The sequence below is a fragment of the Pseudarthrobacter polychromogenes genome (genome assembly GCF_014644495.1).
GTDB lineage: Bacteria > Actinomycetota > Actinomycetes > Actinomycetales > Micrococcaceae > Arthrobacter > Arthrobacter polychromogenes.
Genome location: NZ_BMKU01000005.1, coordinates 153,011 through 210,681 on the forward strand (window position 1 = coordinate 153,011; position 57,671 = coordinate 210,681).

The 57,671-nt window shown below is 63.4% G+C and carries 44 protein-coding genes (1 of these 44 cut by a window edge); 28 read left to right on the plus strand and 16 right to left on the minus strand.

Features of this window, described 5'->3' with window-relative positions; all coding sequences use genetic code 11:
• Positions 1–19: 19 nt before the first annotated feature.
• The gene (dnaN, locus tag IEX43_RS10030) at positions 20–1,144 is read right to left on the minus strand and encodes a DNA polymerase III subunit beta (RefSeq protein WP_174178547.1); all 1,125 of its coding nucleotides are present in this window, start codon (positions 1,142–1,144) and stop codon (positions 20–22) included.
• 524 nt (positions 1,145–1,668) lie between these two features.
• The gene (gene dnaA / locus IEX43_RS10035) at positions 1,669–3,093 is read right to left on the minus strand and encodes a chromosomal replication initiator protein DnaA (protein WP_104186677.1); all 1,425 of its coding nucleotides are present in this window, start codon (positions 3,091–3,093) and stop codon (positions 1,669–1,671) included.
• A 467-nt stretch (positions 3,094–3,560) separates the two neighbouring features.
• On the opposite strand from dnaA, the gene rpmH reads away from it, so the two are divergent.
• From rpmH to IEX43_RS10075, 8 genes are all read left to right on the plus strand, one after another.
• Positions 3,561–3,698 (plus strand): 50S ribosomal protein L34, encoded by a 138-nt coding sequence (rpmH, locus tag IEX43_RS10040; protein ID WP_003800212.1) that lies wholly within the window; start codon positions 3,561–3,563, stop codon positions 3,696–3,698.
• A 39-nt stretch (positions 3,699–3,737) separates the two neighbouring features.
• Positions 3,738–4,148 carry a ribonuclease P protein component gene (gene rnpA, locus IEX43_RS10045; RefSeq protein ID WP_174178543.1) on the plus strand — a complete coding sequence of 137 codons (411 nt, stop codon included), beginning with the start codon at positions 3,738–3,740 and terminating at the stop codon, positions 4,146–4,148.
• Positions 4,141–4,536 (plus strand): membrane protein insertion efficiency factor YidD, encoded by a 396-nt coding sequence (yidD, locus tag IEX43_RS10050; protein WP_188810648.1) that lies wholly within the window; start codon positions 4,141–4,143, stop codon positions 4,534–4,536. Before rnpA ends, yidD begins: the two co-directional genes overlap by 8 nt.
• A 15-nt stretch (positions 4,537–4,551) precedes the next feature.
• A complete protein-coding gene (gene yidC, locus IEX43_RS10055; protein ID WP_104186681.1) occupies positions 4,552–5,526 on the plus strand; it encodes a membrane protein insertase YidC in 975 nt (324 codons plus the stop codon).
• The gene (locus IEX43_RS10060) at positions 5,526–6,092 is read left to right on the plus strand and encodes a Jag family protein (protein ID WP_066272692.1); all 567 of its coding nucleotides are present in this window, start codon (positions 5,526–5,528) and stop codon (positions 6,090–6,092) included. The genes yidC and IEX43_RS10060 overlap by 1 nt, the downstream gene beginning before the upstream one ends.
• A gap of 21 nt (positions 6,093–6,113) precedes the next feature.
• On the plus strand, positions 6,114–6,764 hold the full coding sequence (gene rsmG, locus IEX43_RS10065; protein WP_174178524.1) for a 16S rRNA (guanine(527)-N(7))-methyltransferase RsmG: 651 nt from the start codon (positions 6,114–6,116) through the stop codon (positions 6,762–6,764).
• Between the two features lie 89 nt (positions 6,765–6,853).
• Positions 6,854–7,921, plus strand: coding sequence for a ParA family protein (locus IEX43_RS10070; RefSeq protein WP_308422227.1), 1,068 nt, complete (start codon positions 6,854–6,856; stop codon positions 7,919–7,921).
• Between the two features lie 63 nt (positions 7,922–7,984).
• Positions 7,985–9,265, plus strand: coding sequence for a ParB/RepB/Spo0J family partition protein (locus IEX43_RS10075; RefSeq protein WP_188810650.1), 1,281 nt, complete (start codon positions 7,985–7,987; stop codon positions 9,263–9,265).
• A 4,260-nt stretch (positions 9,266–13,525) separates the two neighbouring features.
• Here IEX43_RS10075 and trxA read toward each other — a convergent pair.
• The 5 genes from trxA to IEX43_RS10100 form a co-directional block, all read right to left on the minus strand.
• Complete coding sequence (trxA, locus tag IEX43_RS10080; protein WP_188810651.1) at positions 13,526–13,852, minus strand: thioredoxin; 327 nt, start codon at positions 13,850–13,852, stop codon at positions 13,526–13,528.
• A gap of 35 nt (positions 13,853–13,887) precedes the next feature.
• Positions 13,888–14,844: a thioredoxin-disulfide reductase gene (gene trxB, locus IEX43_RS10085; RefSeq protein ID WP_188810652.1), complete on the minus strand. Its 957-nt coding sequence runs from the start codon at positions 14,842–14,844 to the stop codon at positions 13,888–13,890.
• A gap of 259 nt (positions 14,845–15,103) precedes the next feature.
• On the minus strand, positions 15,104–16,678 hold the full coding sequence (locus IEX43_RS10090) for a protein kinase family protein (protein ID WP_188810653.1): 1,575 nt from the start codon (positions 16,676–16,678) through the stop codon (positions 15,104–15,106).
• A gap of 165 nt (positions 16,679–16,843) precedes the next feature.
• Positions 16,844–19,021, minus strand: a complete 2,178-nt coding sequence (gene murJ / locus IEX43_RS10095; protein ID WP_188810654.1) for a murein biosynthesis integral membrane protein MurJ — start codon at positions 19,019–19,021, stop codon at positions 16,844–16,846.
• 71 nt (positions 19,022–19,092) lie between these two features.
• Entirely contained in the window at positions 19,093–19,593 is a 501-nt protein-coding gene (locus IEX43_RS10100) for an NUDIX hydrolase (protein ID WP_104186702.1), read from the minus strand.
• Positions 19,594–19,800: 207 nt separating this feature from the next.
• Between IEX43_RS10100 and IEX43_RS10105 the strand changes: the two genes are divergently transcribed.
• The 15 genes from IEX43_RS10105 to IEX43_RS10175 all read left to right on the plus strand — a co-directional run bounded on the left by IEX43_RS10105 (position 19,801) and on the right by IEX43_RS10175 (position 38,571).
• Complete coding sequence (locus IEX43_RS10105; protein WP_188810655.1) at positions 19,801–21,324, plus strand: CCA tRNA nucleotidyltransferase; 1,524 nt, start codon at positions 19,801–19,803, stop codon at positions 21,322–21,324.
• Positions 21,321–21,905 (plus strand): histidine phosphatase family protein, encoded by a 585-nt coding sequence (locus tag IEX43_RS10110; RefSeq protein WP_102976429.1) that lies wholly within the window; start codon positions 21,321–21,323, stop codon positions 21,903–21,905. The genes IEX43_RS10105 and IEX43_RS10110 overlap by 4 nt, the downstream gene beginning before the upstream one ends.
• 571 nt (positions 21,906–22,476) lie before the next feature.
• Entirely contained in the window at positions 22,477–22,614 is a 138-nt protein-coding gene (locus IEX43_RS10115) for a hypothetical protein (RefSeq protein ID WP_188810656.1), read from the plus strand.
• Positions 22,615–22,777: 163 nt separating this feature from the next.
• On the plus strand, positions 22,778–24,244 hold the full coding sequence (locus IEX43_RS10120) for a glycosyltransferase family 87 protein (protein WP_188810990.1): 1,467 nt from the start codon (positions 22,778–22,780) through the stop codon (positions 24,242–24,244).
• Positions 24,237–25,685, plus strand: coding sequence for a phytoene desaturase family protein (locus IEX43_RS10125; protein ID WP_188810658.1), 1,449 nt, complete (start codon positions 24,237–24,239; stop codon positions 25,683–25,685). The genes IEX43_RS10120 and IEX43_RS10125 overlap by 8 nt, the downstream gene beginning before the upstream one ends.
• Positions 25,686–25,766: 81 nt before the next feature.
• Positions 25,767–27,755 (plus strand): penicillin-binding transpeptidase domain-containing protein, encoded by a 1,989-nt coding sequence (locus tag IEX43_RS10130; RefSeq protein WP_188810661.1) that lies wholly within the window; start codon positions 25,767–25,769, stop codon positions 27,753–27,755.
• An 89-nt stretch (positions 27,756–27,844) separates the two neighbouring features.
• Complete coding sequence (locus IEX43_RS10135; RefSeq protein WP_104187065.1) at positions 27,845–29,527, plus strand: ABC-F family ATP-binding cassette domain-containing protein; 1,683 nt, start codon at positions 27,845–27,847, stop codon at positions 29,525–29,527.
• 163 nt (positions 29,528–29,690) lie between these two features.
• Positions 29,691–30,464, plus strand: a complete 774-nt coding sequence (locus tag IEX43_RS10140) for a DeoR/GlpR family DNA-binding transcription regulator (protein ID WP_188810663.1) — start codon at positions 29,691–29,693, stop codon at positions 30,462–30,464.
• A complete protein-coding gene (locus IEX43_RS10145) occupies positions 30,461–31,654 on the plus strand; it encodes an MFS transporter (RefSeq protein ID WP_188810665.1) in 1,194 nt (397 codons plus the stop codon). The genes IEX43_RS10140 and IEX43_RS10145 overlap by 4 nt, the downstream gene beginning before the upstream one ends.
• A 63-nt stretch (positions 31,655–31,717) precedes the next feature.
• The gene (locus IEX43_RS10150) at positions 31,718–33,217 is read left to right on the plus strand and encodes a bifunctional phosphatase PAP2/diacylglycerol kinase family protein (RefSeq protein WP_188810667.1); all 1,500 of its coding nucleotides are present in this window, start codon (positions 31,718–31,720) and stop codon (positions 33,215–33,217) included.
• Between the two features lie 153 nt (positions 33,218–33,370).
• On the plus strand, positions 33,371–34,318 hold the full coding sequence (locus IEX43_RS10155) for an ABC transporter ATP-binding protein (RefSeq protein ID WP_188810669.1): 948 nt from the start codon (positions 33,371–33,373) through the stop codon (positions 34,316–34,318).
• Positions 34,315–35,166 (plus strand): ABC transporter permease, encoded by an 852-nt coding sequence (locus tag IEX43_RS10160; protein ID WP_188810671.1) that lies wholly within the window; start codon positions 34,315–34,317, stop codon positions 35,164–35,166. Before IEX43_RS10155 ends, IEX43_RS10160 begins: the two co-directional genes overlap by 4 nt.
• 27 nt (positions 35,167–35,193) lie before the next feature.
• Positions 35,194–36,546 carry a sensor histidine kinase gene (locus tag IEX43_RS10165; protein ID WP_188810673.1) on the plus strand — a complete coding sequence of 451 codons (1,353 nt, stop codon included), beginning with the start codon at positions 35,194–35,196 and terminating at the stop codon, positions 36,544–36,546.
• Positions 36,543–37,235, plus strand: coding sequence for a response regulator (locus tag IEX43_RS10170; RefSeq protein WP_188810675.1), 693 nt, complete (start codon positions 36,543–36,545; stop codon positions 37,233–37,235). The genes IEX43_RS10165 and IEX43_RS10170 overlap by 4 nt, the downstream gene beginning before the upstream one ends.
• 34 nt (positions 37,236–37,269) lie before the next feature.
• Entirely contained in the window at positions 37,270–38,571 is a 1,302-nt protein-coding gene (locus tag IEX43_RS10175; RefSeq protein ID WP_188810677.1) for a M18 family aminopeptidase, read from the plus strand.
• Here the strand turns inward: IEX43_RS10175 and IEX43_RS10180 are convergent.
• From IEX43_RS10180 to IEX43_RS10200, 5 genes are all read right to left on the minus strand, one after another.
• Entirely contained in the window at positions 38,568–39,233 is a 666-nt protein-coding gene (locus IEX43_RS10180) for a NeuD/PglB/VioB family sugar acetyltransferase (RefSeq protein ID WP_188810679.1), read from the minus strand. The genes IEX43_RS10175 and IEX43_RS10180 overlap by 4 nt on opposite strands.
• The gene (locus tag IEX43_RS10185) at positions 39,230–40,360 is read right to left on the minus strand and encodes a DegT/DnrJ/EryC1/StrS family aminotransferase (RefSeq protein WP_188810992.1); all 1,131 of its coding nucleotides are present in this window, start codon (positions 40,358–40,360) and stop codon (positions 39,230–39,232) included. Before IEX43_RS10185 ends, IEX43_RS10180 begins: the two co-directional genes overlap by 4 nt.
• 85 nt (positions 40,361–40,445) lie before the next feature.
• Complete coding sequence (locus tag IEX43_RS10190) at positions 40,446–41,591, minus strand: Gfo/Idh/MocA family protein (protein ID WP_188810681.1); 1,146 nt, start codon at positions 41,589–41,591, stop codon at positions 40,446–40,448.
• Between the two features lie 28 nt (positions 41,592–41,619).
• The gene (locus IEX43_RS10195) at positions 41,620–43,182 is read right to left on the minus strand and encodes a sugar transferase (protein WP_181038133.1); all 1,563 of its coding nucleotides are present in this window, start codon (positions 43,180–43,182) and stop codon (positions 41,620–41,622) included.
• Positions 43,183–43,370: 188 nt separating this feature from the next.
• The gene (locus IEX43_RS10200; RefSeq protein WP_188810683.1) at positions 43,371–46,061 is read right to left on the minus strand and encodes a LuxR family transcriptional regulator; all 2,691 of its coding nucleotides are present in this window, start codon (positions 46,059–46,061) and stop codon (positions 43,371–43,373) included.
• Positions 46,062–46,644: 583 nt separating this feature from the next.
• Between IEX43_RS10200 and IEX43_RS10205 the strand changes: the two genes are divergently transcribed.
• From IEX43_RS10205 to IEX43_RS10215, 3 genes are read left to right on the plus strand one after another with little or no spacing between them, the layout of a single operon-like run.
• Positions 46,645–48,501, plus strand: coding sequence for a nucleoside/nucleotide kinase family protein (locus IEX43_RS10205; RefSeq protein ID WP_188810685.1), 1,857 nt, complete (start codon positions 46,645–46,647; stop codon positions 48,499–48,501).
• Entirely contained in the window at positions 48,498–49,523 is a 1,026-nt protein-coding gene (locus tag IEX43_RS10210) for an aminoglycoside phosphotransferase family protein (RefSeq protein WP_188810687.1), read from the plus strand. Before IEX43_RS10205 ends, IEX43_RS10210 begins: the two co-directional genes overlap by 4 nt.
• Before the next feature lie 51 nt (positions 49,524–49,574).
• The gene (locus IEX43_RS10215) at positions 49,575–51,050 is read left to right on the plus strand and encodes an O-antigen ligase family protein (RefSeq protein WP_188810689.1); all 1,476 of its coding nucleotides are present in this window, start codon (positions 49,575–49,577) and stop codon (positions 51,048–51,050) included.
• A 309-nt stretch (positions 51,051–51,359) separates the two neighbouring features.
• Here the strand turns inward: IEX43_RS10215 and IEX43_RS10220 are convergent, their stop codons facing one another.
• Complete coding sequence (locus IEX43_RS10220) at positions 51,360–52,829, minus strand: lipopolysaccharide biosynthesis protein (RefSeq protein WP_188810691.1); 1,470 nt, start codon at positions 52,827–52,829, stop codon at positions 51,360–51,362.
• A 360-nt stretch (positions 52,830–53,189) separates the two neighbouring features.
• Here IEX43_RS10220 and IEX43_RS10225 point away from each other — a divergent pair, with 360 nt between their 5' ends.
• Together IEX43_RS10225 and IEX43_RS10230 are read left to right on the plus strand one after the other, a co-directional pair.
• Entirely contained in the window at positions 53,190–54,263 is a 1,074-nt protein-coding gene (locus IEX43_RS10225; RefSeq protein ID WP_188810693.1) for a glycosyltransferase family 4 protein, read from the plus strand.
• Between the two features lie 244 nt (positions 54,264–54,507).
• Positions 54,508–55,791 carry a hypothetical protein gene (locus tag IEX43_RS10230; RefSeq protein WP_188810695.1) on the plus strand — a complete coding sequence of 428 codons (1,284 nt, stop codon included), beginning with the start codon at positions 54,508–54,510 and terminating at the stop codon, positions 55,789–55,791.
• Positions 55,792–55,893: 102 nt separating this feature from the next.
• Here IEX43_RS10230 and IEX43_RS10235 read toward each other — a convergent pair whose 3' ends face one another.
• The 3 genes from IEX43_RS10235 to IEX43_RS10245 all read right to left on the minus strand — a co-directional run.
• On the minus strand, positions 55,894–56,235 hold the full coding sequence (locus IEX43_RS10235; RefSeq protein ID WP_188810697.1) for a YciI family protein: 342 nt from the start codon (positions 56,233–56,235) through the stop codon (positions 55,894–55,896).
• A 17-nt stretch (positions 56,236–56,252) separates the two neighbouring features.
• On the minus strand, positions 56,253–56,924 hold the full coding sequence (locus tag IEX43_RS10240) for a glycosyltransferase (RefSeq protein ID WP_188810699.1): 672 nt from the start codon (positions 56,922–56,924) through the stop codon (positions 56,253–56,255).
• Positions 56,925–57,346: 422 nt separating this feature from the next.
• Positions 57,347–57,671: the end of a glycosyltransferase gene (locus IEX43_RS10245; protein ID WP_188810702.1), read on the minus strand. It continues 809 nt past the right edge of the window; 325 of the gene's 1,134 nt are visible here — the last part of the coding sequence; the start codon falls outside the window, past its right edge; it ends in the stop codon at positions 57,347–57,349.

Consider the following 57,671-nt stretch of genomic DNA (forward strand, 5'->3'; position numbering starts at 1 on the left):
AAACGACACTTGGCGCTACTCAGTTGGGGAGGCGGACCGGCATCACCAGGTAGCGGTAGTCATCCTGGTCTTCGCCGTCGGCGTCTGCCTGGGCTGTGATCATGGCGGGCTTGGGTGCCGTGGTGAAGGAGAAACGGACAAATTTGGTTTCAATCACGCTCAGCCCCTCCACCAGGTAGTGGGGGTTGAAGGCCACGGTGATGTCCTCACCGGAAAGCTGCGCTTCCAGTTCCTCGGACGCCTGGGCGTCCTCTCCGGTGCCGGCGTCCAGGTTTAGCTGGCCCTGCGTGAAGGCCAGGCGCACCGGGGTGTTGCGTTCCGCCACGAGGGAGACGCGCCGCACTGCCTCTACGAGTTCCTGGGTCTGCACCGTGGCGTGGATGGGGGTGGAGTCCGGGAACAGCGAGCGGATCTTGGGGTAGTCGCCGTCAACCAGCAGCGAGGTGGTGGTGCGTCCGCCGCTTTCGAAGCCAATCAGCCGGCTCTCGTCATCGGCGAGGGCGAGGTGAATGTCGCCGCTGTTGCCAAGGGTCTTGGCCACTTCGTTCAGGGTCTTGGCCTTGACCAGCGCGCTGGTTGAAATGCCGGGCGTGACCGGCTTCCACGGCACCTCGCGCATGGCCAGCCGGTAGCGGTCGGTGGCGAGGAGCGTAATGAGGTCGTCCTCGATCTCCATCCGCACGCCGGTGAGGATGGGCAGGGTGTCATCCTTGCTGGCGGCGATGATCACCTGGGACACCGCCTGGGCAAAGGAGTCGCCGGGAACGGTACCGCTGATGGGCGGAAGCGCGGGAAGCGGCGGGTACTCGGCTTCCGGCATGGTGGCCAGGTGGAAGCTGCTGCGGCGGCAGGTCAGGGTGACTTTGTTGCCGTCTGTTTCGACGTCGACCGGAGCGGATGGCAGGCTGCGGCAGATGTCTGCCAGGAGCCGGCCGGAAACCAGGATGGTGCCCTCGTCCCTGATGTCCGCTGCTATTTCCAGGCGGGCAGAGGTCTCGTAGTCGAAGCTCGAGAGGCTGACGGTGCCGGCTTCGGCTTTCAACAGCAACCCGGACAGGACCGGTACGGGCGGCCGCGGAGACAACGAGCGGGCTGTCCAGGTGACGGCTTCTGCCAGGACGTCCCGATCGACTCTGAACTTCACGGAAGGGTGCCGCCTTTCATTGCTGCTGCGTTGATGTTCCTGAAACGTCCCGCCGGGAGTTCCGAAGAGTTGTTGCCCCGCTCGTGTTCCTGCATGGTCCGTGCTGCCGGAACCACACGAAAACCCGAGGATGGGAGCGCTGCTGACAGCTTAGCCGGAAGATCCGGGATTAACCCATCCCCCAAGCCAGCCATGCCCCTTCGGGCCTCTCGGCCTGGAGACGTTCGGGAGGGCGGACCGGTCTTGTTGTTTGAGGGATTTCAATTTCTTGGGATTAGTAGTGTTAATAACTGCTGTGGAAACTGTGGATAACTCCCCCTCGCCGCGAGATCCGGCGGTTAAGGCCTGTTCATGGACTGTGGGCGGCGGAGGTTTTAAACAGGGTGTGGATGGGGACAACATTTTTCGCGATTTTTCGAATCCACAGGCGCCTTAAGGGTTTTAAGCCCATTAACCGCGGTTGTCCCCTTAACTATCCACAGGCTTATCCACATGCACCTGTTAATAAGGTATAGAGACGGCGGCTACGAGTCGCGCTGCTGCTGCTTGATCCGGTTGGTCAGCTCCGTCACCTGGTTGTAGATCACACGGCGCTCGGCCATCAGCTCGCGGATCTTCCTGTCGGCGTGGATCACGGTGGTGTGGTCGCGGCCGCCAAGCTCCTGGCCAATCTTCGGCAGCGACATGTCCGTCAGTTCACGGCAGAGATACATGGCGATCTGGCGTGCAGTCACCAGGGTCCGGGTGCGCGACTTGCTGCACAGCTCTTCCATGCTCAGCTTGAAGTACTCGGCGGTCTGCTGGAGGATCTGGCTGGACGTGATCTCCTGGGCGCCGTCGTCGGTGATGAGGTCCTTGAGGACCATTTCGGCAAGGGCCACGTCAACGGGCTGGCGGTTAAGGCTGGCGAACGCGGTAACGCGGATCAGGGCGCCTTCAAGCTCACGGATATTGCTGGAGATTTTGGATGCGATGTACTCAAGTGCGTCATCCGGTGCGGACAGGCCTTCGCTGAGCGCCTTCTTGCGGAGGATCGCGATTCGGGTTTCAAGTTCCGGCGGCTGGATGTCGGTGAGGAGGCCCCATTCGAAGCGTGACTTCATGCGGTCCTCGAACCCTGCCAGCAGCTTGGGCGGCTGGTCCGAGGTGATCACTACCTGCTTGTTGTTGTTGTGCAGCGAGTTGAACGTGTGGAAGAACTCCTCGAGCGTCCGGTCCTTGCCTGCGAGGAACTGGATGTCGTCGATGAGCAGGACGTCGACGTTGCGGTAGGTGGTCTTGAAGCTTGCGCCTTCATCGTCGCGGATGGAGTTGATGAAGTCGTTGGTGAACTCTTCCGAATTCACGTAGCGGACGCGGATGCCGCTGTAGAGCCGGCGGGCGTAGTGGCCGATTGCGTGCAGGAGGTGCGTTTTTCCGAGTCCGGAGTCGCCGTAGATGAACAGCGGGTTGTAAGCCTTGGCGGGTGCTTCAGCCACTGCGACGGCGGCGGCGTGGGCAAAGCGGTTGGACGAACCGATGACGAAGGTATCGAAGACGTACTTCGGGTTCAGCCGGCCGAACTCGTGCGACGTGCTGGGAAGCATCGGCTGCGGCTTCTGCTCGATCAGCTGGTCCGCGGAGAAGGACGGCTCGACGACGACGGGTTCAGGTTCCGTGTGGATGGGCACCAAATCGGTATCGACGTCGATGGCGCAGCGGATGTCATCGGAGAAGACGTTGTGCAGCGCATCATCCAGTGCGTCCTTGACTTGGGTCTGGAGCACTTCACGGGTCAGCTCGTTGGGGACGGCCACCAGGAGGGTGGAACCGATCAGGCCCTGGGCCTGCGCGAGGATGACAAAGCCCCGCTGACGTGGTGAAACACGGTGGTCCTGTTCCAGCAGGCTGACAACACGCCGCCAGGAACTTCCGACAGTATTGGCGTGGTTGGCTTCGTCTACTGTCATCAATCGGTTCCCTCAAAACTTGCTTTGCCTGCATTGCCTGCAGCCGCAAGTCATGAACCAGGATGGATTCAGCTTCATCCACAGGGTTATGCACAGTCCGTGGATAATCGGCTACTGGGCCACTCTAGGGGATGAAAAGCCTAGAAGATAGCTGGCAAGTAGCTTGTGGATAATTACACCGGTGTGGTTCGGAAAAGGGGGCTGTGAGCCACTTCATCCACAGGCTCCGGGGGTAGGTTAGGCACAGCTGGGGATAGGGACCACAAGGGGTTCCGGTTTGACTCGGGGGCTTAAATTGCCCTAACGTTGTGAAGTCCTTTGTGTCCGCTTTTTGGCCCCATCTGAATCTCTCAGGCGCAGTGCGCTTGGGCAGCCGGGGGAAGCGTGCATATACAAAACTTAGCGTCGGCCAGTTCTTCCCCATACTGATCGGGTGGGCGCACCTTTGATCCACTGGAGTAACTAACGTGAGCAAGCGGACTTTTCAGCCGAATAACCGCCGTCGAGCCAAGAAGCACGGCTTCCGCCTTCGTATGCGTACCCGTGCCGGCCGTGCCATTCTGGCAGCCCGTCGTGGCAAGGGTCGCACCGAGCTGTCGGCCTAAATACTGACTCGTCGGTAGACATTTCTTTGCGAGTTTAAGGTGCTGGCCACCCGTAACCGTTTGAGGACTGCATCCGATTTTTCAACAACTGTACGTTCCGGTGTCCGCAATGGGCGCCGGAACGTAGTGTTATATACGGCAGCCATTGCTGCTGACGAACCCAGCCGGATCGGGTTCATCGTTTCCAAGAGTGTAGGGAACGCTGTGGTCAGGAACCTCGTTAAGAGGAGACTGAGAGAAGCAGGTGCTGCCTCGCTGCGCGAGCACGGTACCGGGTTTGCCATAGTGGTCCGGGCGCTTCCCGCGTCCGCAACTGCCAGCTGGGACCAGCTGCTGTCGGATTACAATGCCGCATTGGAATCGACGATGGTCCGGCTGGCCGGCCGCCCCGCAAGGGCTGCTGCCAAGGATTCGGCCGGTACAACACAGGAGGGGACACCGCGTGCGTAACGTCACCGCCGTCGTCGTTACTTCTCTCCAACGTGGTGCCGCATCCGTGGGGCTGTTCCTGTGGAACCTGCCCCGGAATATTCTCATTCTTCTTCTCAAGGCCTACCGCAAGGTGATTTCCCCCTTGTACGGCCAGGTGTGCCGGTTCTTCCCCTCCTGCTCGGCCTATGCGCTGGAAGCTGTCACTGTCCATGGCGCCGTCAAGGGAAGCTGGCTCGCTGTCCGGCGCCTTGGCCGCTGCCACCCATGGAACGCCGGCGGTGTGGACCACGTCCCCGCTGGCCACCGGGAATGGCCGGAACACCAGACCCCCACAATTGTTGTGCTGAACAACCCGGACAAGTACCTGGCTGCTCGGACTGATGGAGAAGGCCGCAGTGCGGCCTGACGAATAGGGATAAGTATGGACTTCTTTGAAACAATCATGTTTCCGTTCAAATGGCTTGTGTCCATCATCATGGTGGGATTCCATGAGGGGCTGACTGCCATTGGGCTGCCGGAAGCCTCCGGCTGGACGTGGACGCTGTCCATCATCGGCCTGGTGCTGGTGATCCGTGCCGCCCTGATCCCCGTGTTCGTCAAGCAGATCAAGGCCCAGCGCGGCATGCAGCTCCTGCAGCCCGACCTCAAGAAGCTCCAGGACAAGTACAAGGGCAAGACCGACCAGCTGTCCCGCCAGGCAATGGCGCAGGAACAGATGGCCATGTACAAGAAGCACGGGACCAACCCCTTCTCCGCCTGCCTTCCCATGCTGATCCAGATGCCGTTCTTCTTCGCACTGTTCACAGTGCTGTCCGGCATTTCGACGGCGAGGGACCGCGGCGAGGGCATTGGTGCGATGAGCCACGGCCAGGTGGAACAGTTTGATGACTCCACCATCTTCGGGGCCACGCTTTCCGCGTCCCTTCTGCACGGCGGTGAAGGCAACCTGACCGCCGTCTGGATCCTCTCCATCATCATGATCCTTGCCATGACTGCCTCGCAGTTCATTACGCAGAAGCAGATCATGGCCAAGAACATGTCCGAAGAAGCCATGGCCAGCCCGTTCATGCGCCAGCAGAAGATGATGCTCTACATCCTGCCGATTGTCTTCGGTGTTGGCGGCATCAACTTCCCGATCGGCGTCCTGATCTACTGGACCACCACCAACCTGTGGACCATGGGACAGCAGTTCTTTGTGATCCGCCGCATGCCGACGCCGGGATCCCCCGCCGCAAAGGCCCTCGCCGAGCGCCGGGCTGCCAAGGGCCTTCCGGCCCTCCCTATCCTGGGCGGCAAGAAGGATGAGGCAGCCGACGCCGCTGCTGCCGCCGCGGCCGTGGCCCAGGCCAAGGGCCAGCGTATCCAGCCACAACGCAAGAACAGGAAGAAGAAGTAATGTCTGCCGAAAGCACCGAACACGCCCTGTCCGAGGAGATCATTGACGATCAGGACGCGTCCGAGAACGGGGAGGCTTCCCTGCCCAAGGCCTCCTCAGCCAGCCGCCTGGAGGAAGAGGGAGACGTAGCAGCGGACTACCTCGAGGAGTTGCTGGACATCGCCGACATCGATGGAGACATCGACATTGAGGTCCGCAACGGACGCACCTACATCTCCATCGTGACCGAGGAAGAATCAGACGCCCTGGACAGCCTGGTGGGTGAGGACGGCGAAGTCCTTGAGGCACTCCAGGAACTGACCCGGCTTTCGGTTTTGTCCGCAACCGAGAACCGCTCGCGGCTGGTGCTGGACATCAACGGTTACCGGCAGGAGCGTACCGGCCACCTGCAGAAGGTTGCCGAGGACGCCGCCGCTTCAGTCAAGGAAAGCGGCCAGCCGGTGGCACTGGAGCCGATGAGCGCCTACGAGCGGAAAATCGTCCATGATGCCGTTGCTGACCTGGGACTGGTCAGCGAGTCCGAGGGCGAAGGCGCCGGACGCCACATCGTTGTATCCGCTGAGTAGAGAATGGCTGATCCGCTAACCATGGTTGACATTACGCCAGCTGAGCTTTCGGCCGCGGAGAAGATCTTCGGCGACCGGTTGGACCTGGCTAAACGCTATGTTGAACACCTGGCGACCTCGGGCACGGAGCGCGGCCTCATTGGACCGCGGGAGATCCCCCGCCTGTGGAGCCGGCACGTCCTTAACTGCGCCGTCATTGAGAGTGAGATCCCCGAGGGGAGCCACGTCGCCGATGTCGGCAGCGGTGCAGGCCTGCCCGGGCTGTGCCTGGCGATTGCCCGGCCGGACCTGGAGCTGACCCTCATCGAACCGCTGGAACGCAGGGTGATTTGGCTCCAGGAAGTTGTTGACGACCTGGGCCTGGACAACGTCACAGTCATGCGGACCCGGGCTGAACTGGCCGTGGGCCACGTTGAGGCGGATGTGGTGACGGCCAGGGCCGTTTCGGCCCTCAGTAACCTCGCAGGCCTGACCATTCCGCTTCTTGCCGGCAAGGGCGAAGTAGTGGCCATCAAGGGCCGCAGCGCCGCCGAGGAGATCGAAAAAGCCGCCAAGACCATCCGTAAGCTTGGGGGCGTGGAGACGTCTGTTCTCACCGTTGGTGAGAACCTCCTGGAGGAACCCACCACCGTGGTTCGCATCGTTGTAAACAAGTCCCAAAAGAAGGCCTAGTTCGGGCCCGGTGGCCTAACTCTGGCGGGTCCAGCAGTTAGGCTAGACAACGGCAGCAAATTTGGCTGAACGAGAGTGAGTGTGCCCCAGTGACCAGTAGTGAAGCCTCCACACAACGGATACCCCCGTTTGTGTCTTTGGGGTCAGCACGTTCTGTCGCTGGTCCTATCGCGACCCCCGCCAGAGGCGGGATTCACCCGGAACGGGTTTCGAAGGCCGCCAAGTCAGCAGCCGTTTCACGTGAAACAACTGCTGGCGGTAGATCCAACGTTATTGATGCGATCGACGATTCCAGCCCCATTGCCCGCGAGCTGGCGCATGAAACCAAACGCCGTGAACGCCTGATAGGTCGCCAACTGCCGCGTCCTGAGAACACCCGGATCTTCACGGTCTCCAACCAGAAGGGTGGGGTGGGGAAGACCACCACCACCGTGAACATTGCGGCGGCCCTGGCGGCGGCCGGCCTCAATGTCCTGGTGATCGACATTGACCCGCAGGGCAACGCTTCGACCGCCTTGGGGATCGAACATCACGCGGACGTGGACAGCATCTACGATGTCCTGATCAACGACGTGCCCCTCGCCGATGTGGTGGCACCGTGCCCGGACATCGGAAACCTGATCTGCGCACCCGCAACCATTCACCTGGCAGGCGCGGAAATTGAGCTGGTTTCCCTCGTGGCCCGTGAACAGCGGCTCAGGCGAGCCATCGACGTTTATGCCAAAACCCGAGAGAAGAACGGCGAGCAGCGGCTCGACTACATCTTCATCGATTGCCCGCCAAGCCTTGGACTGCTGACCGTCAATGCTTTCTGCGCAGCCAACGAGGTACTCATCCCCATCCAGTGCGAGTACTACGCACTTGAAGGCCTGAGCCAGCTGCTGAAGAACATCGAGATGATCCAGAAGCACCTGAATGCCGACCTGGTGGTGTCGACGATCCTGTTGACCATGTACGACGGCCGTACCAACCTCGCAGCCCAGGTTGCGGCCGAGGTCCGCCAGCACTTCCCGGATCAGGTCCTCTCTGCTGTGGTTCCGCGCTCTGTGCGTATCTCGGAAGCACCGAGCTACCAGCAGACGGTCATGACGTACGACCCTTCCTCCAGTGGAGCCCTGTCTTATCTGGAAGCCGCTGCTGAAATAGCAGAGCGCTAAAATCTTCAAACTGCAACGACTGGAGCCTGGCAACGCCTGGCTCTACCACTGGAGGGATTACCAATGAGCGAGAAACGACGCGGCCTGGGCCGCGGTCTGGGTGCGCTGATTCCAAGTTCCGCCGCCGCCAACGGGTCGGGTAACGCGACAACCGTCTCGCGTCCGGTAGATCTCTTCTTCCCTGAGGGACGCAAGAAGACGGAGCCTTCAGAGGAGGCCGTCGAGACCCAGTCGTCGAAGCCCGTAGAAGAAAAGACTACGGCGGCTGCGTCCCCCAAATCCTCCCCAGTCAAACCTTCTTCAGCCAAGTCTGCTGCAACCAAGGGGCCGCAAGCTGGTACGACGGCACCGAAGGCGAATGCTGCCGCTAAGGCCAAGAAGGAAGTGCCGGCAGTCAGCGTCGACGACGCTGATGAAGCTGGGCAGAAGCAGCAGGGCATGCCGGAGGAGGTTGCCTCGGCAGGCACCACCGGTACGCGCAATGAAACTCCTGCATGGAACGACAACGGCGTTGATCTGGTGGAGGTGCCGGGTGTCCGCTTTGCGGAAATTCCGGTCTCTGACATCCACCCCAACCGCAAACAGCCGCGGTCTGTCTTTGATGAAGACGACATGGCTGAGCTTGTACACTCGGTACGCGAAATCGGTGTCCTCCAGCCAATTGTTGTGCGGAAGTCAACCGAAGAAGGTGGCGAGCCCTTTGAGCTCGTCATGGGTGAGCGCAGATGGAGGGCAGTTCAGGCCGCTGGCCTCGAAACCATCCCTGCAATCGTCCGGGACACCACCGACGACGACCTGCTTCGGGATGCGCTGCTGGAAAACCTGCACCGCAGTCAGCTCAACCCCCTGGAAGAAGCTGCGGCCTACCAGCAGCTCTTGGAAGACTTTGGGACGACGCACGAACAGCTGGCGGACCGCATCGGCCGTTCGCGTCCGCAGGTCTCGAATACCCTGCGGCTCCTTAAGCTGCCTCCGCTGGTGCAGCGCCGTGTAGCGGCCGGCGTTCTGTCCGCGGGCCACGCTCGCGCCCTCCTGGCCCTTCCTGACGCTGCCGCGATGGAGCGCCTGGCTCAGAAGATCGTTGCGGAGGGCATGTCGGTCCGAGCAACGGAAGAGGCTGTGACGCTGTATCAGGATCCGGCGAAGCCGACAAAGAACAACATCCCCCGTCCTGGTGCCCGCCATGAGCGGCTCGACTATTTGGCTTCCTCGCTTTCCGACCGGCTTGATACCAACGTCAAGATCTCCCTTGGTGTCCGTAAGGGAAAAGTGAGCATTGAATTCGCGAGCGTCGAAGACCTCAACCGCATTATGGAGGTCCTGGCTCCCGGCCAGAGCGGCTAACCATCTTTCTGCGAGTAGGGCCCGGTTCACATCGAATCGGGCCCTACTCGTCTCTAGGGCCTTCCTGCTATGACCGAGCACAGCATATACCGGGCTTCATTTAGGGAGTACACGCTATAACGGCACCTTTAGGGCTGATAGAGTTGGCGGCCCACGGAGTTGTCACGAGCGGAACTGAGTGAGGCATGGGCCGTTTGCGAAGCCCGTCACCTTCGTTGACTGCACATCTTGCGCATTACTTAGTCGGAAGCGCGTAGGCCCGAGCAAATGCCAGTCAACCTCAGGCCCGAAACTGAAACCCCACCGTAGAAGCTGTAAGGCTTTCCGCAGGCTTTAGACGGTTACCGGTGGACCCAGACCCGATTGAGCGTGTTCCGCCAGGTGTAGCAATGTTTCACGTGAAACTCGTCGCTGGCCGCCGCAATCGGAGCTTCGCAGTACTGTGCCTATGGCCAACTGGCGCCCAAAGCGGCCAGCGTGGGGGCGAGGAGCCAGGGAGGCAGCTCTGGGCTGGCAGATAAGGTGCTTGTCTATGCCGGATGCTGGCCATTTGAGTAACCCCTATACCGGCGGAGTTGGTCTCTCCTGCAGCACGCATCGTCGTCTCACAGGGGGCGGAGCCACGCCGTTAGCAAGCGAAGATGCGGTAAATCAATGGAGTTGTCGAAAGGCAGGCCTGTGTGTGGCTTCCTGGATCGTTCAATTGGGCGCTTCGCAGGTATCCAAAACGGCAGGGCGGTGCCCCTAATGTTTCACGTGGAACATGTGGCGGTATGTAGTGGCCGCGACGCCGCCTTCGTGTCGTAGTCCTGTGGGCTCTTCTTGCGTAGAACGGCATTCTTCTTAGGAACTATTAGCCCTAGTCGTCGCTAGGGAAGGTATTTAGGCTAGAGAGCTGGAGTCCCCCACTGCGTAGGCGGCCTGGGCAAACTTGTCCGGCTTCAGGTTGATGCGATTCTCGACCGTTGTCTTGTGCAGTATTGACGCCGATGATGTCTTGTGGCCCAGCGTTGCGTTGGCGCATGTGTTCCAACGGCATTTCGGGCCTCGGTCTCAAAAGGCTGTCCAACACGTATTCAAATCCAAGACGACAACCGCTGCCCGGACTCGCTCATCTACAGTTATGGGCACTGTGACCGGACAGTTTGGTCGTGGCGGAGGACTCCATCACATTGGTCGACAAGTGCAAACGTTCCACGTATGGCCGAATTGCGCAAACGTTCCGGTTTGACCAGGTCGTGCATAGGCCCGTTTCACGTGAAACAGGGACCGATCGGTAGGGACGAGCAAAACACTGTTTTGGTCGGCTCGAAAGTTCAGGCTGTTGCCCACGCCGTAGTTTGCGTTGAAGCCGTTCTCAAGGTTCGAGTCAGCGGATCTCACGACCTCGACGAGCGGTGGGCGAGGACGCATTCCGAGCGGGAGGAGGGCACGCAGGGTAATCGCTTCAGCGTGGGGCGCACTGTTGTCGAATAGCTGCGCTGGCCCGCTGGCGGCCGACATTTACTCCCAGCTTCGACCCTACGAATCTGAGCCATTTCCCTGGACCTCGCGTATTGGTGGGCCATCGGGCGCCAATTGCTGGACATGTAGCGCCGCCCAGTGCCAGGAACTGTCGGGCGTCCCATGTGCGTGGCCATGGGACGCCCGCGGCATATCATTGACGCGCCCCCACAAGCCCGGTTCCGTGCGACAGTGGATCCAGTCCTTGCTGCTCTCCCCTGGCCGATGCCACTCTAGTCCTCGTTGAATCCTGCGCGACCGTGGTCCTTTAGCCACTGACTGTATCCCGGATTATGGTGCTTGTGCGTATCTAGAACTGCGGAGGTGCCACAAGGTTTCACTATCGCGTGCCATCCTGGCAGAGCACGAATTCGGACTATGTCGCAGGAGGTTAACGGCTTTTACGCCTCTGATCCAGGGGTGGACAACTGCATCTCCACCTGCACCTTTCGGCCCAGGATCATTTCTTGCTGGTAGCGCAGACCGTGGAAAACGCTGTGGATAACCATGTGGATAGGAGGCTGTCGGTTGGGAGAGTTTTAGGGCCGTCTTGCTTTACGGGTTTGCCAGACTGGCGCGAAATTTTTGGCTTCGCAGGTGACCGACAATGGGGCCCCTCGTGTTTCACGTGAAACACTCGGCGGTTTGCTGTACGCGGCGCGCACAAGACGAGATAAACAGCCTGGATGCAGCTATTTCAAGCAACTTTCCTGCATTAGGAGAACCGCGCACTCTGGGGCCCAGAGCCGTGAGATGCAACACTACTTGTAGTCACCGACTGGCGGCCGTATATCTGTCGATCCCCGTCAAATAGATGGCAGGGCCAAGGGCCTCGCGCCCTGCTGATATTGCTGTGAATACCCGTTGGTAGCTCTGTGGAAAAAGGTGTGGATATCTATCATGGTCTATAACCCCTGGTAGCGCGCTGGCGATGCATAGAGGTCAACGTCGATCAACACCGGTCTAGGAGTCCAAGGCTCTTCGCTTCTTTTTGACGCGCCCGGATTTCAAGTCGACGCCAATCCCAACTCAGCGCTCATCAGCTAAGTCGGTGAACCAAGGCCGTCATTCCCCTGGAGATGTCCAGTTTCTCCCTTGCGCAGTCCCCCTGATGCCCTGCACATGGATGGGCCGGCACTCTGCGGCTTCCTTTCCTGTGCTCGGCCAGTCAAAGAGCCATCCCTTTTAGCAGCGTGCCAAGTCGTCCGCGCTGAGTAGGAGAACAAATTGCGCACAAACCCCGCCTACCCATCCTCCATTGCAGGCGATAGGACCACGCACCGCAGAACTGAGCCCCGTCCTCGCTAGCCCCAAGGGGATGACATCGGCGCGTCTGCAGCTCAAGTCAGATCGTTGGCGTGCTACTGCCGAGGTGCTGCACCCTGGTGAAGGGCTGCATCGCGGTTCGAGGAGGACGGACCGCCGGCCGCGCATTCCGTTTCACGTGAAACAGTACGTCGCATCAAGGGGCTTCTGCTCTTCGCCTACGTCAAGACTGCGGCTTGAACGCAAAGCCCTACTCGGAGGGGATCGGAAAGCGCGCTTCGATACTGGCGTTCCAATTTAGGCGGGTCTGCATCAACGAGCGGCTGTTACCGCGACGCACAATTCATTCGTCCTACTGCAGGTCCGCTGCCGTACGCCCCCGTGTCTGAACATGCTTGAACTCCATGACCCCTCTGGTGCCCGCACGCTGAGTTCCACGTGGGACGGAAGGATAGAAGATCGGCTGGTGATCGTCAGCATGCACATGCGGCTCATTTGCAGCCTAAGGCAGATCGACTGCGGAGTGGACCATCATGTCTGTCGGTGACATGGCTAGCTGAAACCGCGGCACGCTGGGGCCTTGGTCGTTCTTCCACATCGGGAGGGAACGGTTTACTGTGCTTCTAAATGATGCGGAAGGGTGCAGTGCGCAGGTCGACTGAGCCAAAAGGCGTGCCGCGCGCCACCCCTGCCAGTGACTCATGGGCATTAGGCGATCGCCATCCACTTTCCTGGAGCAGGGAATGGCTGGGCGGTCGCTTGATTTCTATGTCAACCAGTGCCTGATTTCGATAATCGCACCATGCACTTGTGTTTGTTTGTTCGTGTGTCCTTATGAGGAAAGGGCTATGCGTGTTGTGGCTCGGCAGCACTGCGTGGCAATGGTCTCAACCCACTTGATGTTTCACGTGAAACCGCAGCTGACGCCTAGCCAACGGCTACGGAGGCCGTGCAGCCAGCTCAGGAGTTATCTGGTGATATCTTGTGCCTTTTCCGACCAAGCACCTCCGGAGAACAGCGGCCTGGCCTTTCCTGCTGCCGTGTCTTCTTCCGGCCTTGGTGGAGCTTTCGCCTGCTGACGCGGTCTAGGAAAAGTTCCAATGTAGCCCTTCTCCTAAGAGTTCGACGTAGCGGTTCATTTGCCAGCCCACGGAGCAGATTGCTACCCAGATGCCTTTTGGTCGTCAGGAGGCACACCGAAAGCCTGAAAGTGTTCCGCGAGTTAAGAGGGCATACCGCTCCTGGGCATCAGATGTGGACCGAAACCGCGCCACATTGGTGCTTCAGCTTGGAGCACACTAGTCCAGAGTCATGTTTCACGTGAAACACGTAGACCGCCGCGTTGGTGAACACGGACACAGCGCCTTGTCGTCGGTTTAGGCACTACGGTTGTAGGCATGTGGCAACGTTGCTGGCAACTGGCAACAAAAAAGTGGCCACCGTCAGGCAGTGGCCACTCTTCTGTTCAATTCAGCTGAGGTAGAAAAACCCCTAGGACAGAACGTCCGCAAATTCCTTTTCGAAGAACTGCTTCGGCTTGGCGCCGATGACTGTGCTCTTCACTTCCCCACCCTGGAAGAGATAAACGGCGGGGATTGAGGTGATGCCGTATTCGGCAGCGATAGCCGGGTTGTCGTCGACGTTTACCTTGACCACGTCGACCTTCTCGCTGTATTCCACGGAGATCTCATCCAGGATCGGGCCCAGCTTGCGGCAGGGGCCGCACCATTCAGCCCAGAAATCAACGATTACCGGCTTTTCGGAGGACAATACGTCCGTGCTGAAGCTTGCGTCCGTTACGTCTTTTGCGTTGCTCATAACCTGATCTCTCTCTTCGGGTATCGTGGCGGTACTTACGCGGGCAAGTCTGCGAGGTAGTGCTCAACATCGATCGCCGCGACACAGCCGGAGCCTGAAGCGGTGATCGCCTGGCGATAGGTGGGGTCCACCACATCACCGGCCGCAAACACGCCGGGAATGCTGGTCCTGGAGCTCCGGCCTTCGACGGCGATGGTTCCCTCAGAGGTGAGGTCCAGGATGTGTTTGACCAACTCGGTTCGGGGGTCGTTGCCGATCGCTACGAACACGCCTGTGACTGCGAGATCGGAAACACTTCCGTCAAGAAGATTCTTGACCTTCAGCCCGGTGACCTTTTCCTCGCCGATGACGTCATCCACAGTGCTGTTCCAGACGAAGCTGATTTTCTCATGGGCCAGGGCACGGTCGGCCATGATTTTGGAAGCCTTCAGGGAGTCCCGGCGGTGTACAACCGTGACTGACCTGGCGAACTTGGTGAGGAACAGGGCCTCCTCCATGGCGGAGTCACCGCCACCAATCACAGCGATGTCCTGATCCTTGAAAAAGAAACCGTCGCAGGTTGCACACCAGCTAACGCCGTGTCCGGAGAGGCGCTTTTCGTTCGGCAGGCCCAATTCGCGGTAGGCCGATCCTGTGGAGAGAATGACGGCTTTTGCCTTGAAGCTCTCACCGGTGGCGATGGTGACCGTCTTGACCGGTCCTTCAAGTTCAAGACTGGTGACGTCCTCGAACTGGATCTCCGTGCCAAAGCGGACAGCCTGCTTTTCGAAGTTCTCCATCAGGTCCGGACCCATGATCCCCTCCGGAAAGCCCGGATAGTTCTCAACGTCTGTTGTGTTCATGAGTTCGCCGCCGGCAGTGACGGAGCCGGCCAGCATCAGCGGCTTCAGGTTGGCACGTGCTGTGTAGACAGCTGCCGTGTAACCGGCCGGGCCTGAGCCGACAATGATGACATCACGTACATCGGACGCGGTTTTTTCTGCGATGGTCACTGAACGGTGAACCTCTTCCTTGTTTGACGCGCCCCTCGTGGAGGCCGGCCACATGGCACAACTGCTGCGTGTTGCTGATTATTCCGGCGCCAGGACATGGTTGACCACCGGTGCACAGCAGGCCGCCGTCACCGTAGGCGCTCTTTCAAGGTTACCGCCCAGGCGGCAGGAGTCCGCGTGCTCCTGGATGTGTCCAAGATTCCACACTAATGACTGCCAAGGCCCTCACGAACGCCACCCACAGTCAGGAGGAACCTGGTTACTGGACCTTGATCTCCGCGAGCCGGATGCCGAATCCGTAACGGGTCTTCGGAGCAGCCAGCCGCGGCAGGGAGTTGATGGAGACGATCACATACTCGGCCTCCACCGGCTCCGCCAAAGGCATGGTCAGGTCAGTGGACGTGAAGCTGTTGGTTCCTACTGCTTTAGCCCCATCCAGTGCAGGACGGTCGTTGGTGTAGACAGTGATGTTGCCACCCGAGCCGCCAAGCTGCGAAAGCGTAATGGAGGACACCTGGGTGGGCTCCTCGAGTTTCACCACCAGGGGGACGCCCTGGGGTGCCAATCCGCCCCAGTTCTCGGTGGCGAACTCCATGTCGGACCAGAAGCTCGCTGCGTTACCGTCGTACGCCCTGACGAGGTCGCCATCAAAGGTGGCCGCAAAGTCGAAGTTGCCCTGCCTGGTGATGCTCTCGATGGCCGGGGGTGCAGCCGGCGGGGCCGTTGTGGGTGCCTGCGTCGGAGCCGAAGTGTCTTCAGGAGCGCTGTTGTTGGTGCCCGGTGCCGTGGGCACTGCCTGCGGCGGCGAGGAGAACAGGCTGCCCAGGTTGGTGACGGCAAATACCAGTCCGGCAATGAGCACCACGGCCAGCAGTCCACCAACCAACCAGCGCATGGACCGTGGCTCGCGGGCGGGTTCGTCACGGTCGTCGTCGTCATAAGGGCCCTGATCGGGAATGGACGCGCCGCCACCAGCTGCCGGTGCAGCCGACCGTGCAAAAACGGAAGATTTCTTCTTCTTGGCCTCTGGTTCGTCGTCGACCGAGGAATCCACCGCGGCATGCTCTTCAGCGTGCGCGTAATCGTCATCGGACCACAGCGACACCTTGGGCTTACCGGCAGGTGAGCCGGGGGATCCTTGCGTGTGGCCTACAGCCGGCGTGTGGGCGGCCTGGTGATCCTCGGCGCGTGCCGAACGATCGGTTCCGGAGCCGGCGGCAGCGGACGCACCTGCGGCTCCTCCCGCAGCAAGAGCTCCACCGGCTGCCGCTGCCTGGCCTCCAGCGGAGGCCCCGTTGGACGAGCGTCCAGAGGAAGGCGCGGCAGCAGGACGAACTGGTGGTTTCGGCGGAACAGCCGGCGCTGCACGGTAAGGATCCACCTGGCTGGCGTGGTTGTCCGAGTAGTTGATGTAGCCGGCTTCTACATGGTCTTCATCGTCGTAGGGTTCCGGCTCGTTCGACCGTGGCTGGCCAAAGATTTCGCTTCCCAGGGTGTCCGTGAAAAAAGGTTCCACGTAGGGAGGATTGGAGGCCACCACCAGGTCCAGCAGATCCGCTGCGGAAGTGTGGTTGGTGATGAGGTAGGTGGCTGCCTCGCTCATGCCGAGGTCCAGGACCTGGACGGTTCCGGGACGTTCGCCGGTGGCTACTTCCCGGGCGCTCTGGGCAACCTGTTCGGTGTTGCCGGGTCCGGCCACCAGTATGCTGACGGGACGGTTCAGGACCTGATCCACACCGTCCAGCACCAGATCGTGGTCGTGCGACGCCAATACCGTGGCAGTGACCTTGTAGCGGCCGCCCAGTACTGATCCGACATCGATCGGGTTGGACACGTGTTCCTCCTAGACTGTCCGGGATTGCCGGCTTGAATGATGCAACCACCGTCCAGGAGCCGGCGGGCGCCTGACCCCTGGATGCAACTACCCCTGTACCTTTTCGATCCTAGCCGATTGCGTCCCTTCCACCTTGGACGAAGGCGGCCGGAAACCGCGGGAACGTCACTTTTTCCGGGGTTTCCTCGGCTTGAAATGGGGGTTCTCTCCGGGCTTCCCCTGGAAGGTGCGGCGCCCTGGAAGGGGGATCTGCTCCCGCAGGAAACCTCCCCGTGCCGTGCTGGACTGGTCCTCTCCCGGGAGGTAGTCGCCGTCGGACGTTGGCGGGCCATCGCCGTCGAGCGGTTCCTTTTCCCGCGCCCCGCGCCCGGGCGCCGCCTGCTCCGGGGCCGGCCCGGCCCTGAAGGATACGGCGTCGAACTCACCTGAAATCCTTGGGATGAGGCCTGTGTCAACGGACGTGGTGGCACGTTCCGGCTGCTGGCGCCCACCGGATGGAGAATCATGCGGTGAGTCAGACGGCGCACCGGAGGGCGCGTCCGACGGCGGGGTCCCGCCTCCAGCGGGAGGTGCGGCCGGTCCGCCGCGCCCCAGCCGGCCGAGGAGGGGCCGGAGAAGGTCGCGCAGTTCGGAAACCCGGAACAGCTTAAGGAGGAAGAAGTAGGCCACCAGCATGATTGGGCCCACCACAACGACGGTGATGAGGGCTGCCAGCCTGTCGCGCCAGGCAAACCCGTCCGGACTGTAGCTCCCCAGGAGCCACAGGGCACCCGCGCCGGCGATGGCGGAGCCCAGCGCTGCATACCCCATGCGGATGTAGGAGTTGGCGATCCGCGGCCCGTCCAGGTGCCCCAGGAGGCGCCGCAGGAACCAGGCGCTGATGACCACCGAGAGGATGTTGCCCACCATGTAGAGGACTGCGATGGCGTAGATGATCTGGGTGACAGGAAGGAACTGGATGGCGAACGCACCGGCCACGTACACAACAGCCAGGAGCAGCTGGACGTAGAAGGGCGTCCGGGCGTCCTCGTTCGCGTAGAACACCCGGGACATCATGAAGTTGGCGCTCATGAACGGCGTGCTGAGCGCCAGGATGGTGAGCGTCTGGGCCAGCATCACTCCGTCCTGGCGGAGCCCGCCCGAGAAGAACATGCCGAGGGGACCTGCCAGGGCAAACAGCGCCAGTGCACCGAACACGGTTGCCACCGCCATGGTCCGCAGTCCGTGCGAGAGGGCTTCACGCAACGCGTCACGGTTGCCGTCCTGGGAGGCCCGGGTCATCCGGTTGAACAGCACCGTTGCCAGGGATAGGGCAATGATGGAGTGCGGCAGCAGGTAGAGCTGGCTGGCCACCTCCAGCACGGCGTTTCCTGGCAGCATGTAGGCCGAGGGGTCCCCTGCCTGCTGGAGCCTGATGCGTTCCGCGCCGGGGATGGTGGCGATACGCATGACATAGAGGAACGCGAGCTGCCCGACGGCGGCGGTCAGCAGGGTCCAAACGCTCAGCTTGGCTGCCTGGCCCAGTCCCACTCCCCGCCAGCCGAAGCGGGGCCGGATTCCAAGCTTCAGCCTCATCACGGGGATCATCAGGATGGCTGTTTGTGAAATGACGCCGATGGTTGAGAACCCGGCTACCAGCAGGGTCTGGGTGGCGCCCCAGTTGTCCAGGGTGTGCGGGTTCACCTTGTTCTCGCCGAAAATCCAGATGAACATCCCCAGGCCGGCTATCGCCACCAGGTTGTTCAGGATGGGCGCCCACATGGCGGGTCCAAAAGCCCCATTGGCGTTGAGGACCTGCGTCAGGAGGGCATACAGGCCATAGAAGAAGATCTGCGGCAGGCACCAGAAAGCGAATGCCACGGCCAGCGCTTTCTGCTGCGGAGTGTATCCCTGCGTTGTGAGTTCAATGACCCAGGGTGCCGCCAGCGTCACCAGCGCCGTCAGTCCCAGCAGGAGCAGCACAGCCAGCGTGAGCAGCCGGCTGATGTAGTCCGCTCCCCTGTCCGGGGCCTTGCTTGCCTTGATGATCTGCGGAACAAGGACAGCATTGAACACCCCGCCCGCCACGAGCAGGAAGATCAGGTTGGGCAGGTTGTTCGCATTGATGAAGGTGTCATTGACAGTGGAGCCCAGGCCGAGCGCCGTGCCCAGCATCCAGGTCTTGCCAAAGCCCAGGAACCGGGACACGAGCGTCCCGGCGGCCATGATGGCACTTGACCGGGTTTCACTGGCAGCCACGGCGCCAGGGGTGCTGTCCGGGCCCGCCGGCTCGGGGGGAACGCCGTCCGGGACGGCATCGCCGGGCCGGCCGGCTTTATCGGAAGGAAAGTTGGTAGCTGACATCGACTTCATCGTCTCACCCGAAGGCAGTTAAAGCCGCAACGCAGGCGCCCTGCGCCCGGGAACCTGCAGTCCTAGAGGTGCTCCGGGAGGACCTCGCGGGCGAGGTCGGCAATCCGGCGTTCGTTGGGGAAGGACAGCTTCCGGGCCAGCTCCTGGATGGGAACCCAGGCCACGTCCACGGCTTCCTGGTCCGGATCGTTCTCGATGGTCAGTTCGCCGCCCGTTGCCCGCAGGAGGTAATGGTGGACCGTCTTGTGGACCCGGTGGCCGCTGACTGTAAACCAGTAGTCAATGCTTCCGAGCGGCGCGAGGATGTCCCCCTCGATGCCGGTTTCTTCGGCAATTTCCCGGACCGCTGCCTGCTCGTTGTTTTCCTTGCCCTCCGGATGGCCCTTCGGCAGGCACCATTCCAAACGTCCGCCGCGGTTAAGGCGGGCGATGATCGCAACCCTCAACTCGGCGTCGGACGTGTCCACTACAACGCCGCCGGCCGAGACTTCCTCAACCGTGGGCAGCGATGCCGGTGCCGCATGCTGGGCAGGGGCAACGTGCGCACCGATTGCCGACGGCAATGGTGCGTTTGTCCTCCTGCCGGGAGCGCTCGGTACTGGATGGGCCATGGAGTCCACTCTAACGACTGTTGCCCGTTCGTGATGACCGGAACATGACACCAACATGGACTGCATATGACGCACTTTGCCGGCGGTGGAGTGATTCCGCACGATCTTGACCGTATTTTGGCCTGCCGATGCGCTGGTTTCTGACAAGCTTAAGTAACTATGGCTCACGCACATCACAAGACAGATTCCCAGACCGTCGATTTCCAGGTGGACCCGGTGGTCCTGGAGCTCGGCCGGCGCTTTGTGGACGCCGGCCACGAGCTGTCACTGGTGGGCGGCCCGGTGCGTGACCTTTTCCTGGGCCGGACCTCCCCGGACCTGGACTTCACCACCGATGCCACCCCGGACCAGACGATTGCCCTCATCAAGAAGTGGGCGGACAACTACTGGGAGATCGGCCGCGCCTTCGGAACCATCGGCATGCGCAAGGCAGGATTCCAGATCGAAATCACCACCTACCGGGCGGAGGCGTACGATCCCGATTCCCGCAAGCCCGTGGTGGCCTTCGGTTCGTCCCTGACAGATGACCTGCTCCGGCGGGACTTCACCATTAACGCCATGGCCCTGAAGCTGCCCTCCCTGGAACTGGTGGATCCTTTCGGCGGCGTACGCGACCTCCATGCCTCCGTGCTGGCCACTCCCGGGGCGCCGGAAGCGTCCTTCTCGGATGATCCGCTGAGGATGATGCGCGCGGCACGCTTCGCCGCCCAGCTTGGGGTCTCCGTCCACGAGGACGTCCGGCAGGCCATGACGCAGATGGCCGAACGGATCACCATCATTTCCGCCGAACGGGTGCGGGACGAACTGGTCAAGCTCATCTGCGGCGCCCGCCCGCGCGTCGGCGTGGACCTGCTGGTGGACACAGGACTCGCCGAGTTCATGCTGCCCGAGGTTTCGGCGCTGCGGCTGGAATCGGACGAGCACCACCGGCACAAGGACGTCTACCAGCACTCCCTGCAGGTCCTGGAACAGGCAGCGGAGCTGGAGACGGACAGTGAGGGTCCGGTGCCAGGGCCGGACTTTGTGCTGCGCTTCGCAGCATTAATGCACGACGTCGGGAAGCCGGCGACGCGCCGCTTCGAACCGGGCGGCGCGGTGAGCTTCCGGCACCACGACATGGTGGGAGCGAAGCTCACCTCCAAACGGATGAAGGCGCTGCGTTTCGATAACGACACCACCAAAGCCGTGGCCCGCCTCGTAGAGCTCCATATGCGCTTCTACGGATACGGGGACGCCGGCTGGAGCGACTCCGCAGTCCGCCGCTACGTGACCGATGCCGGGCCGCTGCTGGAACGGCTGCACCGGCTCACCCGCTCGGACGTCACCACCCGTAACCAGCGGAAAGCCGAACGCCTGGCCTTCGCCTACGACGACCTCGAGGCCCGCATCGCCGCGCTCCGTGAGCAGGAATCGCTGGATGCCGTGCGGCCCGACCTTGACGGTGCCCGGATCATGGCCCTGCTGGGCATCAAACCCGGTCCGGTGGTGGGGCGCGCCTACAAGTTCCTGCTTAACGAGCGGATGGAGAACGGTCCCCTGCCCGCGGAGGATGCGGAAGCACGGCTGCTCCGCTGGTGGGCAGGCCAGCCTGAATCAGCACCTGCCGTCCCCGAATCCCCGACGCCTGGCGCTGGAACGTCGCCCGCCGTCGTCGAGCCGTCCCCTTCTGAGGAGTCCAAGTGACCATTCCTGCCCTTGCCCCCAGGCCCCAGCTTTGGATCCTCCGCCACGGCGAGACGGAATGGTCCAAGAGCGGCCAATACACCGGGCTTACGGATCTTCCACTGACCGTCGAGGGCGAACAGCAGGCCGTGGAGGCCCGGAAGGTGCTGGATCCCGTGGACTTCGACCTGGTGCTCACCTCGCCGTTGAGGCGCGCGCGGCGTACGGCCGAGCTTGCCGGCTTCCCCGATGCCCAGCACGAACCTTTGGCTGTTGAGTGGAACTACGGCGACTACGAAGGGATCAGCTCGGACCTGATCCGCAAGGACAATCCGGACTACCTCATCTGGACCCACGGCGTTCCCAACGGCGAAACGCTGGACGAGGTGGCGGCCAGGGCAGACAAGATTATCGGGCGCGTGCTTGAGTCCGGCATGGACAATGTACTGATTGTGGCCCACGGCCATTTCTCAAGGATCCTTACCGCACGCTGGCTGGAATTGCCGCCTACGGAAGGCCGCCATTTCATTCTGGGTACCGCAAAGGTCTGCACTCTCGGGTGGGACAAAAAGACGCCTGCGATCGTCCGATGGGGTCTCTAAGAGAGACCACCAAAATAAGGTTGGACAATTTTTGGATATTAAGTAGCCAATAGTCCAACCGGTGGTGTAATTTTATTCCTGATCCCAGAGCGTCCTGCCGGGATCGCGGCGCACGCTGCCGGGTCCTTGGCCCGCGCGGCGGCAGAGCAGAAAAGGAGGTTGGGAAAATGATTACTTTGACTAGCGGATGGAAGACGACCATCACCGCTGCCCCGGCCCCTGATGCTTTTGCGCGCCCCTTTAGGGATTACGCCGGCTCCTAGCCGCTACTCCCGCCTGGAGTCCAGGCAGCAGCGGGCATCGGTCCGGCTGGACACCGGCCTGGTGCAGGTGCAGCATTGCCAAACCGTTCCTGCGGGAGCACGGACTTTCCCCATAGCACTCTTCCGCTTTTCTCCCCTGCACAATGCTGCTTTAGTGCCGATGTGCAGGGAATTGGCGCCAGTTTCTGCGTAATTCTATTCGTGCTGCCCATAGTGCCCTGCTGCATTCCCTGATATCCACCATAAAAGGGCTTAATTGCCGTGCCCCTTTATGCATGCCTACCCCATAGAGAAAGGAGGTGATGACCATGAAAAAATTCCGAAAACTCCTATTGCCGGCCCAAGGACGGCGCAGCAGCCGGAGGAAGTTCAACGAGACCCTGCTGGAAAAGCAGCGCGAGGATGTATTCGTCCTGATGCACCAGCAGATCGGCGGTACCCGCTAGGGAGGGCACCGCCCGGGTGACCCGGGCAGCCACGAAAGAAGTACCTCAGCCAGGAGGCATCGTGAACACCAGCGAACCTGTGGCCGGAGCCCACGCCGTGACGCGTGGGCTCCGCGGCCCGTGGCGCCAACCAGGTGCCGGACACGGCGGTAAGCTCGAAGCCATGGAGGACACCCAGCCGCCCGAGCATCGAGGAAGGCTGCGCCTCGTTGTTCCAAGCCGCAGCGATGTCCTGCTGAGGAACTTCACGGAATTGGTGGGCGGCCCCCTTGGAGCCCGGTCCGCTCCGGGCATAGTTTCCCCCGGTGTCTTCACCGTGGAGCGGGTACTGATCCTGCTGACCGTCCTGGCGGCACTGGCAGGCATCCTGCTGAAGGGATACTGCCGCGCCAACGGATGGGAATCCCCCACCCAGTTCTACGCCACCTGCTATTCCGACTTCCCCGAACTGTTCCGGAACCGCGGACTGGCAGACGGGAACTTTCCCATCCTGGGCACCGGGAGCCAGTTTGAATACCCTGTCCTGACTGGCCTTATTGCCGGGATAACGGCCTGGTTGGTCCCCGGCGCAGGAGCCTCGGATGCCCGGATCCTGGCCTACTTCGACATCAATGCCGTGCTTCTGGCCGCGGCCGCGGTGGTCACGGTCCTTGCCACCGCGCGGATGAGCGCCCGCCGGCCCTGGGACGCAGCCATGGTGGCTTTAGCGCCGGGCATCATCCTGGCCGGCACTATCAACTGGGATCTCTGGGCGGTGGCCCTGCTTGCCGTGGGTATGTACTTCTTCTCCCGGGAGAGGCTGGTGCTGGCGGGGGTCTTCATCGGGCTTGCCACGGCCGCAAAGCTGTATCCGCTGCTCATTCTGGGCGCCATCCTCCTGCTTGCCCTCCGGACCGGACGGTTCCAGCCGTTCCTCAAGACGGCGGGGGCCGCGGCCGTCTCGTGGAGCGTTGTCAATCTCCCCTTCGCCGTCGCTAATTTCCCGGGCTGGGCCTACTTCTTCCAGTTCTCGGCCGACCGCGGCGCCGGATACAGCTCACCCTGGTTCGCCTACAACCTGGTGCTTGGCCGGTTAAGGGGGCAGGAACTGAGCGGTGCAGCCGTAGACCTGCTGTCCCTCGGCTTGTTTGCGATTGGCTGCGGCCTCATTGCCGTTGTTGCCCTGACCGCACCGCGCCGCCCGCGCCTGGCCCAGCTTGCCTTCCTGATTGTGGCGGCCTTCATCCTGACCAACAAGGTGTATTCACCGCAATTTGTTGTATGGCTGATCCCGCTCCTCGCGCTTGCCAGGCCGCGGTGGCGCGACTTCCTGGTCTGGCAGGGCATCGAGGGCCTCCACTGGGCTGCGGTGTGGATGTACCTTGGACAGGTGACCAGCGCAGGCTCCTCCCAGCACAACCTGGATATGCCCTACTACGTCCTGGCCGTGGCCGCGCACATGCTGGCCCTCGCCTACCTGATGGCGCGGGTGACCTGGGATATCTACGACCCCTCGTACGATCCCATCCGCCGGCACCACCTGGACGATCCGCATGGCGGTCCGTTCACCGGAGCGCCGGACCGGTTCCGGCTGAACCTCCGCCGCCGGGCCGGCTCCACGCTCCCGCAAAAAGCAGCATCCGATGCCTGACGTTACGGTGGTGGGCGCAGGACCCAACGGGCTGGCCGCCGCGGCCGTCATGGCGCGGGCAGGGCTTGCCGTGGAGGTCTTCGAAGCCGCGCCCGTGGTCGGCGGCGGGACCCGTACGGCAGAACTCATGCAGCCGGGCCACTTCCATGACGTCTGCTCGGCGGTTCATCCAATGGCCCTGGCCTCCCCCTTTTTCCGGGCCTTCGAGCTTTCCGGGCGGATGGAGCTTGTCACTCCTGAGCTCTCCTTCGGATCACCGCTGGACGGCGGACGGTCCGCCCTCGCCTACCGGTCGCTTGACCGGACCGCAGCGGGACTCGGCCGGGATGGAGCTTCGTACCGGCGGCTCATGGGCCCCATCGTGCGGAACATCGACGACGTTATGGACTTCACCCAGAACCAGCTCTTCCGTCTTCCCCGCAACCCTGTGGCCGCGGGCATTTTCGGCCTGCGGACCTTGGAACAAGGTTCGGGCCTCTGGAATGCCAGGTTCCGCGAGGAGTCAGCGCCTGCGCTCCTCAGCGGTGTTGCGGCCCATGCCGTGTCCCACCTTCCGTCCCTGGCCGCTTCCGGAGCAGGGCTGATGCTCGGGGCGCTGGGCCACGCTGAAGGATGGCCCATTCCCCTGGGCGGTTCTGCTGCCATCGCCGCCGCCCTGGCAACGGACATTGAGGCGCATGGCGGCGTCCTCCACACAAACACCCCCATCAACCGGTTGACGGACCTTCCACCCGCGCGGGCCACGCTCCTTGATGTTGCGCCGCGCGGACTGGTGGACATGGCCGGTGACTCCCTTCCCGCCCGCTACCGCAAAGCCTTGGAGTCCTTCCGCTACGGGAACGGCTCGTGCAAGGTGGACTTCATACTGTCCGGTCCCGTGCCGTGGGAGGCTGCGGAACTGGCTGACGCCGGAACGGTCCACGTGGGCGGAACCAGGGCGGAACTGGCACACGCGGAAAACGAGGTCAGTGCCGGCCGGCACCCCGAACGCCCCTACGTGCTGGTGGCCCAGCCTTCCCGGTTCGACCCACGGCGTGCTCCCGCCGGCCGCCACACCCTGTGGACCTACTGCCACGTACCGGCTGGATCAACCAAGGACATGGCAGAAGCCATCACCGCACAGCTGGAGAGGTTTGCCCCCGGTTTCAGGGACCTCGTGGTGGACACCAACGTGGTGACGGCGGCGCAGCTGGCAGAGTACAACCGGAACTACATCGGCGGCGACTTCAGCGCCGGCACCATGGACCTTCGCGGCCTGGTCCAGCGGCCCGTAGTGTCCCGGCATCCATGGCGCACTCCCCTGCGCGGCGTCTATCTTTGTTCCTCCTCCACGCCGCCCGGCCCAGGGGTCACCGGTATGCCCGGCCTGCACGCGGCAATCCATGCGCTGAAGGACATATTCCACCTGCCCGTTCCGTCGTTGGGCCTGAGTGGCGCATAGCAGCCGGCAGCGCCCGTAGAACCGCCTGTAATACCGCCAGTATGGCCAGGCGCACTGCATGTCCCGGGGCATAATGGCCGAATGGGGAAATCAACAAAACTTTCTGTTGCCGTAGCTGCGCTCATTCTGGGAACCTCTTTGGTGGCCTGCGACGACGGCAGGAGCGGGGCAGAAACCGCAGCACAGCAATTTGCCACAGCCGTTTCGGGACTGGATGTTGCGGGGGTGGCCTTCGACGGCAAGGACGCCGCTGCCGCCAATGACCAGCTGCGCGGCGTGTTCAAGGCACTGGATCCACAGAAGCCCGCAGTTGAAGCAGGCAGCATCACCCTGGACGGCGACAACGCCTCGGCGCCCTTGAACTACACCTGGAAATTCGGTGAAGCAGAGTGGAAATACACCGTACCGGCGAACTTTAGGAAGTCCGGGGACAAATGGCTTACGGTCTGGGACCCGGCAACCCTGGCACCCGGGCTCGCTGACAGCGAGATCCTCACCAAGGGGGCCCAGTCCCCACAGCGCGCGGATATCCTCGGGGCGGGGGACGTCCCCCTGGTCACCTACCGGCCGGTGGTGAACGTCGGCATTGACAAGCCCCAGCTGGGCGCTGTCGATCCCACCGACTCTGCCACCAGGCTCGCTGCACTCGTTGGGGTTGACCCGGCCGGCTACGTCCAGCAGGTGAAGGCCTCCGGGGCGGAAGCCTTTGTTTCCGCGATTACCCTGCGGGATGAGGGCCGCACCATCACCAACGAGCAGATTGCAGCCATCCCCGGCGCCCGTGCCATTGCCGCCTCGGTGCCGCTGGCACCCAGCCGGACCTTCGCCCGCGCCGTGCTCGGCACTGTCGGGGAAGCCACTGCTGAGCAGATCGAAGCCTTGGAAGGTGCCCTGACGGCGGGTGATGTGACCGGCATCGGCGGGTTGCAGCAGCAGTATGACGAACAGCTCAGGGGGACGGACGCCGTCGTAATCCGCGCGCAGCGCGCCGACCTGACCCGCGAACAGATCCAGTCCGCAGCAACTGACCCCCGGCGTGTGCTCTTTGAAGTGGCGCCTGAGCCCGGTACACCGCTGAAGACCACCATCGACCCGACGCTGCAGGCACTGGCGGAGACCACCCTGGAGGAGGTAGGCCCGGCGTCGGCGATCGTGGCGCTGCGCCCTTCCAGCGGTGCCGTCCTGGCCGTGGCCTCGGGTCCCGGCAGTAACGGCTACAACACGGCCATGCTGGGCCAGTACGCGCCCGGGTCAATCTTCAAGATGGTGGACTCGCTCGCCATGTTCCGCAACGGGCTGACCCCTGATTCCAAGGTGGAGTGCACGCCGACGCTGACGGTGGACGGGCGCACCTTCAAGAACGCCGATGGTTATCCCGAAAGCTCCCTGGGCTCCGTCACCCTGCGCGACGCCTTTGCGCATTCCTGTAACACGGCGTTCATCGCCGCCCGGGACACCGTGTCACAAGGACAGCTCGAGGCTGCCGCCCTGGCCATGGGGATCGCCGTCGAAGCACCGTCCCTGGGCGCGGACGCGTTCCTCGGATCCGTCCCCGGCGAGGCGGCAGGGACGGAGCACGCCGCGTCCATGATCGGGCAGGGCAAGGTGCTGCTTTCTCCCCTGGCGGCGGCCATGATGGCAGGCTCCGTAGCCAAGGGCGCGCCGGTGTCACCGCAGCTGGTCCTCAATCCCGACGGCGGTGCTGCCGCTGCCGGCACGACCAGCGGTTCCACGGCACCGGCGGCGCAGCCCTCCGCCACCGCCACGGCGGAAGCGCCGTCGACGGCCTCGGGCGAGCCGATCACCGCCGCCGAGGCCGCTTCCCTGGGTGACATGATGCGCGCCGTGGTCACCTCCGGGCACGCAGGCTTCCTGGCGAGCGTTCCCGGAGCACCTGTGGGGGCAAAGACCGGGACCGCTGAATACGGCAAAGAGACTCCCCCGAAGACCCATGCCTGGATCGTGGCTGTCCACGGCGACCTGGCAGTGGCCGTGTTCGTGGAGGACGGCGGACTGGGAGCGACGACGTCCGGGCCGCTGCTGAAGGAGTTCCTCACCGCAGCTGGGTAGTTTTTGTCCACATATGCAGACTTCCAGGCCGTCAAAGCCTGCATACCTGGACAAAAATTCCGTGCCGTGGCCGTGGGAAGATGGACTCCGTGGCCCATATTGACGTTTCCGGCATTGACTACTTCCTCTCCGACGGCACCCAGCTGCTTAACGGAGTGACCTTCAAGGTCCCGGACGGCACCAAGACCGCATTGATCGGCCCCAACGGCACCGGGAAGACCACGCTGTTCCGCATCATCGCCGGGGACCTGGTGCCGGATGAAGGCGTGATCGGGCGGTCCGGGAACATGGGCATCATGCGCCAGTTCGTAGGCCAGGTCCGGGACGGCTCCACCGTGCGTGACCTCCTGGTGTCCGCCGCCCCGCCTGCCCTGGCGGCAGCGGCGCGCGAGGTGGACGACGCCGAGCTGGCCATGGTGGAGCACGACGACGAGCCAAGCCAGATGCGGTACGCCCAGGCGATCGTGGATTGGGGAGATGCGGGCGGCTACGACGTTGAAACCGTTTGGGACGAGGTATGCATGGCCGCGCTGGGACTTCCCTTTGACCGCGCGCAGCACCGCCCGGCGTCGAGCCTTTCCGGAGGTGAGCAGAAGCGGCTGGTGCTCGAAGCGCTTTTTGCCGGGCCGGACGACCTCCTGCTGCTCGACGAACCGGACAACTACCTTGACGTCCCGGGCAAGCGGTGGCTTGAGGACAAGCTGAACGAGTCCAGGAAAACTGTTTTCTTCATCAGCCACGACCGCGAGCTGCTGAACAACGCCGCGGGGCGCATCGTGACGCTGGAACCCGGCATCAACGGTGCCGGCGCCTGGATCCACGGCGGCGGATTTGGCTCCTATGTGGAGGCCCGGGCAGACCGGAACGCCCGTTTCGAGGAACTGCGGAAGCGCTGGGACGAGGAGCACGTCAAGCTCAAGGAACTCGTCAACATGTACAAGAACAAGGCCGCGTTCCGCTCCGACATGGCCAACAGGTACCACGCAGCCCAGACCCGCCTGGCCAAGTTCCTGGAGATCGGGCCGCCGGAGGCGCTGCCTATCGAGCAGAACGTGCAAATGCGGCTCAAGGGCGGGCGGACCGCCAAGCGGGCCATCGTGGCGGAGAAGCTGGAACTTACCGGACTCATGAAGCCCTTCTCCACGGAAGTGTGGTTCGGGGACCGCGTTGGCGTCCTGGGCTCCAACGGCTCGGGCAAGTCGCACTTCCTCCGGCTCCTGGCCACGGGCGGAACCGATCCGGAGCGGGAACACCTGCCCGTTTCCGACGTCGAAATCGCCGAAGTGCCGCACGAGGGCACCGTGAAACTTGGCGCCAGGATCCGCCCCGGGTTCTTTGCCCAGACCCACGTCCGGCCCGACCTCCTGGGCAAGACGCTGCTGGAAATCCTGCACCGCGGCGATGAACACCGGTCCGGCCTGGGCCGGGAGGCCGCGGCCGGAGCACTGGACGGCTACGGACTGGCCGGGCAGTCGGAACAGAAGTACGAGTCCCTCTCGGGCGGGCAACAGGCACGGTTCCAGATCCTGCTGCTGCAGCTCAGCGGCGCCACCCTGCTGCTCCTCGACGAGCCCACGGACAACCTGGACCTGCACTCAGCCGAGGCACTTGAGAAGGCCATCGACCATTTCGAGGGAACCGTCCTCGCCGTGACCCACGACCGTTGGTTCGCGCGCACCTTCGACCGCTTCCTGGTGTTCGGGTCCGACGGCAAGGTGTACGAATCCGCAGAGCCGGTATGGGATGAAAAGCGGGTGGAGCGCGTCCGCTGACCCCGACGCTCTCTCACTCCCTGCAACCTTTTGGCCATCGCTCTCTCACCGGTGAGAGAGGATGAGTAATTTCCGGCATCAAGGGAGAGAGCGTTGCGGTATTTCCGGCATCAAGTGATAGAGCGTTCATGATCAAATGATCAGAGTTTGCTAGCATTTGATCATGAAGACTGACGAGCGGCACCGCACCATTGCCGGGCTGCTCCGCCAGCGCCATGAGGTAACCGTGGACGAGCTGACGGTCGCCTGCGACGCGTCGGGGGCAACCATCCGGCGGGACCTCGAGATCCTGGCAGCGAACGGCGTCCTCCGCCGTGTTCACGGCGGTGCGCGGAGCCTCATCGGGCGCGGCGAAAATCCAGGCTATGGCCAGCGCGAACTGGAGGACCAAGACGCCAAGAAGCGCATTGCGGCCGCAGTAGCAGGGCTGTTGGGGGACCGCGAGCATGTGTGGCTGGACAGCGGCAGCACCGCTACGGAGGTGGCCCGCGCTGTGGAAGCGAGGGAACTGACGGTCATGCCCATGTCGCTCAGGTCGCTGAACGTCCTTGCGGGCGGCGAACCAATTGCAGGTACCCGCCCGGCCCTGCTGTTGCCCGGCGGCAGCCTTGTTCCCGGAGAGCTGAGCTTCCGTGGCCCGCTCGCCGAATCCAACATCCGCTCCCTGCGTTTCGACACCGCTGTTGTGACACCCTGCGCCGTGGACCTCAAGGCAGGCCTCCTGGCCCACGACATCGACGACGCGGCAGTAAAGCGCGCCGGCCTGGAATCGGCCGCACGGGTGATGGTGGCTGCCTCCGCCGCCAAATGGGACGCTCAAGCCCGGGCGCTGGTTGCCGGCCTGGAACGGGTGGACGTCCTGGTGACGGACAAAAATTTCAACGCCGAAGAACGCGCGCAACTCGACGAATACTCCCTGGAAGTAGTGACTGTATGAGCATCAACACCGGTACCGGGCAGCAGGCAGGACTGAACGCTGCCGCCGCAGCCACTTTTGTGGTTTTTGGCATCAACGGCCTGGTCTTTGCCAGCTGGGCCGCGAGGATCCCCGCCGTCACGGAGACCCTGCAGATCACCTCCGGGCAGATGGGCACCCTCCTGCTGTGCACCGCCGTGGGTTCGCTCCTGGCGCTCCCTACCGCCGGGCTGGTGGTGGGCAGGATCGGGACCGCAAACACCGCACGTTTTGGCGGCATCCTGGCGGCCCTCGCGGGTGCCGGAATCGCCGCTTCGCTCTCGGTTGCGTCGATTCCCGGAACGGCCGTTGCCCTGTTCTTCTTCGGGATTGCAATCGGACTCTGGGATGTAGCCCAGAACATTGAGGGTGCCGACGTGGAGCATAAGCTGCGGCGCACCATCATGCCGCAGTTCCATGCAGCGTTCAGCGGCGGTGCCTTCGTCGGTGCACTGATCGGTGCCGGACTTTCCACCGTGGGCGTCGGCCTGCCCCTGCACCTGCTGGTCATCGCCGGTGTGGTTGTTGTGGTGATGCTGACTGCCCCGCGCTACTTCCTCCCGCATATCTCCACCGCCACACCGGACGGAGAACCAAAGGCAGCCAAGGGACCGTCAGCCTGGCGTGACAGCCGCACCCTGCTCATAGGGGTTGTGGTCCTGGGTGCCACCCTGACGGAGGGTGCAGGTAATGACTGGATCGCGAAAGCGTCCGTAGACGGCCTGGGCACCTCTGAATCCACCGGCGCGCTGATGTTCGCCCTCTTCGTGCTGGCCATGACGGCAATGCGGTTCCTTGGCGGCCGCGTCATCGACAAGTACGGCCGTGTTGCCGTCCTTAGGGCGAGCATGGCTGCCGCAGCGGCCGGGCTGTGCCTCTTTGTGCTAGCCGGAAACGTGTGGCTGGCCGCTGTGGGGGCCGCCTTGTGGGGGGTCGGAGCAGCGCTGGCCTTCCCCATGGGCATGTCTGCCGCTGCGGACAACCCGAAGCATGCTGCGACCCGGGTGTCCGTAGTATCCACACTGGGGTATATTTCGTTCCTCGCCGGTCCTCCCCTTCTGGGATACCTCGGCGACCTGACCGGCATACACTTGGCGCTCCTGGCCATCCTCGCGCCGATCCTCCTGGCACTCGTGCTGGCAGGAGCGGCAAAGCCCCTGAGGGCAGGGTAATACGGCGAACGGGCTTTCCGCGAGGCTGGAGAACCTCCATTCACCGGACGGTAGGGTGATGGAATGCAGAACACCTGGCGACGAAGCCATCGTTGGATCAGCCGCCTGGACAGATACCTGGTGCGGCATGTCTCGGATCTTCCGGGAGGCAACCATGATGCCTTCTTCCGCCGCCTCTCCGCCTCCGCAAACCACGGAAAACTCTGGATTGCGGCTGCCGCAGCGATGGCCGCCTTTCCGGGACGGCCGCGCCGTGCGGCACTGCACGGCCTCATCGCCCAGGCAGTGGCTTCCGCCGTCACAAACGGTGTTTTCAAAACCCTGCTCCCCCGGGCGCGGCCGCTGCCGGAACATCTTCCGGTGTTCCGGTTCGTCCACCCCCAGCCGACAAGTTCCTCCATGCCATCCGGGCACTCTGCGTCGGCCGTCGCTTTCGCCGTGGGTACAGGACTCGTCCAGCCCGTCATAGGGGCCGTGCTGGCTCCGGTGGCGGCAGGCGTCGCCTATTCGCGCGTCCACACCGGAGCCCACTGGCCTTCGGATGTCTTTTTCGGTTCTGCCCTGGGTGCCGGCGCTGCACTCATGACGCGCGCGTGGTGGCCGGTGCGCCCCCCTTTCCCGGACGTGGCGCGAACGTGGACCACAGCAGCGGAACTACCCGGCGGCATGGGGCTCAGCATCGTGGTCAACACCCTCGGCGGGTCCTTCACGGAGGAGACGGCTGCCGCCCTGCAAGAGGTATTCCCCAAGGCGCATATTACATCTGTCCATCCTGACCAGGATCTCCTCCGCGAGATCCGGCTGGCAGCGGAGCATCCCGGCACGCGTGCCCTCGGGGTCTGGGGCGGCGACGGAACCGTCGGAGCCGCGGCAGCTGCCGCCGTCGAGCGTTCCCTGCCCCTGCTGGTCCTCCCCGGCGGTACCCTGAACCACTTTGCCCGGGACGCCGGCACCGGGAGCCTGAAGGAGGCCGTCGCCGCCGCTGCCAGGGGAGAGGCGGCGCTGGCAGACATAGGGATCGTCACGGTGGAGCGCGGGTTGGCCGGCAGCCCGGAAAGGGCACAGCTGACCATGCTGAACACCTCAAGTATTGGCCTGTACCCGAACTTCGTGCGCCGCCGGGAACAGCTGCAGCCTGCGCTGGGAAAACCCCTGGCCGGGGTGGTGGCGATGTTCCGTACCTTCGCGGCCGGAACCCCCACCACCCTCACTGTCGACGGCAGGCGGCACAAGGTGTGGATCGCCTATGTGGGGCGGGGCCGGTACTACCCGCGTGACCACGCCCCCTTGTTCCGGCCCGTGATGGACGACGGCGTGCTCGACGTCCGCATGATTACAGCAGACGAGTCATTCGCCCGGCTGCGGCTGCTGTGGTCGGTGCTGACGGGTACCGTGGCAACCTCGCGCATCACCCACCTCTCAGAGGCAACCCGGGTGCGCATCGATGCCGGCGGGTCGCCGATGGCTTTGGCGGTGGACGGTGAGGCGCTGGCCGGTGTGCGCAGCGTCGAATATACGGTGCGCCGCAGGACCCTTGCCTACTACTCGCCACAGCCCCGGTGACCACCGGTCATCCAAGGGGACTACCCTGACCCGCCCCTGAATCATCCCTGAGACCGGCGTAATCCGCCCCCGGCGTGGGTAGCGTGGTGCGTACGTACCAGTCTTCTGCAATGCATCCCGCAGTCCACAAGCTGCCGTTCGAAGGAACACTCCATGATTGAGGCAACAGGGCTGACCAAGGTCTACGGCGACAAAACCGCCGTGGACGGGGTCAGCTTCACCGTCCAGGCAGGCCGCGTTACCGGTTTCCTGGGACCCAACGGCGCCGGAAAGTCCACCACCATGAGGATGATCATGGGACTGGACCGGCCGACGTCGGGTTCCGTCACCGTGAACGGGGTGCCGTTCGCGCAGCATGCCGCACCCCTGCGCGAAGTGGGCTCACTCCTTGACGCCAAGGCCGTCCACACCGGCCGCACCGCGTACAACCATCTCCTGGCCATGGCCGCGACCCACAGTATTCCAAGGAAGCGGGTCCAGGAGGTCATCGAGATGACAGGCCTGGGGGAGGTGGCCAAAAAGAAAGTGAAGGGGTTCTCCCTTGGAATGGGGCAACGCCTGGGCATTGCCGCCGCATTGCTGGGAGACCCCCAGACCATCATCCTCGACGAGCCAGTCAACGGCCTGGACCCGGAGGGTGTGGTCTGGGTTCGGAACCTGGTGAAGTACCTGGCATCGGAAGGGCGGACAGTGTTTCTGTCCAGCCACCTGATGAGCGAGATGGCCATGACCGCCGACCACCTGATTGTCATTGGCCGCGGCAGGATCATTGCTGATGCCCCCATCGGCGAAATTATCACGGGCAAGGGCCAGTCCCGTGCCCGCGTCCGGACGGACCAGCCGGAGCAGCTCATGCGCCTGCTCGCGGACGACGGCGTCTCCGTGGAGGTCCAGGACCACGAACTCCTTGAGGTCACGGGCCTGCCCGCCAGGGACATCGCCCGGACAGCCCTGGACAACAGGATCATGGTCTACGAGCTCACTCCCCTCCAGGCGAGCCTTGAGGAGGCGTACATGGAACTGACCAAGGACGAGGTGGAGTACCACTCCCTCATCACCACGGGAGCTGCGGCGCCCACCCAGACCGGAGGACAGCAATGAGCACAGCAGCACTTCAATCCAGCCGGCCGCAGGGCACGGCTGGTCCCGGTCCCAGCTTCCTGCGCGTCCTCAACTCGGAGTTCATCAAGTTCCGGACCCTCCTCTCCACCCTGATCCTGGTCGGATCCACCGTGCTGGTGATGGTGGGCTTTGCCGCCCTGAATGCCTGGGGCATCGGACAGTTTTCCGAGGCATCCCAGAACGATCCCCAGGCAGCTGCGGCCTTCGCCGCCCAGGGCGCTGACCTTACGGCGGGAATCCCGACATCCGGCATCGCCTTCGCGCAGCTCATTATCGGATCCCTGGCGGTTCTGCTCATGAGCTCGGAATTCACCACCGGCATGGCAAGATCCACCTTCTCGGCGGTCCCCAAACGTACCCCGGCCTTCATTGCGAAGCTGCTGGTGGTGACGGCATGTGCCTTCGTGGTGACCGTGGCATCGTCCCTGCTCGCTTACGTGGCGGCCACCCCCATCCTGGACAACTACGGTTTTGATATCGACCTCGGTTCCGACCATTCCCGGCGCCTCCTGCTGGTCAGCGGCGTGTACGTGGCAGCAGTCGCGGCAATCGGCATGTCCCTGGGGACTCTCCTGCGCAATTCAGCAGGGGGCATCATGTCACTGGTGGGGCTGTTCTTCGTGGTCCCCATTGCCTTCCAGCTCATCCCCGGGGAATTCTTCGAGGAAGCGCGGAAGTACCTGCCGGACAGCCTCTTTGAACGGATCGTGACAGCCGCGCCTGCGGAAGACGCACTGGAGGTCTGGCAGGCCTGGACGTGGCTTGGTGTGTGGGTGGTTGTTCCCGTGGCTGCAGCCATGATCATCTTGAAGAAGCGCGACGTCTAGCATCCACGGAACGGGCAACCCCGACGTATGAACCAAACGGCATTTATTAAGGACGCGCCGGCCTGGCAGGCCGACGCGTCCTTTGCCGAGCTCACGGCGAGGCGCAGAGGACGGCTTCGCCGGTACCTGCAGCGGCGCCCGCTGGTCATGGACGCTGTTGTGGCCGCCAGCTACAGCCTCCTGGTGGCACCCACCGTGGTGGACGCGGCCAGGTCCGGCAACTGGCTTGCAGCCGCCCTGCTGGTGCTGGTGGCAGGGTCCATGTTCCTGCGGCGGTTCTATCCCGTGGGCCTGGTGGCTTTTGTCGCTGTGGTGGAGGTAGCGGTCACCCTGCTCCACCCCTGGGGCTCCAACGTATCCGCGGGACTGTGGTTCTCGCTGTATGCCGTGGCGGTGGCCCACACCCGCCGCTTCGCGCTCATCACCATGGCCGCGGCCACGGCCCCGCTGGCACTCCTCTATCTCCTGGCGGCCGTGGGACCCATGGAAAACTCCTTCGTCCACGATCCGGGAGTCAACCCGGGCGACTTCCACCTCCTGACCAGCATCGCCACCGGCGCCAGCATCGCCCTGTCCAACATCCTGGCCACCGGCCTCGGCATCAGCGTCCGGCAACGCCGTGAGCACGAGCAGGAGGTCGCCGCCTGGGCCGCCCGGACCGCGAGTCTTGCCTCCGTCAACGAACGGAACCGGATTGCACGCGAAATGCACGATGTTGTGGCGCACTCGCTGACCGTGATGATCAGCCTGTCCGACGGTGCCGCCGTCGTGGTCCGGAAAAGCCCGGAGCGTGCCGGCGAGGTGCTCGGCGAACTGTCCCGGACGGGACGCACCGCCCTCGCCGACATGCGCCGGGTCCTGGGCGTCCTGCGTGATGACACGGGCACCGCCGCGCCCCGGCCGCCGCTGACTGCCGGGGACAGCCTGGCCAGCCTGCTGGAAGGCTTCCGCACCGCGGGCCTGCCGCTGCACTACTCCCATACCGGGCCTGCCCTGCCCGGCGATGCTGCGTTCCAGCTCACGGTGTACCGGATCGTTCAGGAATCGCTCACCAACGTGCTCCGCTACGGCCGCGCCCTGACCCGGGTGGATGTCACCGTAGTCCGCTCCGGCTCCACGGTGACCATTGACGTGCTCGACGACGGCTCCGGAGTGACCGGGCACCCCGCCCAGGATGGAGGTACTTCCCCGTCCGGTGCTGCTGGTTCCCATGGATCCGGACAGGGGCTGGCCGGGATGGCTGAACGCTCCAGGATCTATTCCGGTTCCGTGGAAGCCGGGCCCAGCGGCCGGGGCTGGCGAGTCCACGCTGTACTGTCCTGGCCCGGCGAGGAGTCCGCCGGATCAATCCGCCCCTACGAACTGCAAGGCAACCCATGACCGGAAACGCACCCATCAACGTCCTGCTGGCCGATGACCAGCCGCTGCTGCGGATGGGTTTCCGCCTGATCCTGGAGGGTGAAGAGGACCTGAGGATTGTCGGGGAAGCCTCGGACGGCGCCGACGCGGTGCGGCAGGCCCGGGAGCTGAGCCCGGACGTGGTGCTGATGGACGTCCGCATGCCCGTGCTGGACGGCATCGAGGCCACGCGCGCCATCACCGCCTCCGGTTCCTGTGCCCGGATCATCATCCTGACCACCTTCGACGTGGACGAGTATGCCTTTGCCGGCCTCCAGGCAGGAGCCTCGGCCTTCCTCCTCAAGGACGTGGCGCCGTCGGACTTAGTCAGCGCTGTCCGGGTGGTGGCCAGCGGGGACGCCGTGGTGGCACCGCGCGTGACGCAGCGTTTGCTGGAAACATATGTCCGGGGTGCCGCCCGCCCGGCCCCGGCCGTTCCTGCACCTGACCCCCTGCTGGCGGACCTGACCCCGCGGGAAACGGAAATGCTGGAGGCGATGGCTGAGGGGCTGTCCAATGCAGAAATCGCCCACCGGTACTACCTCTCGGAAGCCACCGTGAAAACCCACGTCCGCCGCATCCTGACCAAGCTCCACCTGCGCGACCGGGTCCAGGCCGTGGTTTACGCGTACGAAACCGGCCTGGTGGTGCCGAGCAACCCGGACTACTGAGATCCGCGGTTCAACGCCGTCTAGACTCGAGACCATGCCTTCCCTTGCCTCCGCCGCAGACCATATCCAGGACCTTGGCGCCTATGTCAGCGCATCGCCGTCGAGCTTTCACGCCGTGCACGAGGCGGGGCGGCGGCTGGAGGAGGCGGGCTTTGTGCGCCTGGATGAACTGCAGCCCTGGGAGGGCGGGCCGGGACAGTACTTCATTATCCGGGACGGCGCGCTGATTGCCTGGGTTGTTCCCGAAGGGGCAGGGCCGGCCACCGGGTTCAACATCCTGGGCGCGCATACGGATTCACCCACCTTCAAGCTCAAGCCCAAGCCCACCACGGGTGCCCACGGCTGGCTGCAGGCGGGCGTGGAGGTGTACGGCGGACCGCTGTTGAACTCCTGGCTTGACCGGGAACTGCAGCTGGCCGGACGCCTGGTCATGCTGGACGGCACCGAGCACCTGACCGCCACCGGGCCAATGCTCCGGTTCCCGCAGCTGGCCATCCACCTGGACCGCGCTGTCAACGACGGCCTGGCACTGGACAAGCAGCGGCACATGAATCCGGTGTGGGGGCTCGGCAATCCCGCGGATGCCGACCTGCTGGCCGTGCTGGCTTCCCACGTTTCCGGCGCTTCCGTGGACCCCGCCCACATTGGCGGGTACGACGTCGTCATGGTGGACACGCAGGCCCCTTCGGTTTTCGGGGGCAACGGTGAGTTTTTTGCCTCCGGGCGCCTGGACAACCTGTCCTCCACCCATGCGGGGCTGGCGGCGCTGATCGCGCACGCGTCCGCGCCCGGTACCGGCAGCCCGATCGCCGTCCTGGCGGCGTTCGACCATGAGGAAATCGGCTCAAACTCCCGCTCGGGTGCCTGTGGTCCCATCCTTGAGGATGTCCTGGTCCGGATCTCTGACGGGCTGGGCGCCACGGTGAGCCAGCGGCGGCAGGCACTGGCGGCGTCGTTCTGTGTGTCCGCGGACGCCGGACACGCTGTGCACCCCAACTACGCGGAGCGGCACGACCCCGCCAACCATCCGGTGCTTAACGGCGGACCGCTCCTGAAGATCAATGCAAACCAGCGCTACGCCACTGACGCCCCCGGTGCGGCGCTGTGGGCCCGGCTGTGCGCCGATGCCGGTGTTCCCTACCAGGAGTTCGTGTCCAACAACGCGATTCCGTGCGGTTCAACCATCGGTCCGTTGACCGCCACCCGCCTGGGAATCCGGACAGTGGACGTGGGCGTTCCGCTGCTGTCCATGCATTCCGCGCGGGAGCTGTGCGGCGTGGAGGATCCCTGGCGCCTGGCCACGGTGACCGCGCAGTTCTTCCGGACGGCGGTCTAGCGGGACGGTTCCTTCCCGAAGGCGAACAGGTGCTGGTCGATTTCGTGGGCGGGGACTCCAACCCACGTTTCTCCGGCAGGGACGTTACTGAGCACGGCAGCACCCATGCCCACGGTGGCATAGTCGCCCACCGACGTCCTGTCGCGGACGCTGGAATTCATGCCGAGGTAGGCAGCCTTCCCTACCCGGACTCCGCCGCCCAATGACACGCCCGCGCCGAACGTCGCAAAGTCCGCCACGTCGTCGTCGTGGGTGAAAGTCACCGAGGGCATTGCCACCACGTGGGAGCCCAGGGTGACGGCGGCTGTCAGGGTGACATTGCGCAAGAGGATGCTTCCCCGCCCTATCCGGCAGCCTTCGGGGTACTGCACCGAGGGATCCACCGCTGTTGCATACCGCGATTCATGGATGCCCAGGGACGTGAGGCGGTCCACCACGGCTTCCCTGGCCTTCCCGGACGCCAGGCACACCAGCAGGAACGCATGGGTGTAGTTGGCCGCATCATCGATGCTCCCCAGGACAGGCGCCCCGTCCACGGTGACTCCGGCCATCTCCTTGTCATCATCCAGCAGGCCAACGACGTCGTACTGGCCACTGCTGCGCACCATCGCCAGGACTTCACGGGCAAGGCCGCTCACTGAAATAAGGATCAGCTCACTCACGTGCCCACCGGGTGCGCTGCGTTCCGGATGGCGTTGATGACGCGGTTGATGCTGGACGAGTCGATCTCATGGAACACAGGGAGGACCAGGGTGCGGTCGCTCAGCCGCTCCGTGGACTGCAGCCTGGCGTTGCCGTTGTCGCGCCAGCGGTACGCCGGCTGGCGGTGCGCGGCATACGCCCCGCGCCGTGCGGTGATGCCGGCGTCGGCCAGCCTTTCCAGCAGGGCCTCGCGGGTCATGGGGAACCCCGGGAGGACTTCCAGCCACAGGGATTGATAGTTCGTGGTGCCGTATGGAGGATCGGACACGATCCTGAGGCCTTTGAGGCTTTTGAGGGCGTCGACGTACATGCCCGCGATCTTCCGGCGCCGCTCCACCATTTCCGGAAGCCGCCGTAATTGGATGATTCCGACGGCGGCCTGCAGGTCGGTCATGCGGTAGTCGAAGCCGACTTCGAGGCAGACTTCACGGGGCGACAGGAAGAGTTCTTCCCGGTTGAGGGCTGCCAGGCTGCTTGAATGTTCCCGCAGGGCCCGGGCCCGGGCCGCCCAGTCCGCCCGCCGGGTGGTGAGCATGCCGCCTTCCCCGGTGGTGAGGATGTGGCTGGGATGGAAGGACCATACGGTGATGTGGGCGCCGGCGCCCACCGGTTTTCCTTTGTACTGCGAGCCCACCGCGCAGGCAGCGTCTTCGATGACCGTGATTTCGTGGCGGTCGCACAGATCGCGAATGGGGTCCAGATCCACGGGCACTCCGCCCTGGTCCACCACGATCACCGCCCGGGTATCCAGGGTCAGGGCGGCGTGGATGGTCTCCGCGGTCACGTTGCCGGTGGCAGGATCCACGTCGCAGAAGACGGGGCGTGCGCCGACGTACGTCACGGCGTTGGCCGTGGCTATATAGGAAAGCGACGGGACAACGACGTCGTCCCCTGGACCGATTCCCGCCACCACGAGGGCCAAATGCAGCGCGGTGGTGCAGCTCGACGTGGCTACTGCGAACCTGGCCCCTTGTGCGGCTGCGAAGTCGACCTCGAACTCCTTGACTTTCGGCCCCTGTGTGACGCATCCGGAGAAGACAACCTCGGCAAGCGCATGAGCTTCCTCCTGGCCCAGCCAGGGCTTCATTACTTCGATGCGTGCAACAGCTGATTCGGTGGCCACGAGGCACCATCTTTCCTAGGAGGAACGGAACGGAGACCGGCAGTCCGTGTCACCTGGACCACAGGACGCTTTCAAGCCAGGATCCTGCGGCCTGCTGCTGGTAGTCCTCGGACCCTGGTACGTGGATACTCGACGCCTGGCCTTCGAGGCCCCTGCTGCGGGTCACGGCCTCCAGCATGCCGAGTACCCGCAGGCCGGATGTATTCGTGGACGGTGCCCGCTGGTGGCCGCGCGCCCGGCGGGCGAACTCGGCAGCCACGCGGTCACGCGCCTCCTGCCCGAAGGCGGGCACCTGTCCATCTCCGGCCGGCACCTGAAGTGCGCCCGGCTCCGCCCAGTACGGGGAGCGCCGCCGTTGCTGCGTGGACGAATCGGAGTCGAAAATGCCCAGTTGTTCCTGTGGAAGCGTGGCATCCCACACCAGGACAAGCTGCGAACCTGCAATGACCAGCTGATGGCTTTTCACGCGGCTCAGGTTGTTGACGTGGAGGTGCACCGTGGCGTCGTTGGGAAGCCGGAAAATCACGTGGCCAACACAGTCGCGGCCGGTTCCCAGCGGGTCACCCCCGAGCGCCGAAACTCCCTGGGGGTTGAGGCGCCCGGCGAACACATAGTCAAGGAGGGCAAGACTGTCCGGGGCCAGGTCCCAGAAGACGTCACGGTCAGTCCGGGACAAGTTGCTTTCGGTCCGCACCGCTTCGACGAAAAGGATATCGCCCAGGGATCCGCTGCCCACCAACTTCTGCATCTTTTGCACGGCAGGCTCGAAACACTGGGCCTTGTTTGCCATCAGCACAACGCCCTTGGCGTCCGCCTCGGCAGCCATCTCCTGCCCGCGCTCCAGGCTGTCCGCCAACGGCTGTTCCACCAGGACGTGCTTGCCTGCCCGCAGCGCAGTCATTCCGGTTCCGAACAGGGCGCGGAGGGAGGTGGCGATCGCCACCGCATCCACTTCCACGCTGTCCAGCAATTCGTCGATGGCCTCAAACCAGGGCGCACCGCCGAGCTTTTCCGAGACTGTCCCGGCCCGGCGGGAGTCCACGTCGCAGATGGCTGCCAGGTCCCAGTCCGGGCTGGACTGGAGGGTTTCGGCCATGCCCGCTCCCCGGGAACCTGCGCCAACCACCGCGATACGCAACCTCTCTGCGTTAGCGCCGTCCCTGCCGTGACCGACGTCCTTAGCGAAAGCTTCCATTCTCATCCTCTTTGTCAGTAGGCGCCGGTCAGTAGGCGCCGGAAGGCTGGATGACGGCACGGAAAGTCCGCCACAAGATCAGCAGGTCACCCGGGATTGACCAGTTTTCGACGTAGTAGAGGTCCAGGCGCACGGCCTCGTCCCAGGACAGGTCCGAGCGCCCGTTGATTTGCCAGAGGCCAGTGAGGCCGGGCTTGATGAGGAGGCGCCGGTGGGTGTGCTGCTCGTACCCGCTGACTTCGCGTGCAAGGGGAGGGCGCGGGCCCACCATGCTCATGTCGCCGAGGACGACGTTCCAGAGCTGCGGGAGTTCGTCCAGGGAGTACTTGCGCATCCACCGCCCGCACCGCGTGACCCGGGGATCATTGCGCATCTTGAACAGGACCCCGGCACCTTCGTTGGTCTCGTGCAGCACGGCCTGGCGCTCCTCGGCATCCACCACCATGGACCGGAACTTGTACATGCCGAAGGTCTGGCCACCCTTGCCGATCCGGTCCTGGCGGAACAGGACGGGACCCGGGCTGTCCAGCCGGACAATGACGGCAAGGAGCAGCAACAGCGGCGAAAGTGCGGTGATGGCGGCGCCGGCAAGGACGACGTCCATGACCCGCTTGAGGACGTGCTTGCCGCCGGAATACTGGGGAATGTCCACATGCATGAGCGGAAGACCTTCCACAGGGCGCCAGTGGATACGCGGCCCCGCGACGTTCGTGAGGGTCGCTGCCAGCACCATCTCGGCAGAGCACTCCTCCAGCCTCCACCCCAGTTCCCGGATGAACTTGTTCCCGCCCGGGAGGGGCCCTGCAACGATCACGGCATCGGCCTGCGCGAGGCGCGCAGTCCGGGAAATGTCATCCGTGGAAGAAAGGACTGGCACCAGCTGCTCGCCCACGCGCAGCCTGGCCCCCCGGCGCGAACCGGGAAGGCACACGCCGAGGATCTTGTAGACGGGGCCGGACTTCTTTTCGATCTGTTGGACCACGTACCGGACGTCCTCGGGTTCACCGACGACGATGGCCCGTGACAGGTGCCGTCCCTTGGCTTTTTCAGTCGCCAGCCGGCGCCGGAAAAGCCAGCGGTTCGCGGTCAGCGACACGGTGCCCACCGGTAAGGCCACAGCGAACATGGTGGCACCGCTCTGGATTGAGAAAACGACGGAAGCAATGGCAATTAAGCCAAAGAGCCGGAAGGTGGCCGAAATGACCCGTTTGTACTCGTCTGCACCGACGCCCAGGACTTTGGGATCGCGTGTCCTGTAGATTTCCAGTGCAGCGATCCAGATCAGTGCCAGTGCAACGCTGGCCGCGATCCCGGCGGCCGTTGATGTCCTGCTCAGAAGCCCTGGACTGGCAAGGTGGTAGCCGAGGGCGACCGCCCCGGCGATCAGCAGCGAGTCCGTGACACGCAACAGGTTGATGTGGACCGAAATCCAGTCCGCCGAGGACGCCTTACGGTCCAGCGCCGGGGGGACGAGGCTGACGGCCGGCCGGTAGCCGGGAGATACTCCGGGGGCGGGACCGTCGCCCGCCAGGGCCGGACGCTCGCCTGCCAGGCTGCCGGTGAGCGCTGAGCGTTTGGTCCCGTAAAACATGGGACGCCGCTGTCCGGTGACGGGTGCTTCTGCCATGGTGACCCCTTCCGGTATGTCCGCTTGTGCTCTTGCCGTGAAGCAAAACTAGTCACGGAAAGCCACCTGCGGAGGGTTTGCACGGGCCCTTTGTGGGTCCCGCGAAGGAATTTTGTGGATAATGCGGGTAGCTGCAGCAGTTGCAGCCGGCACTAGAGAACCGGCAGGATGTACGGCTCCGGAGCCGCCTTTTCCTTGCTGGCAGCCAGGGCAGTCAGCTGGGCGCGGGACTCAACCCCGAGCTTGCGGTAGATGGCGGTCAGCCTCACCTCGACGGTCCTCACGGACACGAAGAGGGTGGAGGCGATCTCCTTGTTGCGCATGCCCCGGGCAACCATTCTTGCCAGGACGCGTTCGTGGTCAGCGAGGAGCAGCATGGCCGGGTTTCCCTGTGGGCCGGGTGCTTCCACCCGTTCGTCCAGCAGGAGCGCATCCACGTGCTGGATCCAGGCGTTGGCACCGACCTCGTCGAACATGACCTTGGCCCGCAGAAGGCCGTCGCGGGCATCCCGCAGGCGGCCAAGTGCCTTCAGCCGTTCTGCATAACACAGCATGGTCCGTGCCCGTTCGAGCAACGAATCACGCGAGTTCCTGCTGTCCAGGGCCTGGCCGAACAATTGCAGCGACTGCTCACCGTCCGCAAGGATGGCACGGCTGCGGGCAACCGCCATCATCAGCCACGGTGAACGCAACCCGACGGAACGGCTCTCCAGGCTGAGGAGGGCCTGGGTTGCTTCCCGGTGGCGTCCCAGCCGGACCAGTACCTCCACGAGGTCCGCGTCGCAGCGCAGCAGCGTGGGATTGGTGAAACTCGTGCCAATCTCAGCCGCGCGTGAGAGCTGGGCAAGGGATTCTGCCAGGTCACCCCGAAGCAGTGCGAAGTGGCCCTGCCAGGCAGCAAGCTGGGCGGTGATGGCCGGGTGGCTTTCGGCGCCGGCGAAGCGTTGTGCCTCGGCCGCGTAACTGTGGGCGAGGGTTTCATCCCCCAGCGCGTGGGCGCGCCATACCCGGAAAACGTGGCGGAGGCCGCGGTGGTACTTGAACTCGGGTTCAAAAAGTTCAAGGTCATCCATCAGCTTGCTCGCCGTCCGGACGTTTCCTGCCCTGACCTCGTTGTCCACAGCCAGGAACAGGGCCGTTTCCCGCCAGTTCACGTGGGCGTCCCGTGTAGAGGTCCGCACCATGGCAAAGAGCTCCTGCGCCTGGTCGTAGCGCTCCGCGTAGCTGAAGGCACGGCCCTGGATCAGGAGGCCGGCCACGGAGCCGCCCTCAAGGGTGTACTTGCGTCCGGGCTGGACCCCCTCGCCGCTGGTGGACTCGGTGAGCAGCCTGGCACGTTCCGTAAGCTCAAGGCATTCGGCTGATGCCGCGTCCTGGAAATTGCCGGCGTACTGGAGAAGCTCGCACGCATCCTGGAATTCCCAGCGTTCCGCATAGTACACCGCGGCGACGGCGAGGAGATTGGCGGCGAAGGCAGGATCGTGCTGGCCGAATTCCTTCACCAGGCGCAGCACCATGCTGGAACGGACCGCTCCCCCCTGGATGAAGTCGATTTCGAAGGAGAGCCCCGTCAGCCGCAGAATCAAGGCAGGATTCCGGGTCACCCGCTGTGCCCATTCCAGGTAGCGCCGGGCGTAAACGAACTCACCACGGTTGAACAGCAGCTCAGCGATCGCCGCCAGACGTGCCGCCGTTTCCGCTTCCCAGGGGTTGATGGTCAGGGCGCGTTCAACGTACTCCACAGCGAAGGACAGTTCGCCGCCCCGGATCAGGTCTACGGCATGGCGGAGCAAACCGAACGGGGTCTGCCGTTCCAGCGCCGTGAAGCTCAGATGCCACCTGCGGGCGTACGGGTCAGTGTCCTGGCACGCGTCCGCCAACGCCCGGTGGTTGGCCGTGCGGACTGCCGGGGTCATGGCGCCAAAGACGTACCCGCGAAGCAGCTGGTCCCGGATTGCAAGGTGCGGGCCAGTGCGGTGCACGATCCCGCAGGCCAGCAGTTCGTCCACGCCGGTCCACACGTCCTTGCTGATCTTTTCCAGCGTGGTGATGTCGCTCCGGCATGAGAGGGACAGCAGATCCAGCACGTTCCGTGCCGGCGCGGTCAGTCCGCCCACCACCAGGGCGAATTCCGCCTCGAAGCTGCCGTTCCCGGGCAGGGGAACCGGGAGGGCGAACTTTCCCTCGGCCTGCCGTTCCAGCAGCCGGGCATAAAGTTCGACGGCGGCGAGCGGGTTTCCACGGGTCGCTGCGGCAACTGCGTGGGCGGCCGCCGTCGTGGCTTGCCGTGCGGGGATTGCTTCAAGCATCCTCACGGTGTCGCTGTAGCTCAGCGCCTGGAGGTGCAGCACGGCCAGGCCGCTGAACGGGCTGTCGGGTGTTTCGTCACGGAGGCATACGAACATGGCAATGTCCGTTCCGGACAGGCGGCGGGCCAGGAAGCCGATCACCGCCTGGCTGCCCGGATCCAGCTGGTCTGCGTCATCGATGACGATGACCGTCCGGGAGGATGCGCGCTGGTGCAGGCCGTTGAGGAGCATTGAGGAAATGGCCGGCACGTCCAGGGATCCGGCAGTATCGCGCAGGAGTTCATCAGCGATTCGGTTGAGTACGGGATCATCCATGGCGTTGAGGAGGGCCGTGACACCGGACAAGGGCCAGTCAGATTCGAACGCGCTTGCCCCGAGGAAAACGGTTTTGTAGTCGGAAAGTGTGGGGATTTCTGACAGCAACGCCGACTTTCCAACCCCGTGGCCACCGATCACCGCCAGGGCCGTGTCCTTGGGACCGCGGATCACCGAAAGAAGCCTGTCCAACTCCTTGTTTCGCCCTAACAATGACATGGGTCCCCAATCCTCGAAGAAGGAGACCAAATTCTTTCGTTAGTAGTTGTTCCAATACTGCATGCCGCCATCCGGTTATGGATATAACCATTGGGTCGGCAGGCTGTCGGCTTGCACCTCCAGCACGGTTCCCAGCCGTTAAGCGAATATAGCCCTGAATTTATGCAAAGCGCCATATATCGTTCACTTAGTATTTGCTCAAGATCACCCCTGCTTTTCCTCAAGAGGGGAGCGGATGCCCTACCTACCTAATGGCCCGCACTCCGCTGCCTCCCCTACCTAATGCCCACGACAGCCGGCGGGGTACCTATACCCGGCGGAGCCGGCAGCAGGATGCCCTTTACCTACGTAGTTCACGGGGCCAGAGCCGAAAAATGTGAGTACCCACTACTCGTGCCGCCCCATTAGGTAGGGGGTAGGCTCTCGGGACTGCCATCGGATCAGCGGTGCCGTGCCTGCGTGCAGCGGGCAAAGCACCGCCGAAATTCCAAACTATCAAGAAGTGGTGAGCGAATTGTCGAATTCTCCCCAACTTCCGGTTTCCTATTCTGAGTCGGAATTTGCCAGCAAATATCCACATGGCATGAATGCAGGCGCCATTCCAAAGGTTAATTCGGTACTGATAACGGTGTTCCGGGAACTCGATAAGTCCGGACTGCCGTGGGTTTTGCTGCGGGGTGAGGATGACTTGGTGCGGCCTGCGGGGGACGTTGACCTGCTTGTTTCGGCTGAACTGGTGCCCGGCCTGGACCGTCATCTTGCCGGTGTGGGGTTCCGGCGCGTGGTAGCGCTGGGCCACGGGAGCCACCGCTTCTACTTCCGCTACCTCGCGGACGAGGATCTCTGGATCAAACTGGACGTGGTTTCAGACATCAGTTTTGGGCTGTTCCAGGAGCTCGGGACCGCCCTGGCCGCCGGCTGCCTTCGGCGGCGCGTGGCCTTGGGGCCGTTGTGGCTGCCCGAAATCCAGGACCAGGCCTGGCTCCACATCCTTCACCTGGTGCTCGACAAGGGTGCAGTTAATCCCGCCAAGGTCCCGGCGGCCCGGTCGGCAGCTGCCGTGGCGACGGTCGAAAACCCCATCGCCCTGTTCCTGGACCGGAAATTTGGGACCGGAACAGCGGGGCAGCTGCTCAACCTGCTGCAGTCCGAGAATTTCGACGACGTCCCTGCCACCGCGGCTGACCTGAAAAGCCGGTGGGCCGGCTCCAGGGTTCCGCCGTGGCTTATCAGCTCGGGCAACAGGGCGCTGAGGCGGGTAGGCCCCAAGCTCAAGGGCAGCGGGCCCGTGGCAGGAGTGCTGGCCCCCGACGGGGCGGGCAAGACCACCCTGCTCCACGGCCTCCGCTCCAGCTGCCCCCTGCCGTCTGCCTATGTCTACATGGGACTGTGGTCCAGCAGTCCCATGGACCGCTGGCTCCAGAAGATCCGTGGCGGTTTCCTGGTCAGGAAGGTGTTCCGGATATTCCGCGCCGGACTGGCCGCGAGATACTACTCCCTCCGCGGCCGGGTGGTGCTGATGGACCGCCTCGCATTCGATGTCCTGCTCCCCGGCTCGAAGGCGGGAAGCCGCCTGGCTGCGTTGACGGATGCGCTGGCCCTGCGGTTCCAGCCACGCCCTGACCTCGTCCTGGTCCTTGACGTCCCCGGCGAGGTCATGTTTGCCAGGAAGGGTGAGCATACTCCCCAGAAACTGGAGGAATGGCGAAAAGCGTATCTGGAGCTGGCCGAGGAAATCCCCTCAGCGCACGTCCTGGACGCCAGCCAATCAGAATCCCAGGTCCGGATGAAGGCCAGCGAGCTCTTATGGAATGTCGCCGCACCCAAAGGAAAGGACGGGCAAGCCGGCACGGAACCGCTCCCCCTGCATCTGTGGACGCTGCTGGATTGGCGTTTCCTGCTTCCAATAAGTCAGCCTGACAAGCTCGGCTATGGAGGCGGGCTCAGCAGCGACGCGGTGGCGGCGATCAGCCTGCTGGACCCGTCCGCGCGCCGTATCGAGGCATCTCCCGGACCCGCCCCGGCCAATGAATTCGACGTCGTCCTGCTCTCCGAACCGGACGCGCGCCTGTTTGCCAGCGCCGCCGGGTCCCTCCGGCCGGGCGGGTGGATCTGCCTGCAGGTTCGGCGTTCATTCGGTTCTCGTCCGGGCCCGTACACCCTCGCAGGGTGGAAGCGGGCGCTGGAGAGGTCAGGCTTCGATGACGTGGCGGTCTACTGGCATGTGCCAACACTCGAACGGCCGGCACGCTTTGTGCCTACGGCGTCGAGGACTGCGGTCCAAGATACCCTGGCGCATTATTCGGGCGTACGCTTTGGAAAAGCCAAGGCTGCAATCGGGAGGCTTGCGTTAAACCTGGGCATGTTCAATGTGGCCGCTGCTGAAGGCACCGTTGTTGGCCGACGGACACCGGAAGCCGGCCGGCAGGAGTTGCAGTGAAATACATTGACCAGATCCTCCGCGATAACTACCGGGCGCTCGAGCTGAAGAAGTTCGGCCTTACCGGCCAGTGGGAAACACTCCTGCTGACGCCGCAGTTCGTCACTTCCCGGCACGTAGTGGCGCTCATTTTTTCCACGGACGCCCAGGTTCCCCGGCTCGTGGTCAAGATCCCCCGCCAGCCTGGAGACAACGAAAGCGTGCGCAAGGAAGCCGATGTACTGCTGCAGCTCAAGTCGCTGGGAGTAGGGTCCGAACAGGGTGCCCCGGAAGTTGTGGGAGTTCTGGACGTCGGGGGACAGACAGTGCTGATTGAGACCGCCGTGGTGGGCAGCCTGCTGGAGCCCCACCTCGTTGTGCAGGACTTTCCCCGTGCCTTGGACGCAGGCCTTAACTTCGTCGCTGCGCTGCCGTGCACCAGGCCGGTGCCGGAAAACACGGACTGGTACCAGCGGACCATCGCCGGCCCCTTGGCCGAACTGGCATCGCTGCTGCCGGCGGACACGGAAGTGGCCCGGTTAATTGACCGCACCCATGAGGTGTTGGCGCCACTGAGGGCCGAGCAGCTTCCGGCAGTTGTGGAACATGGTGACCTCAGCTACCAGAACCTGTTCCTGCAGCCGAACGGCCGCCTCCAGGTGGTGGACTGGGAACGCTCGCGCCTTGATGGCCTGCCCGCCCATGACCTGATTTTCTACCTGCAGTACATTGGCCAGTCGCAGGAAGATGCGTTGTCCTCCCGCCGCCTTCAGCTCCGGGCCTTCGAGAATGCCTTCAGCCCCGGTGGATGGGCCTTGAAACCCCTGGCGCAACACCTGCGGCTGCGTGAGGTGGAACCGGAACTGCTTCCCTACCTGGTCATCGCGACGTGGGCGCGTTCAGCAGCCACAATGACCTACCGCCTGGCAGGCCAGGCCGTACATGACGGGGACACCGGCCACGTCCAGGCCGCAGTGACGGCGGATCGTGACTTCTGGCTCTGGCGCCATGCGGTCACCGACTGGGCAGCGGTCCCTGCCTAGGGCTGTGATCAGCCGCTAAATTGCCTGCAAGATCGACAGTCTGGGGAGAAGATGTACACCAAGGAAACGGCCTCCGAGTTCTCGCCCAGGCTGGACATCGTCCCTTTTCTGCTGTTCTGCGGCGGCCTGGTACTTATCACCATCGCCGCCAGCCTCGGTTCGATGGCGATCCTTGCCGCAGTGGCGGCAGTGGTCTTTTTCTCCGTCATAGCGCAATTGATTCATCGCCTGGCTGAGCGGAAGGCGGAGATTTCGTTTTTCCTGATCATTCCCACGATCATGTCAGCGACGCAGAACGTCTATCTGACTACCGTCGCGGGTGACCTCGACAGCGGACGGCTCCAATTTGCCATCATCCTGAACTTCCTCTTCTCGGTTGCCCTGTATCTGGTTTTGATCTCGGCAAGAAAGCCGGCCCCCGAAGGGAACGCCCTTCGGAAACTGATCAAAGCAGTGACAACCTGCCTGGCCATCCTTGTTCTCTACGGTGCTGCGACCGTCGTGTTGTTCCAACATGATTTGGCAGCAGCAGCCGCCTCCTCAAGGAACATCATGGCTCCGTTCCTGTTCCTCCTTATTGGCCTGCACGCCAGTGCCTGGGCCAGGCATGCCGTATACCTCCGCTACCTGGTAATGCTGGGCTTCGTGGCGATTGTCTTCGGTTTCATTGAAGCGAATACGCCTGATTTCTGGCAAACACTCAATCTCCGGGACCTGTGGGAGAAAAAGGGAATTTCTGTTCAGCAGGACTCCGGCCTGCCCAAAAACTTCTTTGCTTCGGAGCAGGTGGTTCCGGGTGAGTTCCTCAGGCGTATGGCCGGTCCCTTCGCGGACCCGGTGAATTTCGGAACCTTCCTCTTCGCGGTGTTCATGGCGGCTTGGTATCTCCGCGGGCTGCTCTGCCAGATCGCAACGGTGGCAGCGATGGTTTTGGCCGTCAGTAAGGGTGCGCTCGTTGGCCTGATCGTGTTCCTGGCATTTTGGACCCGCTTCTACGCATCGAGAACCAGCCACATCATTGCGCTAATGCTGCTGGCTGCAGGGGCTTACAACTTCTATCTGTTTACCGTTTCCAGTTCAACAGGCAGTACAGCGGCACACATTGACGGTTTCACCGCTGCCTTTGTGGAGTTCCCGCATCATCCCCTCGGGCGTGGACTGGGCAGTTCCGGAGTCCTCGCTGGTCTATTTTCGGAAGGGTCCGAGTCCACGTCGGCCGTGACGGAGAGCGGACTGGGCATGGTTATCGGCCAACTCGGAATAGTTGGTCTGGCCGTGTACCTGGTGTTCTTTTTCCAGCTGTCGAGACACGTCCTACGGATCAAAGACCTCCGCGACAAGACGTTGGCGGCAGGCCTCCTGGGCGGGTTCCTCTTGAATGCCGCCTTCAATGAGGTAGCGCTCAGTCCCAACTCGGCGGCACCCTATTTCATCATCCTCGGCCTGGTCATCGGCTCGGACCTCGCGGCGCAACAGGAGCCGGACGCCGTGCCTGCTGTCCTGCGCAGGGAGGCATCCCCCTTGTAAGGGACCTGGTTTGCACGGGACCTGCTTTGTAAGGGACATGGTCTGTAACGGACGTGGGGCCGGAAGGGGACCTCTGGTTCAAGCAGGTCCTGGCGGGTCAGGCCGCCTTCCTGGCCGGGACCCGCCGTCGCGCTTTGCCGTTCGACGGCACCGGCGGCGACAGGTGGTACACCGGCTCTACGTACCTGCCCGACTACCGTCTATTCCGCCGCTGTCATGCCGGCGGCAGGTGACCGTCGAAACCGGCTTGCCCGGACACTGACACAGGCCGCATCTCCGCCTGAGCGGTTGATGATTGTCCGAGCCCTCCTATTCAGCGGGGGCGTCCTGCCGGCGGCGAACGAGGTGCAGCAGCTCATTGTGCAGGGTTGGGAATCCAAACCGGAGGACGCCATACACGGCGGCTATGGCGGTCACAAATACCAGCGCCGCTGTCAGGGGAGCCCCCAAGTAGGGTTGCAGGAACATGATTGTTCCAGCCGCCGCCACGGCGATGCTGCAGGCAAAGGCCGGCAAAACAGCGCGCAGCATTGCTTTTGGTCCGATGTGGATCACCTTGGCAGCTACCGTCTGCATTCCGATGGCAAAGAGAAGTGCTGTTGCCATTTGGGCGCACGCAACCGCGATGATCCCCCACTGGGCAGCCACCAGCAGGACCGGCACCAGCACTGCCAGCCGGATGAGTGAGAACGTGATCGAGATGCCGGGGCGGCCTATGGCCTTGTAGACGTCGTTCGCGCCCGCTCCCAGGGAGCGGGCTGCCGCATACAGGGCCAGGAAAACGAGCGGAATGACAGACTCAGACCATTGGCCGCCGAAGACCAGGGGGACGAGGATCGGTGCCAGAACTGCCAGGCCCACACCCGCCGTCATGCCGTACAGGGACTGTACGCGGACACCCTTCAGGTAGCCGTCCCGCAACCGTTCCGGCTGGTGCTGCACCTGGGTGTAAAGCGGGAACAGGACTGTGGAGAGCACAAAGAAGACGTTGATGATCAGGGCTTCGGGGAGCCTGAAAGCCAGCGTGTAGTAACCCAGGGCCTGGGCGCCAAGGATCACGCCGATGATCACATAGTCGATGTCGAAGATGAGCCGCGCCAGGAGATTGCTGCCTGCCACCGGAACGCCGAATTTAAGGTTTGCCCGGAGAGCGTTTTTTGCCACGCGCCAGATCTGCCAGGGAGCGCCCTTGCGGACCAGCCACCAGCACGTAGCTGCATACGCAACCGTCCCTGCCGCGGTGCCTGCCGCGAGCGAGAAGGCACCGTAACCTGCGAAAGCGAGGACCAGGCTCAGTACTCCTGTGACGAGCGCCCGGATAATCGGGGCCACCGCCAGCCTCCTGAACAGAAGGTCGCGTCGCAGCAGGGCTTCCGGAACCGCACCCAGCGACGTTGCCAGGACTGCGATGGACAGCACCTGCACCAGGGGGCCCACGTCCGGCAGCTGGAAAAGCCCGGCGATCCATGGCGCCGAAAAGAACGTCAAGAGTGCCAGGGATGTACCAAGAACCACTGAAACCAGCAGCGCCGAGCGGGCCGCGACGCCGGAGGGAGGCAAATAGACCAGCGCCTGCGCGACGCCGGCATCGGCAACTGTCTCGACGTAGGCCATGAGGACCAGTGCCGCGGCCACGAGGCCATACTGTTCAGGCGACAGGAGTCGTGCCAGCACGATCGTCGTTATGAGGACGATCGCCTTCCCGCCCACCAGGGCAAGCCCCTGCCACACCGCGCCCCGGAAGCCGACACGGGCAAGTCCACCAGCAACGTTCGTCATGGGTTGGAGCCTTCCTGTGGCCTCTTTGCAAAAGTTTACTGTCTGGGTACGGCCGGGTGGGAAGTATTCACAGGAATTGAGCAGTTATTGAGCTAAATACTGTTCCCGGGCATCTGAAGCCCGGGTTGCCGGCGTTCCAGGCCAACGGAAGGGGGAAAACGAATTGTTTGCTCAATTTTCCGGTGCGTCCCTGGCTGCTGGTGCATACTGTTGTCGAGGCCGGACGAATCCTTCGTGGAAATTCCTAGGGGCCGTGCCGCCTAATTATTTGTCCCTTTGGTGCAAAAGCGGAGTAACGTGGCTAATTCAGACGCAGTGCCTGTACCTAATAGTTCTCAAATTCCCGCCACACTCATTCTGGTGGCACCCCGTGTGGGTTCGGGTGGAGTCGGCGACTATGCGGAAGAGTTCATCGCCGCTGCTGTGCCCAACTTTTCCGCATTCCGTGAAATCAGGACTGAGGGACCGGGCAACGCCGGGCTCCGTGATGTGCTTCGTGACCGGCGAAGGCTCTCCAAAGCGGTGAAGGAATCCCTCGCTGCCGGCCGGGTGGTGGTTCACTTCGAGTTGTCAGCGGCGTCGCTGGGTCCCTTTTGGTTGCTGGCGGGCCGCTCGCGGGACATCACCACAACGGCTACCGTGCATGACCCCCCGCTGGCCGCGTGGTGGCCTTTCCGCTTCAAAGGGGTGGCCAGGAGCAAGCTGCTTCACCACGGCATCCATCTCCCGCTGCGCCCCGCCAGTGCCCGGCTGGAACGGTGGCTGTTGCGGGACGCCACCTTGTTTGCGCTCAGTGACGTCGGCGCGGCAGCGCTTCGAAAAACCTTTCCCGCTTGCCGGGTTCTCAGCACCTGGCACTTTGTGCCGCCCAGGCCTGCCCTGAAGTCTGCTTCCCAGCGTCCGCTGGCGGTAGGACTCTACGGTCACGCCTCTAAAGGCAAAGGGTTCGACAGGCTGGTCGAGCTTCGCCGCGAACTCCCGCCGGACGTCGAAATCCGCGTCGCCGGCAGGGGAACCGAACAGCTGCCGCCGATCCCCGGAGTCACCATCCTGGGAGCGGTCGAGGGGCCGCAGGAGGACGCTTTCTTTGAGTCCGTGAGGGCCATCCTTCTGCCCTACGACAAGACGAGCCGCTTTTATGGCAAAATCCTGCCTGCCTCCGGGGTGGCCTCAAGGGCCTTCGCATACCGCACCCCCGTGATCGGATTTGACTCCGGGACGCTGGGGGAAGCTTCCAAGGCCGGCGGGCTGATCGTGGTCCCCGCTTCTGTCCGGGAACTGGCAGAGGCTGCCCACAGGACCATCACCGATTCGGCCGAGCTGGAACGCCTCGACCGCCAAATAACAGGGCTGCAGATCGAGCGGACGGTCGCCCTGGCTGCCGCGCCGTACCTGGCCTACTGGACGTGTGCGGTCAACGGGGGAGGTTCATGACGTACAGACGGTTGTGGGTATCCACATACTCCCGACGTGGCACTTGTTGGGAGATGCTGGTCGGCATAGCGTGAGAAAGGACAGATTCCGTCACACGCGATGCTTGCGATTCTGCGGGTATTGAAACCTGTCCGGATGATTCCGGGGCTTGACCCTGCATTGCAGCGATTCTGGAGGCGTTGCAGCAAATCTCGAGAGGGACGACCAACTCGTGCTACTGCCTTTCGTTGTTACCGCTTCCGCCGTGATCAGTCTGGTGCTGATCCTAGGGCGCTCCTACCACGTACTAATCCTGCTGGTCATTGCGGCCGGCTGGTCGCAGGCGCCGCTCATCACCCTCACCAGGTCTGATGCCTTCCAATACCTGGATGATGTGCCTGCGGCGGTTCTTGTTGCCGCCGCCGTTATCAGGTCCTTCAGCTCCCAGGACAAGCGCCTGCACAAGGCGCTTGGGCTGATGCTGCTGCTGGTCATCCTGGTGGGTATCGGATTTGTCCGATCACCGGATGCGGACATCGGCATTGCCCAGGCACGGCAGGTACTCATGCCGCTTGGCCTGGTGTTCGCCGGCTTCGTCTACCGGGACGACATCAAGTGGCGGAAGATCAGCGCCTACCTTCTGCTGTTGGCCGGGCTGACCGTGGCATGGGCCCTGGCCGAGGAAGTCATGCAGGCGCCCCTCCTTGACCCGGCCTGGTACCACGTCAACGTTGTGGGCGGGAACCCCCGCAGCATGCGCATGGGATTGCCGCCCGCCTACTTCGCGGACGGAGTGTCCAACGGTGACCTCACCTTCCGCCCCGGCGGCCCGTTCATGAACCCTCCCGTCATGGGCTTCCTGCTCGGCCTCGGCGCCTTTGCTGCCGTCGCAAGGCTCAGGAGTTTAGCGCGGCTGGGAATGCTTGCTGCCATCGGCGCAACCCTGTTTTTTGCATATGCCCGGGCAGGCATATTGATCTTCCTCGTAGTCACCGTGATCTACTTCATCTGGACCAAGGTGGGGAAGCATGCCGGCATTCTTGTAGGCCTCGGCCTTGGGGGGTACCTGTTCACCACCTTCATTGAGCAAGGCAACACCGCCAGCCATTCGGATGGCCTATTGTCCGGATTCATGCTTGGCCTGCAGTCGCCCGCAGGCCTGGGCTTCGGCACAACGGGATACCAGGCCGCTCTTGAAGGCGCGTCCACCGGTGTGGGCAGTGAGAGCCTGCTGGGGCTGTATTTCGCGTGGATCGGCTGGCCCATGATTGCTGCCGCCCTCCTGCTCCTGGTCCACCTCGGGAGACTCCTCCGCCGTGTTCCAAGGACCCAAAGCCTGCCTGTGTGGCTGGCCGTAGGCTTCCTGCTGACTGTCGCTTCTTCCGAGTCCGCCTCCTCTATGGCATCCACCCCCGTGCTCTGGTTGACCGTGGGATCGGTGGTGGCCATGACGGTACCTCTGAGGCCCACAGTGAGGCCCGCGCCTGCGGTCATGGGTACGCGCTTCCCGTCCCGGCCGTCGTTGCCGCGGTCGACGTCGCGTAAGTAAGCCGCCGAGGCTGGGTTGCGGCACGGTGCTGCACGCCGTCAGGATGATTTCCCGCCATCACGGTGTGGGGGCAGGGCAGGCCTGGCTGGGGAGGTGCCTCCGTCAGCTCTCGGGATCGTACTGGAACTGCCGGACCTCTTGGGGGCAGCGGCAGGCGATGGCTAGTTTGGCAGCCCATTCAAGTGCCGCTTCCCTGGAGGGCAGCTCGAGAACCGTGTAGCCGCCGTCGGGCACTGTATGGCCCGGGTACGTGCCCTCGGTTACGGTGCCGTCACCGGACACGCGCACGGGGGCCACGTTCTCGTCGATTCCGCCGCCGAAGACATACACGCCCGCCGCCTTGGCCTCGCCGATGACGGCGTGCGCGGCTTCGACCACCGCCTCGAAGTCCTCGGCGCGGACCACCATGGCGTCACTGGGGAACGAGATCAGGAACTTGGTCATGGAGTGTTCTCCTGGAGCTAGCCGGGAAGTCGGGCGGAACCTTCGGCCAGCATGCGGTGGCCGAAGGCGCGCCAGCTCTCGGACGCCTCCTCATGAAAGAGTTTGGCAGCGAGGACCGTCTCGGTTCTTCCCTGGCCCATTGCATACTCGATGGCAGCTGCCCACGCCTCGACCTCCTGGCCGGGCAGCACGTGGTCCGCGGCGACCAGGAGCCGTGATTGCGGTCCGTACAGTTTCTCCAGGCTCGTCCCGATGCGCCCGACGATCGGAACGCCGTGCTCAAGCGCGCGCATGGCGATGCCGCTTTGGTAGAAGCGCTTATAGGGGATGACTATGGTGTCGCTGGAGACGATCAGTTCCTCCAGTTCGTCCTCCGGAACAAAACGGGCATCGACATGCCAACCCTCGACGGGAGGCCAGCCACGGCCCACTATGTCGAGGTCACATTTCGGGCCAAGCCTGCCGGCCAATGATTCCAGGAGGTCGATGTCCCTGTCGGCTTTGTACTGTCCCAGCACGCGAACCCGCGGCCTCTTCCCGGACTGCCCGCCAAAGGCGGCGTCCTTGGCGGCACCGGCGGGGGGAAGCATCGGATGCGGCACCTGCGCCAGGCCCCCGGTGAGTCCGACGGCGTCCATGGCCTGGGCAGCTTCATCGCTGTGTACCAGTGTTCCGGGCCGAGTCCTCATGCGTCTTACGAGGCCCGCCACCAGGGGGCTGCTGCCTACGGACCGGACGAGGGGTTGCGGATCGTGGTAAATGATGACCCCTGAGTCACCGCAAAGGAATTTCACCATCAGGAGGTCCAGGAAACCCAATACCGGCCACGTGACGAGGACCTTTTCAGGTGAATTCCTCTTTCGCGTCCGTTGTCCCGCTGAATAAAGCATGGCGGTATATTCGCCGAGCCACCGAAATCGGCTTTTGCCGGATTGGGAAGGCTCGGTGATGGTAAACAATTCTGTTTCTATTCCTGCATCGGCTAATTGATGCAAAAGCGCCTCGGTGTAATGGCTTAACGCCACTCCAAGGGGATTCAAAACCAATATGCGGGGGTTTCCGCTGCATATTTGTCCGGGTGATGTGAGTGCGCTCGTGCGCAATCCAAAGGTCATTGACGCACCTCGCTGCCTATCTTGGCCGCCTTTTCCCCCAGGACCGCTTCCTGAAGGGTCAGTTCGTATCTCCGGCACACATCTTCCCAGTCGTAATGGGTGGCTGCGCGGGCCTGGTTCGCTGCCCGGGCCTTCGCCCGCAGGTCGTGGTCAGTCAGCATGCGCCGCAATGCACTCTCGATGGCAAGCGGATCCGGTGCCACCAGGTGTTCATCTGCCCGCAGGACCTCGGCATTGTATGGCGTCTGCCGGGCAACGACGGGTGCTCCGCAGGCCATCGCCTGGACCAGGGCTGGATTGGTTCCGCCTACGCTGTGGCCG

Coding starts and splice junctions, on each gene's coding strand:
- IEX43_RS10240 (WP_188810699.1), bottom strand. CDS start 56,924: ATGAGGACTCGGCCCGGAACACTGGTACACAGCGATGAAGCTGCCCAG.
- IEX43_RS10205 (WP_188810685.1), top strand. CDS start 46,645: ATGAATGCAGGCGCCATTCCAAAGGTTAATTCGGTACTGATAACGGTG.
- IEX43_RS10060 (WP_066272692.1), top strand. CDS start 5,526: ATGTCTGCCGAAAGCACCGAACACGCCCTGTCCGAGGAGATCATTGAC.
- IEX43_RS10130 (WP_188810661.1), top strand. CDS start 25,767: ATGGGGAAATCAACAAAACTTTCTGTTGCCGTAGCTGCGCTCATTCTG.
- IEX43_RS10235 (WP_188810697.1), bottom strand. CDS start 56,235: ATGACCAAGTTCCTGATCTCGTTCCCCAGTGACGCCATGGTGGTCCGC.
- IEX43_RS10155 (WP_188810669.1), top strand. CDS start 33,371: ATGATTGAGGCAACAGGGCTGACCAAGGTCTACGGCGACAAAACCGCC.
- IEX43_RS10150 (WP_188810667.1), top strand. CDS start 31,718: ATGCAGAACACCTGGCGACGAAGCCATCGTTGGATCAGCCGCCTGGAC.
- IEX43_RS10215 (WP_188810689.1), top strand. CDS start 49,575: ATGTACACCAAGGAAACGGCCTCCGAGTTCTCGCCCAGGCTGGACATC.
- IEX43_RS10075 (WP_188810650.1), top strand. CDS start 7,985: ATGAGCGAGAAACGACGCGGCCTGGGCCGCGGTCTGGGTGCGCTGATT.
- rsmG (WP_174178524.1), top strand. CDS start 6,114: ATGGTTGACATTACGCCAGCTGAGCTTTCGGCCGCGGAGAAGATCTTC.
- IEX43_RS10165 (WP_188810673.1), top strand. CDS start 35,194: ATGAACCAAACGGCATTTATTAAGGACGCGCCGGCCTGGCAGGCCGAC.
- IEX43_RS10160 (WP_188810671.1), top strand. CDS start 34,315: ATGAGCACAGCAGCACTTCAATCCAGCCGGCCGCAGGGCACGGCTGGT.
- IEX43_RS10140 (WP_188810663.1), top strand. CDS start 29,691: ATGAAGACTGACGAGCGGCACCGCACCATTGCCGGGCTGCTCCGCCAG.
- IEX43_RS10105 (WP_188810655.1), top strand. CDS start 19,801: ATGGCTCACGCACATCACAAGACAGATTCCCAGACCGTCGATTTCCAG.
- trxA (WP_188810651.1), bottom strand. CDS start 13,852: ATGAGCAACGCAAAAGACGTAACGGACGCAAGCTTCAGCACGGACGTA.
- IEX43_RS10220 (WP_188810691.1), bottom strand. CDS start 52,829: ATGACGAACGTTGCTGGTGGACTTGCCCGTGTCGGCTTCCGGGGCGCG.
- IEX43_RS10115 (WP_188810656.1), top strand. CDS start 22,477: ATGAAAAAATTCCGAAAACTCCTATTGCCGGCCCAAGGACGGCGCAGC.
- yidC (WP_104186681.1), top strand. CDS start 4,552: ATGGACTTCTTTGAAACAATCATGTTTCCGTTCAAATGGCTTGTGTCC.
- IEX43_RS10200 (WP_188810683.1), bottom strand. CDS start 46,061: ATGTCATTGTTAGGGCGAAACAAGGAGTTGGACAGGCTTCTTTCGGTG.
- IEX43_RS10185 (WP_188810992.1), bottom strand. CDS start 40,360: ATGAAGCCCTGGCTGGGCCAGGAGGAAGCTCATGCGCTTGCCGAGGTT.
- IEX43_RS10170 (WP_188810675.1), top strand. CDS start 36,543: ATGACCGGAAACGCACCCATCAACGTCCTGCTGGCCGATGACCAGCCG.
- IEX43_RS10145 (WP_188810665.1), top strand. CDS start 30,461: ATGAGCATCAACACCGGTACCGGGCAGCAGGCAGGACTGAACGCTGCC.
- murJ (WP_188810654.1), bottom strand. CDS start 19,021: ATGTCAGCTACCAACTTTCCTTCCGATAAAGCCGGCCGGCCCGGCGAT.
- IEX43_RS10175 (WP_188810677.1), top strand. CDS start 37,270: ATGCCTTCCCTTGCCTCCGCCGCAGACCATATCCAGGACCTTGGCGCC.
- dnaA (WP_104186677.1), bottom strand. CDS start 3,093: ATGACAGTAGACGAAGCCAACCACGCCAATACTGTCGGAAGTTCCTGG.
- IEX43_RS10125 (WP_188810658.1), top strand. CDS start 24,237: ATGCCTGACGTTACGGTGGTGGGCGCAGGACCCAACGGGCTGGCCGCC.
- IEX43_RS10120 (WP_188810990.1), top strand. CDS start 22,778: ATGGAGGACACCCAGCCGCCCGAGCATCGAGGAAGGCTGCGCCTCGTT.
- IEX43_RS10190 (WP_188810681.1), bottom strand. CDS start 41,591: ATGGAAGCTTTCGCTAAGGACGTCGGTCACGGCAGGGACGGCGCTAAC.
- IEX43_RS10195 (WP_181038133.1), bottom strand. CDS start 43,182: ATGTTTTACGGGACCAAACGCTCAGCGCTCACCGGCAGCCTGGCAGGC.